59 protein-coding genes and 1 tRNA gene (1 of these 60 cut by a window edge) are annotated in these 54,904 nt (G+C 64.3%); 51 read left to right on the forward strand and 9 right to left on the reverse strand.

Going from position 1 to position 54,904, the window contains the following annotated elements; all coding sequences use genetic code 11:
• Positions 1-368 precede the first annotated feature (368 nt).
• From ACODS9_RS12200 to ACODS9_RS12220, 5 genes are all read left to right on the forward strand, one after another.
• Positions 369-614, forward strand: a complete 246-nt coding sequence (locus tag ACODS9_RS12200; protein WP_046857050.1) for a hypothetical protein — start codon at positions 369-371, stop codon at positions 612-614.
• A complete protein-coding gene (locus ACODS9_RS12205; protein WP_046857049.1) occupies positions 611-862 on the forward strand; it encodes a DUF3077 domain-containing protein in 252 nt (83 codons plus the stop codon). The genes ACODS9_RS12200 and ACODS9_RS12205 overlap by 4 nt, the downstream gene beginning before the upstream one ends.
• 172 nt (positions 863-1,034) lie before the next feature.
• Positions 1,035-1,598, forward strand: coding sequence for a GNAT family N-acetyltransferase (locus ACODS9_RS12210; RefSeq protein WP_052062241.1), 564 nt, complete (start codon positions 1,035-1,037; stop codon positions 1,596-1,598).
• A gap of 50 nt (positions 1,599-1,648) precedes the next feature.
• On the forward strand, positions 1,649-2,188 hold the full coding sequence (locus ACODS9_RS12215; protein WP_489093970.1) for a hypothetical protein: 540 nt from the start codon (positions 1,649-1,651) through the stop codon (positions 2,186-2,188).
• A gap of 84 nt (positions 2,189-2,272) precedes the next feature.
• A complete protein-coding gene (locus ACODS9_RS12220; protein WP_489093971.1) occupies positions 2,273-2,812 on the forward strand; it encodes a hypothetical protein in 540 nt (179 codons plus the stop codon).
• Between the two features lie 5 nt (positions 2,813-2,817).
• Here ACODS9_RS12220 and ACODS9_RS12225 read toward each other — a convergent pair whose 3' ends face one another.
• Positions 2,818-3,285, reverse strand: a complete 468-nt coding sequence (locus ACODS9_RS12225; RefSeq protein WP_401104883.1) for a DMT family transporter — start codon at positions 3,283-3,285, stop codon at positions 2,818-2,820.
• Positions 3,286-3,376: 91 nt separating this feature from the next.
• Here ACODS9_RS12225 and ACODS9_RS12230 point away from each other — a divergent pair, with 91 nt between their 5' ends.
• The 4 genes from ACODS9_RS12230 to ACODS9_RS12245 all read left to right on the forward strand — a co-directional run bounded on the left by ACODS9_RS12230 (position 3,377) and on the right by ACODS9_RS12245 (position 5,696).
• Complete coding sequence (locus ACODS9_RS12230; RefSeq protein WP_401104880.1) at positions 3,377-4,297, forward strand: LysR family transcriptional regulator; 921 nt, start codon at positions 3,377-3,379, stop codon at positions 4,295-4,297.
• Positions 4,298-4,331: 34 nt separating this feature from the next.
• Positions 4,332-4,718 (forward strand): lysozyme inhibitor LprI family protein, encoded by a 387-nt coding sequence (locus tag ACODS9_RS12235; RefSeq protein WP_489093972.1) that lies wholly within the window; start codon positions 4,332-4,334, stop codon positions 4,716-4,718.
• Positions 4,719-4,835: 117 nt separating this feature from the next.
• Positions 4,836-5,276 carry a Panacea domain-containing protein gene (locus ACODS9_RS12240; RefSeq protein ID WP_046857043.1) on the forward strand — a complete coding sequence of 147 codons (441 nt, stop codon included), beginning with the start codon at positions 4,836-4,838 and terminating at the stop codon, positions 5,274-5,276.
• 3 nt (positions 5,277-5,279) lie between these two features.
• The gene (locus ACODS9_RS12245) at positions 5,280-5,696 is read left to right on the forward strand and encodes a hypothetical protein (RefSeq protein ID WP_102682472.1); all 417 of its coding nucleotides are present in this window, start codon (positions 5,280-5,282) and stop codon (positions 5,694-5,696) included.
• A 73-nt stretch (positions 5,697-5,769) separates the two neighbouring features.
• Here the strand turns inward: ACODS9_RS12245 and mnmH are convergent, their stop codons facing one another.
• Complete coding sequence (mnmH, locus tag ACODS9_RS12250) at positions 5,770-6,882, reverse strand: tRNA 2-selenouridine(34) synthase MnmH (RefSeq protein ID WP_489093973.1); 1,113 nt, start codon at positions 6,880-6,882, stop codon at positions 5,770-5,772.
• Positions 6,882-7,916: a selenide, water dikinase SelD gene (selD, locus tag ACODS9_RS12255; RefSeq protein ID WP_038707400.1), complete on the reverse strand. Its 1,035-nt coding sequence runs from the start codon at positions 7,914-7,916 to the stop codon at positions 6,882-6,884. Before selD ends, mnmH begins: the two co-directional genes overlap by 1 nt.
• 170 nt (positions 7,917-8,086) lie before the next feature.
• Here selD and ACODS9_RS12260 point away from each other — a divergent pair, with 170 nt between their 5' ends.
• From ACODS9_RS12260 to moaE, 8 genes are all read left to right on the forward strand, one after another.
• A complete protein-coding gene (locus ACODS9_RS12260; RefSeq protein ID WP_367857044.1) occupies positions 8,087-8,941 on the forward strand; it encodes a putative selenate ABC transporter substrate-binding protein in 855 nt (284 codons plus the stop codon).
• On the forward strand, positions 8,938-9,732 hold the full coding sequence (locus ACODS9_RS12265) for a phosphonate ABC transporter ATP-binding protein (RefSeq protein ID WP_489093974.1): 795 nt from the start codon (positions 8,938-8,940) through the stop codon (positions 9,730-9,732). Before ACODS9_RS12260 ends, ACODS9_RS12265 begins: the two co-directional genes overlap by 4 nt.
• Positions 9,726-10,553, forward strand: a complete 828-nt coding sequence (locus tag ACODS9_RS12270; RefSeq protein WP_489093975.1) for a PhnE/PtxC family ABC transporter permease — start codon at positions 9,726-9,728, stop codon at positions 10,551-10,553. Before ACODS9_RS12265 ends, ACODS9_RS12270 begins: the two co-directional genes overlap by 7 nt.
• Positions 10,550-11,317 carry a phosphonate ABC transporter, permease protein PhnE gene (phnE, locus tag ACODS9_RS12275; RefSeq protein ID WP_489093976.1) on the forward strand — a complete coding sequence of 256 codons (768 nt, stop codon included), beginning with the start codon at positions 10,550-10,552 and terminating at the stop codon, positions 11,315-11,317. Before ACODS9_RS12270 ends, phnE begins: the two co-directional genes overlap by 4 nt.
• A 292-nt stretch (positions 11,318-11,609) precedes the next feature.
• Positions 11,610-13,004, forward strand: a complete 1,395-nt coding sequence (locus ACODS9_RS12280) for a PhoH family protein (protein WP_023629387.1) — start codon at positions 11,610-11,612, stop codon at positions 13,002-13,004.
• 123 nt (positions 13,005-13,127) lie between these two features.
• Positions 13,128-13,598, forward strand: coding sequence for a cyclic pyranopterin monophosphate synthase MoaC (moaC, locus tag ACODS9_RS12285; RefSeq protein WP_046857035.1), 471 nt, complete (start codon positions 13,128-13,130; stop codon positions 13,596-13,598).
• Positions 13,598-13,843, forward strand: a complete 246-nt coding sequence (moaD, locus tag ACODS9_RS12290; RefSeq protein ID WP_023629385.1) for a molybdopterin converting factor subunit 1 — start codon at positions 13,598-13,600, stop codon at positions 13,841-13,843. Before moaC ends, moaD begins: the two co-directional genes overlap by 1 nt.
• Positions 13,844-13,845: 2 nt before the next feature.
• Complete coding sequence (gene moaE, locus ACODS9_RS12295) at positions 13,846-14,295, forward strand: molybdopterin synthase catalytic subunit MoaE (protein ID WP_401104859.1); 450 nt, start codon at positions 13,846-13,848, stop codon at positions 14,293-14,295.
• Positions 14,296-14,344: 49 nt separating this feature from the next.
• Here the strand turns inward: moaE and rhlB are convergent, their stop codons facing one another.
• Complete coding sequence (rhlB, locus tag ACODS9_RS12300) at positions 14,345-15,817, reverse strand: ATP-dependent RNA helicase RhlB (RefSeq protein WP_038707404.1); 1,473 nt, start codon at positions 15,815-15,817, stop codon at positions 14,345-14,347.
• A gap of 92 nt (positions 15,818-15,909) precedes the next feature.
• Positions 15,910-16,566, reverse strand: coding sequence for an alpha/beta hydrolase (locus ACODS9_RS12305; protein ID WP_038707405.1), 657 nt, complete (start codon positions 16,564-16,566; stop codon positions 15,910-15,912).
• 335 nt (positions 16,567-16,901) lie between these two features.
• On the opposite strand from ACODS9_RS12305, the gene ACODS9_RS12310 reads away from it, so the two are divergent.
• The 4 genes from ACODS9_RS12310 to ACODS9_RS12325 all read left to right on the forward strand — a co-directional run bounded on the left by ACODS9_RS12310 (position 16,902) and on the right by ACODS9_RS12325 (position 21,059).
• Positions 16,902-17,930 carry an amino acid ABC transporter substrate-binding protein gene (locus tag ACODS9_RS12310; RefSeq protein WP_023629381.1) on the forward strand — a complete coding sequence of 343 codons (1,029 nt, stop codon included), beginning with the start codon at positions 16,902-16,904 and terminating at the stop codon, positions 17,928-17,930.
• A 67-nt stretch (positions 17,931-17,997) separates the two neighbouring features.
• Complete coding sequence (locus ACODS9_RS12315; protein WP_217867163.1) at positions 17,998-19,176, forward strand: amino acid ABC transporter permease; 1,179 nt, start codon at positions 17,998-18,000, stop codon at positions 19,174-19,176.
• A 10-nt stretch (positions 19,177-19,186) separates the two neighbouring features.
• Positions 19,187-20,284, forward strand: coding sequence for an amino acid ABC transporter permease (locus ACODS9_RS12320; RefSeq protein ID WP_046857031.1), 1,098 nt, complete (start codon positions 19,187-19,189; stop codon positions 20,282-20,284).
• Between the two features lie 10 nt (positions 20,285-20,294).
• Complete coding sequence (locus tag ACODS9_RS12325; RefSeq protein WP_023629378.1) at positions 20,295-21,059, forward strand: amino acid ABC transporter ATP-binding protein; 765 nt, start codon at positions 20,295-20,297, stop codon at positions 21,057-21,059.
• Positions 21,060-21,098: 39 nt separating this feature from the next.
• Here ACODS9_RS12325 and algW read toward each other — a convergent pair whose 3' ends face one another.
• Positions 21,099-22,259 carry a Do family serine endopeptidase AlgW gene (algW, locus tag ACODS9_RS12330; RefSeq protein WP_046857030.1) on the reverse strand — a complete coding sequence of 387 codons (1,161 nt, stop codon included), beginning with the start codon at positions 22,257-22,259 and terminating at the stop codon, positions 21,099-21,101.
• Positions 22,260-22,465: 206 nt separating this feature from the next.
• On the opposite strand from algW, the gene ACODS9_RS12335 reads away from it, so the two are divergent.
• The 3 genes from ACODS9_RS12335 to cysN all read left to right on the forward strand — a co-directional run bounded on the left by ACODS9_RS12335 (position 22,466) and on the right by cysN (position 26,230).
• Complete coding sequence (locus ACODS9_RS12335) at positions 22,466-23,224, forward strand: Nif3-like dinuclear metal center hexameric protein (RefSeq protein ID WP_489093977.1); 759 nt, start codon at positions 22,466-22,468, stop codon at positions 23,222-23,224.
• 170 nt (positions 23,225-23,394) lie between these two features.
• Positions 23,395-24,312 (forward strand): sulfate adenylyltransferase subunit CysD, encoded by a 918-nt coding sequence (cysD, locus tag ACODS9_RS12340; RefSeq protein WP_038707406.1) that lies wholly within the window; start codon positions 23,395-23,397, stop codon positions 24,310-24,312.
• Between the two features lie 16 nt (positions 24,313-24,328).
• Positions 24,329-26,230: a sulfate adenylyltransferase subunit CysN gene (gene cysN / locus ACODS9_RS12345; RefSeq protein WP_414535890.1), complete on the forward strand. Its 1,902-nt coding sequence runs from the start codon at positions 24,329-24,331 to the stop codon at positions 26,228-26,230.
• Between the two features lie 64 nt (positions 26,231-26,294).
• Here cysN and ACODS9_RS12350 read toward each other — a convergent pair whose 3' ends face one another.
• Positions 26,295-26,774 carry an Lrp/AsnC family transcriptional regulator gene (locus ACODS9_RS12350; RefSeq protein ID WP_094010228.1) on the reverse strand — a complete coding sequence of 160 codons (480 nt, stop codon included), beginning with the start codon at positions 26,772-26,774 and terminating at the stop codon, positions 26,295-26,297.
• Between the two features lie 127 nt (positions 26,775-26,901).
• Here ACODS9_RS12350 and ACODS9_RS12355 point away from each other — a divergent pair, with 127 nt between their 5' ends.
• A complete protein-coding gene (locus ACODS9_RS12355; RefSeq protein WP_489093978.1) occupies positions 26,902-28,098 on the forward strand; it encodes a methionine gamma-lyase in 1,197 nt (398 codons plus the stop codon).
• A gap of 24 nt (positions 28,099-28,122) precedes the next feature.
• A complete protein-coding gene (gene mdeB, locus ACODS9_RS12360; RefSeq protein WP_489093979.1) occupies positions 28,123-30,813 on the forward strand; it encodes an alpha-ketoglutarate dehydrogenase in 2,691 nt (896 codons plus the stop codon).
• A 304-nt stretch (positions 30,814-31,117) separates the two neighbouring features.
• Here the strand turns inward: mdeB and ACODS9_RS12365 are convergent.
• Positions 31,118-31,202, reverse strand: a tRNA-Leu gene (locus ACODS9_RS12365).
• A 109-nt stretch (positions 31,203-31,311) separates the two neighbouring features.
• On the opposite strand from ACODS9_RS12365, the gene queA reads away from it, so the two are divergent.
• The 6 genes from queA (at position 31,312) to ACODS9_RS12395 (ending at position 37,385) form a co-directional block, all read left to right on the forward strand.
• Positions 31,312-32,361: a tRNA preQ1(34) S-adenosylmethionine ribosyltransferase-isomerase QueA gene (gene queA / locus ACODS9_RS12370; protein WP_489093980.1), complete on the forward strand. Its 1,050-nt coding sequence runs from the start codon at positions 31,312-31,314 to the stop codon at positions 32,359-32,361.
• A gap of 14 nt (positions 32,362-32,375) precedes the next feature.
• The gene (tgt, locus tag ACODS9_RS12375) at positions 32,376-33,491 is read left to right on the forward strand and encodes a tRNA guanosine(34) transglycosylase Tgt (RefSeq protein ID WP_023629281.1); all 1,116 of its coding nucleotides are present in this window, start codon (positions 32,376-32,378) and stop codon (positions 33,489-33,491) included.
• Positions 33,492-33,533: 42 nt separating this feature from the next.
• Positions 33,534-33,869: a preprotein translocase subunit YajC gene (gene yajC, locus ACODS9_RS12380; protein WP_023629280.1), complete on the forward strand. Its 336-nt coding sequence runs from the start codon at positions 33,534-33,536 to the stop codon at positions 33,867-33,869.
• Positions 33,870-33,933: 64 nt separating this feature from the next.
• A complete protein-coding gene (secD, locus tag ACODS9_RS12385) occupies positions 33,934-35,796 on the forward strand; it encodes a protein translocase subunit SecD (RefSeq protein WP_046854245.1) in 1,863 nt (620 codons plus the stop codon).
• A 10-nt stretch (positions 35,797-35,806) separates the two neighbouring features.
• Positions 35,807-36,715 carry a protein translocase subunit SecF gene (secF, locus tag ACODS9_RS12390; protein WP_046854246.1) on the forward strand — a complete coding sequence of 303 codons (909 nt, stop codon included), beginning with the start codon at positions 35,807-35,809 and terminating at the stop codon, positions 36,713-36,715.
• 121 nt (positions 36,716-36,836) lie between these two features.
• Positions 36,837-37,385 carry a glycine zipper 2TM domain-containing protein gene (locus ACODS9_RS12395; RefSeq protein WP_102682081.1) on the forward strand — a complete coding sequence of 183 codons (549 nt, stop codon included), beginning with the start codon at positions 36,837-36,839 and terminating at the stop codon, positions 37,383-37,385.
• A 67-nt stretch (positions 37,386-37,452) separates the two neighbouring features.
• Here ACODS9_RS12395 and suhB read toward each other — a convergent pair whose 3' ends face one another.
• Positions 37,453-38,271: a type III secretion system regulator SuhB gene (gene suhB, locus ACODS9_RS12400; RefSeq protein WP_046854248.1), complete on the reverse strand. Its 819-nt coding sequence runs from the start codon at positions 38,269-38,271 to the stop codon at positions 37,453-37,455.
• 151 nt (positions 38,272-38,422) lie between these two features.
• On the opposite strand from suhB, the gene trmJ reads away from it, so the two are divergent.
• From trmJ to der, 19 genes are all read left to right on the forward strand, one after another.
• Positions 38,423-39,178, forward strand: a complete 756-nt coding sequence (gene trmJ, locus ACODS9_RS12405; RefSeq protein ID WP_401104835.1) for a tRNA (cytosine(32)/uridine(32)-2'-O)-methyltransferase TrmJ — start codon at positions 38,423-38,425, stop codon at positions 39,176-39,178.
• Positions 39,179-39,181: 3 nt separating this feature from the next.
• Entirely contained in the window at positions 39,182-39,970 is a 789-nt protein-coding gene (cysE, locus tag ACODS9_RS12410) for a serine O-acetyltransferase (protein ID WP_046854250.1), read from the forward strand.
• A gap of 168 nt (positions 39,971-40,138) precedes the next feature.
• Positions 40,139-40,630 (forward strand): Fe-S cluster assembly transcriptional regulator IscR, encoded by a 492-nt coding sequence (gene iscR, locus ACODS9_RS12415; RefSeq protein WP_023630639.1) that lies wholly within the window; start codon positions 40,139-40,141, stop codon positions 40,628-40,630.
• Positions 40,631-40,674: 44 nt separating this feature from the next.
• Entirely contained in the window at positions 40,675-41,889 is a 1,215-nt protein-coding gene (locus ACODS9_RS12420) for an IscS subfamily cysteine desulfurase (RefSeq protein ID WP_046854251.1), read from the forward strand.
• Between the two features lie 46 nt (positions 41,890-41,935).
• Positions 41,936-42,322: a Fe-S cluster assembly scaffold IscU gene (gene iscU, locus ACODS9_RS12425; protein WP_023630637.1), complete on the forward strand. Its 387-nt coding sequence runs from the start codon at positions 41,936-41,938 to the stop codon at positions 42,320-42,322.
• Positions 42,323-42,347: 25 nt separating this feature from the next.
• Positions 42,348-42,671 carry an iron-sulfur cluster assembly protein IscA gene (gene iscA, locus ACODS9_RS12430; RefSeq protein ID WP_023630636.1) on the forward strand — a complete coding sequence of 108 codons (324 nt, stop codon included), beginning with the start codon at positions 42,348-42,350 and terminating at the stop codon, positions 42,669-42,671.
• A gap of 8 nt (positions 42,672-42,679) precedes the next feature.
• Positions 42,680-43,201, forward strand: coding sequence for a co-chaperone HscB (hscB, locus tag ACODS9_RS12435; protein WP_031315121.1), 522 nt, complete (start codon positions 42,680-42,682; stop codon positions 43,199-43,201).
• Between the two features lie 43 nt (positions 43,202-43,244).
• A complete protein-coding gene (gene hscA / locus ACODS9_RS12440; RefSeq protein ID WP_401104827.1) occupies positions 43,245-45,107 on the forward strand; it encodes a Fe-S protein assembly chaperone HscA in 1,863 nt (620 codons plus the stop codon).
• A gap of 3 nt (positions 45,108-45,110) precedes the next feature.
• On the forward strand, positions 45,111-45,452 hold the full coding sequence (gene fdx, locus ACODS9_RS12445) for an ISC system 2Fe-2S type ferredoxin (protein ID WP_046854253.1): 342 nt from the start codon (positions 45,111-45,113) through the stop codon (positions 45,450-45,452).
• Between the two features lie 10 nt (positions 45,453-45,462).
• A complete protein-coding gene (gene iscX, locus ACODS9_RS12450; RefSeq protein WP_023630071.1) occupies positions 45,463-45,663 on the forward strand; it encodes a Fe-S cluster assembly protein IscX in 201 nt (66 codons plus the stop codon).
• An 89-nt stretch (positions 45,664-45,752) separates the two neighbouring features.
• On the forward strand, positions 45,753-46,178 hold the full coding sequence (gene ndk / locus ACODS9_RS12455) for a nucleoside-diphosphate kinase (RefSeq protein ID WP_008092560.1): 426 nt from the start codon (positions 45,753-45,755) through the stop codon (positions 46,176-46,178).
• Between the two features lie 28 nt (positions 46,179-46,206).
• Entirely contained in the window at positions 46,207-47,349 is a 1,143-nt protein-coding gene (gene rlmN / locus ACODS9_RS12460) for a dual-specificity RNA methyltransferase RlmN (protein WP_028689594.1), read from the forward strand.
• Between the two features lie 14 nt (positions 47,350-47,363).
• Complete coding sequence (pilW, locus tag ACODS9_RS12465; RefSeq protein WP_489093981.1) at positions 47,364-48,125, forward strand: type IV pilus biogenesis/stability protein PilW; 762 nt, start codon at positions 47,364-47,366, stop codon at positions 48,123-48,125.
• Positions 48,122-49,171, forward strand: a complete 1,050-nt coding sequence (locus tag ACODS9_RS12470; protein ID WP_401104819.1) for a RodZ domain-containing protein — start codon at positions 48,122-48,124, stop codon at positions 49,169-49,171. Before pilW ends, ACODS9_RS12470 begins: the two co-directional genes overlap by 4 nt.
• A gap of 3 nt (positions 49,172-49,174) precedes the next feature.
• A complete protein-coding gene (gene ispG, locus ACODS9_RS12475) occupies positions 49,175-50,284 on the forward strand; it encodes a flavodoxin-dependent (E)-4-hydroxy-3-methylbut-2-enyl-diphosphate synthase (protein WP_023630055.1) in 1,110 nt (369 codons plus the stop codon).
• Positions 50,285-50,308: 24 nt separating this feature from the next.
• Positions 50,309-51,595 carry a histidine--tRNA ligase gene (hisS, locus tag ACODS9_RS12480; protein WP_217868438.1) on the forward strand — a complete coding sequence of 429 codons (1,287 nt, stop codon included), beginning with the start codon at positions 50,309-50,311 and terminating at the stop codon, positions 51,593-51,595.
• A 38-nt stretch (positions 51,596-51,633) separates the two neighbouring features.
• Entirely contained in the window at positions 51,634-52,275 is a 642-nt protein-coding gene (locus tag ACODS9_RS12485) for a tetratricopeptide repeat protein (protein WP_038706767.1), read from the forward strand.
• Positions 52,250-53,419, forward strand: a complete 1,170-nt coding sequence (gene bamB / locus ACODS9_RS12490; protein WP_156177508.1) for an outer membrane protein assembly factor BamB — start codon at positions 52,250-52,252, stop codon at positions 53,417-53,419. Before ACODS9_RS12485 ends, bamB begins: the two co-directional genes overlap by 26 nt.
• A gap of 117 nt (positions 53,420-53,536) precedes the next feature.
• Positions 53,537-54,904: the 5' portion of a ribosome biogenesis GTPase Der gene (gene der, locus ACODS9_RS12495; protein ID WP_046854258.1), read on the forward strand. It continues 96 nt past the right edge of the window; only the first 1,368 of its 1,464 coding nucleotides appear in the window; its start codon is at positions 53,537-53,539; its stop codon lies beyond the right edge, outside the window.

Consider the following 54,904-nt stretch of genomic DNA (forward strand, 5'->3'; position numbering starts at 1 on the left):
TCAAGTCTCGTGGCAGCGGGCTTGCCCCGCGATACGTTTCTGCATGCGTAAGATTTTTCCGAAATTGAAACCAAATCCTTCAGCCAGCCAGAGCTTCGGACCTATCCTACGCGCCTGCCGGAAGGCTCTGAATTGGCCGGGAAATACATCAGGGGTACCGTCTCTGGGTCGTCACATTTGGCGACCCGGGTGTGAGAAGCCCGTCCATGTCCAGATCCAGGTTGCCTGTTATGGCAGCCGTGCGCGCGCAGACTTCGGTCTGGCCGTGGTGTCTGGACACGGTCCTCTCACCTCGCGTACGGCTGCCACCCTTGTCTGTGAGAAGGATGCTGGTGGTTGCTCTAGAAACCCTTTCCAGAGTAACAACTATGAAAAAACTAGTACCTGATCCACCCTATCCAATCCCCTTCGTCACCATCATCAGCGACCTCGACCCCGAGGAAGCCATGGCCCACGCCAACAAGCTGATGCACACCCTCAGCGACACCGTCCACGCCTACACCGTCTGCCAGCGCGACGCGCGCCTTGACGTGATGATGGACAGCGTCGAGATCCTCGGCCAACTGGTCATCTCGCTGGTCCGCCACGCCCGGGCCAAGGGGGCGCCGGTATGAGCGACGACTTCAAGCCCGGGCCGACCCAGGGCAAGACCACCTGCCTCGAGATCTTTTGCATCCAGCCCGGCATCCCGTTCGACCACGCCTTCAGCGACCTGTCGGTGCTGCTCGGCTGCGTGGCGCATTTCACCACCGAGGCGGAGATGGAAGGGGACCTCATGGCCGGCAGTGCCGCACGGATTCTCAGTGGGCTGGCCAAGGGGCTGATCGATGACATGGAATTGGGGTTGAATCGAGCGCGGTGAATGGGGGCTGCTGCGCAGCCTTTTCGCCGGCAAGCCGGCTCCCACCGGGTTTTGTGTAATGCCTGTGGGAGCCGGCTTGCTGGCGAAAGGGCCGCAAAGCGGCCCCAGGGATGCCAGACCGAGCCACTGTCGTTAGACTGTCATCTCCTCACCACCGGACAGGAGTCCCGGCGTGCCCGACCCCCGCAGTTTCCCCAGCGACCTGTGCCTCGACAGCCCACGCCTGCAGTTGCGGCCCATGCGTCATGGCGACGCGCAGCAGTGGCTGACCATCATGGCCGACCCCGAGGTCATGCGTTACTGGTACCACGCCCCCTGGCAGACCCTGGCCGAGGCCGAGAGCGCCCTGGCTGCCGACCGCGAGGCGTATGCCGCCGGTCAGTTGCTCAAGCTGGGCATGTACCGTCGTGACAACGGCGAGCTGATCGGCATGGTCCAGCTGTTCAACCTCGAAGAGGCCTCGCGCCGGGGCGAAATCGGCTACTGCCTGGCCAAGTCCGCCCAGGGCCGGGGCTACATGGACGAAGCGCTGACCTGCTTCATCGACTACCTGGCCCACACCCTTCACCTGCGCCGCCTGGAGGCGGAAATCGACCCGCGCAATCAGGGTTCGGCACGTACCCTGGAGCGCCAGGGCTTCGTCCTGGAGGGCACCCTGCGCGCGCGCTGGTGCGTGGCCGGCGAGCTGTCTGACTCGGGGCTTTACGGTCTGCTGCTCGAACCGCCTGTCGCCTGACGCCCGCTTGCGCTATGGTCGCGCCTTTCGCTGCTGGATGGAGCCTGCGCGTGCCTGCTTTTTATGTGATGTTCACCCTTGTGCTGTTCCTTCTTTGCCTGTGTTTCGATGGCCTGCTGATGGGCGTCGACGGGCATATGCCGGCGGTGCAGATACTGCTCATGGGCCCATGGGGCATTGCCTTCGGGTTGTACCAGTGGTTTGCCAATCCGTTGCTGGGGCTGGCAATCCTCGCCCGCCGGCGTTTTCGCCGGGTGGCGCTTGCCGCTGGCCTGATCGCCCTGGGCCTGGCGCTCAGTTGCCTGGGCATCGAGCGGCTGCCGGACAACCGCAGCTATGATTTCCTGCCGCTTACCGGTTTCGGCCCCGGCTACTACCTGTGGACACTGGCAATCCTGCTGTTCTGCCTGGGGCAGGGGTGGTGGTGCCGCAAGGCGCAGACGGCGCAGGATATGCCGCGCTGGCGCTGGTTCGATGTGCTGCTGATCGCGGTGCTGACGAGCACCATCTACCTGGCGACTCAGATGCCCAGCCTGGGCGTGCAAATTCGTAGTTCCGACGAGCCAATGGAGCAGGTACAGGCAGGCTGAACTCTCCGGACGCGCCTTGGGTTTGGAAAGACGGCAGGGGCTGGGTTAAGGTCGCAGCTCGTCCGCTTTTACCAGGTGCCTGACTTGCCCGCTTTCTACCTGACCACAAGCCTCGCCCTGTACCTGCTGAGCCTGGCCTTCGATGGTGCCCTGACAGGCGCAGGGCGACATGTACCGGCATTGCAGATGCTGCTCTACGGCCCGTGGGGTATCGCCTTCGGCCTGTACCAGTGGTTCGCCAACCCACTGCTGGCGTTGGCGATCCTTTCCCACCGACGGTTCCGCCGCCTGGCGCTGGGGTGCGGCCTGCTGGCGCTGTATCTGGCGGCCAGCAGCTTCGCCATCACCCGCTTGCCGGACAACCAGAGCTACGCCTTCCAGGATGTGACCGGCTTTGGCGCGGGCTTCTACCTGTGGTTGCTGGCGATCCTGGTGTTTTGCATGGGGCAGCTATGGTGGTGCTGGAAGGCGCGTTCAGCAGCGGATGTACCGGGCTGGGGCTGGCTCGATGTGGCGCTGATCGCGGCCCTGAGCGTGGCGCTGTATGCCGGTACGCAGATGCCGTCGTTGCGCTTCGAGCCGCACAAGGTGATCGTGCCGCCGGAGCAGCCGCGCACCTTGTGATGGCCTTAACGCGCCGTGCCCCACTGCACCGCGATCATCCCAAGCACGATCATTCCCACTCCCGCGAGCCGGAGCAGGTTCACAGGTCGCTCCGGCAGGCCCATGAGGCCGAACTGGTCGATCAGCAGCGACGACAGCACCTGCCCGGCCACCACGCAGACGATGAACCCCGCCGCGCCTAGCCGTGGCGTCAGCACCAGCGCGGCGGTGATGTAGAGCACCCCGGCAACCCCGCCGAACCAGGCCCACCAGGGCGCATGGGCCAGTTGCTGCACCTGTGGCAGCGGCGCGCGCATCAGCAGCAGGGCCGGCACCAGCATCAGCAGGCTGACCAGCAACGACACCCCGGCCGCCCACAGCGGATGACCGAGCAGGCGCCCGAGCGCGGCGTTGCTGCCCGCCTGAAACGGCACGGCCGCTCCGGCGAGCAGGGCGATGAGCAAGGGGAGGGTGGCGAAGAGGCTGGCGGGCATGGTGTCTACTCCTGATCAAAACACTGGCCTCAGTCTTCGCTATGCACTTCAATGATGGAAATTCGAACTTCGTACAGGCTGTATTCGTGACATGGATGATTTGCGCCGTATCGACCTCAATCTACTGCTGACCCTGCACGCCCTGCTCAGCGAGCAGCATGTCTCGCGTGCGGCATTGCGCCTGCACCGCAGCCAGCCGGCGGTCAGCCATGCGTTGGCGCAGTTGCGCGAGATCTTCGCCGATCCGCTGCTGGTGCGACGCGGTGGCCGCCTGCAACTGACGGCCCGCGCCGAAGCCCTGCACGCGCCGTTGCAGGAGGCTTTGCAGCAACTCGACGGATTGCTCGGCACGCCGGGCTTCGAGCCGGCGCGGGCTCGGCGTACCTTTCGCCTGGCCATGTCCGACTACGGCGCCCGCGTGGTGTTGCCGTCGCTGATGCGTCTGTTGCGGCGCGAAGCACCGGGCATCGACCTGGTGGTGTCCCAGGGTAGCCGCGAGGCGATGCTCGGCCAGTTGATCGACGGCGAGGCGGACTTGGCGCTGGGTGTGTTTCCCGAGCTGCCGACGGAAATGGCCCAGCGGGTGCTGTTCGAGGAGTCCTTCGTCTGCCTGGCCGACCGCGCCAGCCTGCCGCCCCGCGGCGGCCTGGCGCTGGACCTGTGGCTGGCGCGGCCACATGTGCTGGTGGCGGTGCGCCCCGGCATCGACAACGAGATCGACCAGGCCCTGGCCACCTTGGGCGCGCGTCGGCGCATCGCCCTGACCCTGCCGCATTGGGGCGTGGCCCAAAGTGTGATTGCCGGGACCGACCTGGTGCTCACCGTGGCCCGGCGCAGCCTCGCCGGTGCTCGCCTGGACCCTGCCCTGCGCCAGTTCGCGCCGCCCCTGGCGATCTCGCCGTTCGCCTTCGCCCAGGCCTGGCACTCGCGGCGCGACGGCGATGCCGGGCACCGCTGGCTGCGGGCGCAAATCCAGGCGCTGTGCGTGAACGACGACGCGGCAGGGTGCTAGGCTGTGCCGCATTCATTTGCGAAAAGGAAAGCCCATGTTCAAGCATTGCCTGGTCGGCGCCGCTGCCCTGCTGATCGTCGCCGGCGCCCAGGCCGAGGACTATTCGCCCACCTACACCCAGTGCATGGACAAAGCCTCCAGCACCCTGGCCATGGGCGCCTGCATCCAGGCCGAGACCCGGTTGCAGGATGACCGGCTGAACCGGGTCTACAAGCAGCTGATGGCCAAGCTCGACAGCCAGCAGCAGAAGGACCTGCGCGAGATCCAGCGCACCTGGATGAAGTACCGCGACGGCAACTGCGCGTTCCACGGCAAGTTGAGCAACGGCAGCATCTACCGCATCGAAGGCGCGATGTGCGAGATGGACATGAGCAAGGACCGGGCGGCGGAGCTGGAACGGGTGCTCAGCCCGGGGCAGTAGCGCAGCATCAGCTTACAGATTGGTGGGTGAACTGGTCGGCTAAAGGGTATCGCCGCGACCCTGATGGCTGTATTTTTGTACAGCTCATGGGCAGCACGTTCACCAAGGGAGGAGCACATGCCTGAAAGCATCGATGTCGCCAATTACTTCCTCACCCTGGAAGGCGAGACGGGTGAGATCTCGAACCTGAAGCTGCAGAAGCTCGTCTACTACGCGCAGGGCTTCAGCCTGGCCTTGCTGGGCGCCCCGTTGTTCGAAGAGCGTATCGAGGCCTGGATGCATGGCCCGGTCGTGGCCGATCTCTACCGTCGGTTCAGCCAGCATGGCTCGAACCCGATCCCGATGCCTGCAGTGTTCGAGCCGACCTGCTTTTCCAGGGATCAGACCCGCCTGATCAAAGAGGTCTTCGAGGTCTATGGGCAGTATTCGGCGTGGAAGCTCCGTCAACTGACCCATGAAGAAGACCCTTGGCGGGACAACTATCAGGAGGGCGCTTTCAGCCGGGAGATTCCCCGGGACGAAATGCAACGGTATTTCAGGAATCACCTGGTGAACTGAGCGATGGTACGTAAGCGGCTCAAGGAGCGAGATGCCCAGGGAAATCAGGTAAGGGCACGCCACATGGCAGGCGAGTCTGACGAATCGGACCTGCGCCCCCCGGTGTTCTCACTGGAGTATCTGCAATCAGGTTGGTGCATTCAGGACTGCCAGCAGGCAGAGCGCGCCAGGATGCTCGAGCGCTTGCGTCAGATCAGTCAACGCACGTGGCGAGAGATCCGCCAGCTCGATCGCCACGGCTATGGTACGGAGACGATTTCGCGCGGCAGTATCAGGGCTGTATTACCTTCATTCCTCACTGAAGATGTTCGGCTGCTGGCGTTCAGGGCTTTCGACCTGGTGGCGATGGTGGGGTACCGCAGTGGGCGGATTTTTCATGTGATCTGGATAGATCGTGAGTTCAAGTTGTACAAGCATTGACGCGAAGTACAGTGACCCCTTTGGTTGGGCGGGCAAGCCCGCTCCAACAGGGGAGTAGGAGCGGGCTTGCGAATCAGGCGCCGCGTTGCTCACGCAGTGCCCGGGCCTTCAGGTACTCGCGCACTTCCACCCCGTCTCCGGCGAATTCGATCCGCTGTGCCTTGGCTGCACGCTGGTAGGCGTACATCGGGTCGTAGTATTCCTTGAGCAGCCCTTCTATCCACCCTCGGTGCAGGCTCACGTCGCCGCTGCGCAACTGCTCGTCCAGTGCCTGGTCGAGCAAGGCCGACAGCCGCTGGAAGCGCTCGCCGCCCAGGCGCTTGTGGATGTTGATCAGGCTCTGGCGCATGCGTTCGGCGAACAGCGGGCCGCCGGCCTCCGCACCGTGCACGGCGATGAACTCGGCACACAGGTTGATCACGTAGTCGCGCAGGATGCGTTCCACGCGATGCTCGAAGCTGTCTTCAAGCCACACCAGCGGATAGCGCTGCATGCCCTGGTACAACTCCAGCGGCACCGCGCAGCTGCCGACCACGCGACCTTCGTCCTCGAGCACGAACTGGCCGATGCCCCGGTCACGTTTTTTCAGAATGTCGATGGCCAGCGCGTTCTCGAAATCGATCTGCGCCGGCTGCGCGGTGGCGCGCTTGCCGAAGCTGGAGCCGCGGTGGTTGGCATGGCCTTCCAGGTCCAGCACGTTGTCCAGCTGGAGCAGCACGTCGGTCTTGCCGGTGCCGGTCAGGCCGCCCACCAGCACGAAGTCGCAGTGTTGCACCGCTTGTTGAGTGGTCTCCAGCAGCAGGGTGCGCATGGCCTTGTAGCCGCCCACCACCTTCGGATACTGGATGCCGGCTTCTTTGAGCCAGCCCTGGACGATCTGCGAGCGCAACCCGCCGCGGAAGCAGTAGAGGTAGCCGTCGGGGTGATCCTGGGTGAAGGCCGCCCAGGCGTCGAGGCGTTGCTGCTTCACCGCACCGTTGACCAGCTGGTGGCCCAGGGCGATGGCGGCGGCCTGGCCCTGCTGCTTGTAGCAGGTGCCGACTTTCTGCCGCTCCTGGTCGGTCATCAGGGGGAGGTTGACCGCACCGGGGAAGGCGCCCTTGGTGAATTCGATCGGCGCGCGCATGTCCATCAGCGGCACGTTGTCGAGGAACAGCCGTTTCAGATCGGTGCAGTCGGGGCGCATCAGATCACCTCGACTGCGTGGCTCTGTCGCTCGACCAGCTCGCCGATCGGCGCCAGTTCGAGCCCGAGCTCCCGTGCCACGGCGAGGAATTCGGCCTCGCCCTGTGGGCTGACTGCCACCAGCAGGCCACCGCTGGTCTGCGGATCGCACAGCAGGTGCTTCTGTTCGTCGCTCAGCGCGCCGATCTTGTGGCCGTAGCTGTCGAAGTTGCGCAAGGTGCCGCCGGGGATGCAACCCTCGGCCAGGTAATGCTCGACGCTGGGCAGGCGCGGCACCGCAGCGAACTGCAGGCGGGCGGTGAGACCGCTGCCTTCGGCGACTTCGACCAGGTGGCCAAGCAGGCCGAAGCCGGTGACGTCGGTCATGGCCTGCACGCCGTCGAGCTTGCCGAAGCGGCTGCCGGGGGTGTTCAGGGTGCACATCCAGTCGCGTGCCAGTCCCTGGTCCTGTTCGCGCAGCTTGGCCTTCTTCTCGGCAGTGGTGAGGATGCCGATGCCCAGCGGCTTGGTCAGGTACAGGCGGCAGCCGACGCTGGCGGTGTCGTTGCGCTTGAGGTGGCGCTTGCTTACCACGCCGGTGACGGCCAGGCCGAAGATCGGTTCCGGGGCGTCGATGGAGTGGCCACCGGCCAATGGGATGCCGGCCTCTGCGCAGACCGCGCGGCCACCGCGGATCACTTCGCGGGCGACCTCCGGCGGCAATACGTTGATCGGCCAGCCGAGGATGGCGATGGCCATCAGCGGGTCGCCGCCCATGGCGTAGATGTCGCTGATGGCGTTGGTGGCGGCGATGCGGCCGAAATCGTAAGGGTCGTCGACGATGGGCATGAAGAAGTCGGTGGTCGAGACCACGCCGCGCTCGTCATCCAGGGCGTAGACGGCAGCGTCGTCGCGCGAGGCGTTGCCGACCCAGAGGTTCGGGTCTAGCGCCTGGGTGCCGCTCTCGGCGAGGATCACATCCAGGACCTTGGGAGAAATCTTGCAGCCACAGCCAGCGCCGTGGCTGTACTGTGTCAGACGAATCGGCTCGCTCATGTGCACCTCGACTTTTCGTGATGCGCGATTGTAGCAAAGCTGACCTTTGTGCCTGCGGCTCTTATACTTCCCTCGTTTGCCAGCATCGCGGGGCAAGCCCGCTCCCACGCCGGGAAAACCCCGCGATGCGACATCGAACCATGCCCCGCTATCGAACCGGAGAATCCCCCATGCTCAAACGCCCCTTGGCACTGTTTGCCGGTCTCGCGCTGTCCTGCTGCGCCGTGGTCGCCCAGGCCGCCGATGTGCTGCGCGTCAGCGCCATCCCCGACGAGGCACCGACCGAACTGCTACGCAAGTTCAAGCCACTGGGCGAGTACCTCGAGCAGCAACTGGGCATGAAGGTGCAGTTCGTACCGGTGGCCGACTACCCGGCGGTGGTCGAGTCGCTGGCCAGTGACCGCCTGGACCTGGCCTGGCTGGGGGGCTTCACCTTCGTCCAGGTGCACCTGAAGGACCCCAAGGCCACGCCGCTGGTGCAGCGTGAGCAGGATGCCAAGTTCACCAGCAAGTTCATCACCGCCAACCCGGACGTGAAGAGCCTCAAGGACCTCAAAGGCAAGACCTTCGCCTTCGGTTCGATTTCGTCCACCTCGGGCAGCCTGATGCCGCGTTACTTCATGCTCAAGAACGACAACATCAAGCCTGAGGAATACTTCAGCCGCGTCGCCTATTCCGGCGCCCACGATGCCACCGCCGCCTGGGTCCAGGCCGGCAAGGCCGATGCCGGCGTGCTCAACGCCAGCGTCTGGGACAAGCTGGTCGCCGCCGGCAAGGTCGACACCAGCAAGGTGCGGGTGTTCGCCACCACGCCGGAGTACTTCGACTACAACTGGACCGTGCGCGGCAACATGGACCCGGCGCTGAAAGAGAAGATCAAGCAGGCCTTCCTCGCCCTGGATCCGGCCAAACCTGCGGACAAGGCGATCCTCGACCTGCAGGCCGCCAGCCGCTTCATCGAAACCAAGCCGGAGAATTACCAGGGCACCGAGCAAGCCGCGCGCGAGGCCGGCCTGCTCAAGTGAGTATTCGTGTTCAGGGCGCCAGCGTGCGCCATGGCCAGGTCCAGGCCTTGAGCGCGCTGGACCTGCACATCGGCCAAGGCGAGCGGGTGGCGATCATCGGTCCGTCCGGCGCCGGCAAGTCCAGCCTGCTGCACCTGATGGCCACTGCCGTGCCGCCCAGTGGCGGGCGCCTGGAGTTGTTGGGCGAGCAGCCCTGGGCACTGTCTGCCCGCGCCCGCCAGCGCTTGCGTGCACGGGTCGGCCTGGTGCACCAGGCACCGCCCCTGCCGCCGCGCCAGCGGGTGGTCACCGCCGTGCTGGCGGGGCGCCTGGGGCAGTGGGGCACCTTGCGCGGGCTACTCAACCTGATTCACCCCGGGGATATTCCCGGTGCCCGCGCGGCACTGGCCGAGCTGGGCATGGCTGACAAGTTGTTCGCCCAGTGCGGGCAGTTGTCGGGGGGACAGTTGCAACGGGTTGGCATCGCCCGCGTCTTGTACCAGCGACCTGAAGTGCTGCTGACCGACGAGCCGGTCTCGGCCATGGACCCGGTGCTTGCCGATCACAGCCTGGCGTTGCTCAATCGTCATGCCCTGGCCCATGGCGTGACGCTGGTCGCCAGCCTGCACGCGGTGGAGCTCGCCCTCGCGCACTTTCCGCGCATCGTCGGCATTCGCGCCGGGCAGGTGGCGTTCGATTGCCCGGCGCAAGCGGTCAGCGAAGCGATGCTCGACGCCTTGTACGCCAATGAGCAACTGACATCGCCTGTCGCCGCGACGGCGAGCCTGCAGGTGCAGATCCCGCGATGCTGAGCACTGACCAGCGCGATCCCGCTGCCTTGCCGCGTTTGCTGCTGACCCTGCTGTGCCTGGCGCTGCTGTGGCCGGGCCTGCACTTGAGCGAGCTTGACCCCGGCGTGCTGTTGCAGGCCGAGAACCGTCAACAGATGGCCGGCTTCGTCAGCGCGTTCTGGCCCCCGGCCCACGATGCCGGGTTTCTCGATTTGCTGCTCACGGCCACGGTGCAGACCCTGGCCGTGGCCACCGCGGGCATGACCCTGGCGTTGCTGCTGGCGGTCCCGGCCAGCCTGTTGGCCAGCCGGGCGTTGTCGTTGCGGGCCGCTTCCAGTGCAGGGCGCCTGGGGCCATGGTCCCGGGCTGCGCGCCTGCCGGTGCGCGGCCTGCTGATCTTCCTGCGCAGCGTGCCCGAGATCGTCTGGGCGCTGCTGTTCGTCCGCGCCGTGGGCCTGGGCCCGACTGCCGGCGTGCTGGCCATCGCCATCACCTACAGCGGCATGCTCGGCAAGGTCTACGCGGAGATCTTCGAGTCGGTGGACCAGCGCCCGGCCCATGCCTTGCTGCAGGCCGGCAGCAGCCGCCTGTCGGCGTTTCTCTACGGCACCCTCCCTGAGGCCGCGAGCGAAGTGGTGTCCTACACCGTGTACCGCTGGGAGTGCGCGGTGCGCGCCTCGGTGGTGATGGGCTTCGTCGGTGCCGGTGGACTGGGCCAGCAGATCGATCTGTCGATGCGCATGTTCGCCGGTGCCGAGGTGGCGAGCATGCTGCTGACTTTCCTGCTGCTGGTCGTGCTGGCCGACTTGCTCAGCCGTTTCCTGCGCGGGAGGCTGGCATGAACCGGGTGATCAATGGGCTGGTGATCGTCGCGATCCTGGCGGCGGTGCTGGCGTCGTTCGCTTATCTGGAGCTGGACCTGGCAGCGGTCGTCGGCAGTGGCGGGCCGGCGCAGATGGGCGAATACGCGGCGCGTTTCCTGCACCCGGACCTGTCGCTGGCACACCTGCGCGCGGTAGGGCAGGGCGCCTTGGAAACACTGGCGATGTCGGGGATGGGGACGCTGCTGGCGATGCTGCTCGGCCTGTTGCTGGCGCTGCCGGCCGCCGGGCGTTTCGGCTTGCCGTTGCAGGGCGCGGCGCGCCTGCTGCTCAATGCGCTGCGGGCGATTCCGGAGCTGGTCTGGGCGGCGCTGACCGTGCTGGCTGCGGGCCTGGGACCGAATGCCGGCACCCTGGCGTTGGCGCTGCATACCGCCGGGGTGTTGGGGCGGTTGTTTGCCGAGGCACTGGAGAATGCACCGCCCGAGCCTGCGGCGGCGATCCGCCTGCAGGGCGGCAGCCAGGTGGTGGCCTTCTGCTTCGGCACCTTGCCCAACCTGTGGCCGCAGTTGCTGGCTTACAGCCTGTATCGCTGGGAGAACAACATCCGCATGGCCAGCGTGCTGGGTTTCGTGGGGGCGGGTGGGCTGGGGCAGATGCTCTACGCGACCCTGAGCCTGTTCCAGGAGGCCCAGGCCAGCACGGTGATCATCGCCATGCTGGTGCTGGTGTTGCTGGTGGATGCCCTGAGCGATGTGTTGCGCCAGCGTTTCGTGCGCGCCTGAGGGCATTGCGCGGCACCTGATCCTTGACTGTAGTCCTGCTCCGGGCCCGCGCCAAGCCCTGTTCGTCAATCCGAAAAATAAACTTCACCTGAGCGTAAAAAGACTTTTTTCGGTCATGGTTTTTGCGGTATCAAGGAACCAGACAGCCGAACCCTGCAGCACAGGTGGCGTCATCCACGCCCTCCTTGCCAGGTGAGCTTCCCGCCCGTAACGACGCGGATACGGGGAGAACGGCAGTCACTTTGCGGCGCAGCCGTTCGCGCCGTGTGGCTTTCACATAAGGTGAACGAGTATGGATGACCAAGGACGCAACCCTTCCTCCAACCAGCCAATCCTGTATGTGCTCGATACCAACGTCCTGATTCACGACCCCAACGCCCTGCTCAACTTCGAGGAGCACCACGTCGCCATACCGATGACGGTGCTGGAGGAACTCGACAAGCTCAAGACCGGTAAACAGACCATCGCCGCCGAATGTCGCCAGGCCATCCGCCTGATCGACCAGACCCTCGGCGACGCCTCGCCCAGCGATGTCGAGCAGGGCGTGCCGATCCAGCGCGGCAAGAGCGGGCCCAAGGGCTTCCTGTCCATCCTCATGAGCACGCGCAACGAGCCCAATCGCCTGCTCCCCGAGAACCTCGCCGACAACATCATCATCAACCAGCTGCTGGACCTGCGCGCCAAGCGCAAGGACCTCGACGTAGTGCTGGTGACCAAGGACATCAACATGCGCCTGAAGGCGCGTGCCTGCGGGATCGCCGCCGAGGACTACAGCACCGACCAGTTGGTCGACGATGTGTCCTTGCTGTCCAAGGGCTACCACTCGGTCACAGGGTCGTTCTGGGACCGCGTGAGCAAGGTCGACACGCGTCAGGAGCGTGGCCGTACCTGGCATCGGGTGCAGTTGACGGACAACTTGCCCGCCGTGCACGTCAACGAGTTCATCATCGACGAACAGGGCTTCGTCGGCTGGATCAAGGGCATCCGCAACGACGAGCTGCTGCTGCTCGACCTGCACCAGGAACCGCTGCTGCACCAGGAAGCCTGGGGCCTCAAGCCACGGGACATCCACCAGAGCCTGGCGCTGTTCGCCTTGCTCGACCCGGATATCCACCTGGTCAACCTGACCGGCGCGGCGGGCTCGGGCAAGACCATCCTGGCGCTGGCCGCGGCCATCGAGCAGACCATGGTCAGCAAGCGCTACCGGCGCATCATCGCCACCCGCAGCGTGCAGGGGCTGGACCAGGAGATCGGCTTCCTGCCGGGCACCGAGGCGGAGAAGATGGAGCCTTGGCTCGGCGCCATCACCGACAACCTCGAAGCCTTGCACATGGATGACGAGAGCACCCACGGCAGTGTCGAGTACATCCTCGAGCGGGTGCCGCTGCAGTTCAAGTCGCTGAACTACATCCGTGGGCGCAGCTTCCAGCAGAGCCTGATCCTCATCGACGAGTGCCAGAACCTCACGCCGCACCAGATCAAGACCATCATCACCCGTGCCGGGACCGGCTCGAAGGTGGTCTGCCTGGGCAACCTGGCGCAGATCGACACCCCCTACCTGTCGGCCACCAGTTCCGGGCTGACCTACCTCACCGAGCGCTTCAAGGACTTCCCCCACGGCGTTCATATCACCCTGCAGGGCGTGCCACGCTCGGTACTGGCCGAGTACGCCGAGTCGCACCTGTAACCTGTCGCCGGCCAGCCCGTTCCCACCGTGGGAGCGGGCTGGCCCCGCGATGCGCTGTTCTGCCCTCTGCTCAAAGCTGACCGGCAGGTTTACACTCTGTTATCCCTTCCCAGGAGCAGAGCAGTGCTGACTCATCTTGATTCCCAGGGGCGCGCCAACATGGTCGACGTCACTGAAAAGGCCGTGACCGCCCGCGAGGCGATTGCCGAGGCACGGGTGCGCATGTTGCCGGACACCCTGCGCATGATCGTCGATGGCCAACACCCCAAGGGCGACGTGTTCGCGGTGGCGCGCATCGCCGGCATCCAGGCGGCGAAGAAGACCAGCGACCTGATCCCGCTGTGCCATCCGCTGATGCTCACCGGCGTCAAGGTCGAGCTGGCCGCCGAGGGCGAGGACGTGGTGCATATCGTCGCCCGCTGCAAGCTGGCCGGGCAGACCGGCGTCGAAATGGAGGCGCTCACCGCCGCCAGCGTTGCCGCGCTGACGATCTACGACATGTGCAAGGCTGTGGACAAAGGCATGGTCATCGAGCAGGTGCGCCTGCTGGAGAAGACCGGTGGCAAGAGCGGGCACTACAAGGTGGAGGGGTGATGAAGGTCAAGGTCATGTATTTCGCCCGCTACCGTGAGTTGCTGGGCATCGACGCCGAGCGCCTGGAGGGCGACTTCAAGGTGCTGGACGATGTGCGCCAGGCCTTGGCGGGCAAGGGTGGGCACTACGCGGTGCTGGCCGAGCAGAACCTGATGTGTGCCCGCAACGAAGAGCTGTGCCGGCTCGATGAGCCATTGGAAGAGGGTGACGAGATCGCGTTCTTCCCACCCGTGACCGGAGGTTGACCATGGCCGTGCGCGTTCAGGAGGCGGCCTTCGACCCGGGCGCCGAAGTCAACGCCATGCACGCTGCGAATGTCGGCGTGGGCGCGGTGGTCGGCTTTGTCGGCTATGTGCGTGACTTCAACGATGGCCGGGAGGTGGCGGGGATGTTCCTTGAGCACTATCCGGGCATGACCGAGAAGGCCCTGGCCAAGATCGTGGTCGAGGCCGAAGGGCGCTGGCCGCTGCTCAAGGTCGAGGTGCTGCACCGTATCGGCGCCCTGGAACCGGGCGAGCCGATTGTCTTTGTCGGCGTGGCCAGCGCGCATCGACAGGCGGCGTTCGATGCCTGCAACTTCATCATGGACTACCTGAAGACCCGGGCGCCGTTCTGGAAGAAGGAGAATACCCAGGAAGGGCCGCGTTGGGTGGAAGGCAAGCAGAGCGACCAGGATGCGGCAGGGCGCTGGGACTGAATGAGAGGGTGATCGTGGGAGCGGGCAAGCCCGCTCCTACAGAGGCCTGTCAGTGATGCTTGCGCGGCACGGGCTTCAACAGCTCGTCCGGCGGCATCTCGCACTTGATCTTGCGCCCCAGCAACTCTTCGATCGCCGGCAACTGGTACGAATCGTCCTCGCCGGCAAAGCTGATCGACACGCCGCTGGTGCCGGCGCGACCGGTGCGGCCGATGCGGTGCACGTAGTCGTCCGGGTCTTCCGGCAGGGTGAAGTTGATCACATGGCTGATGCCGTCGATATGGATGCCACGGCCGGCCACGTCGGTGGCCACCAGCACGGTGATGCGCCCTTCACGGAAACTTTCCAGGGTGCGGATACGCTTGTGCTGAGGCACGTCACCCGACAGTTGGGCGGCGTTGATGCCGTCACGCACCAGTTTTTCCTCGATGCGGCGCACCTCGTCCTTGCGGTTGGCGAACACCATCACCCGTTCCCACTTGTTCTGCGTGACCAGGTTGTACAGCAGCTTGTACTTGTCGCTGCCGGCCACGGCGTAGACGTGCTGTTCGACGGTCTCGCTGGCAACGTTCTCCGGCTCGATCTCGACGATGGCCGGGTTGGTGGTCCACTGCTTGGCCAGGTTCATCACATCGTCGGTGAAGGTGGCGGAGAACAGCAGGGTCTGGCGCTCGCTCTTGGGCGGGGTCTGGCGGATGATCTGGCGGACCTGGGGGATGAAGCCCATGTCGAGCATGCGGTCGGCCTCGTCCAGCACCATCACCTCGACCATGTCCAGGTGCACCTCGCCGCGCTGGTTGAAGTCCAGCAGGCGGCCCGGGGTGGCCACCAGGATGTCGCAATGGCGTGCTTCCAGCGACTTGAGCTGCTTGTCGAAGTCCATGCCGCCGACAAAGCTCATCACGTTCAGGCCGGTGTACTTGGTCAGTGCCTGGGCATCCTTGGCGATCTGCACCACCAGCTCGCGGGTCGGGGCGATGATCAGCGCCCGCGGCTCGCCCATGTAGCGCTCTTTGGGCGGTGGGGTCTGCTGCAACTGCGAGATGATCGAGATCAGGAACGCGGCGGTCTTGCCAGTGCCGGTCTGGGCCCGACCGATGGCGTCCTGGCCGCGCAGGGTGTAACCCAGGACCTGGGCCTGGATCGGCGTGCAATAGGGGAAGCCGAGGTCGTGGATGGCATGCATCAGCTCATTGGAGAGCTTGAAGTCGTGGAAACGCGTCTTGCCTTCCTGCGGCTCGACCACGAAATCCTCCGGCTTCCAAAGGCTGGCCTGGGGTTTGGGCTTGCGTTCGCGACGCGGCTTGTCCTTGGCGGGCGACTCGGCGCGCGGCGGTTGGGCGACCTGGACGGCGGCTTGTGGCTCGGCCTTGGCCTTCGGCGCAGGCTTTGGCCTGGGTTTGCCGGCCTGGCGCTCTGGCGCCTGGGCGGCGGCCGGCTGAGGAGCCGGCTCGGGTTGGGACGCGGCGATGGGCGGTGCGGCGTCACCTTTGGCGAATATTTTCTTGAGTGCCTTGAGCACGGTCGTCTCGTCAACTGGTTAAGGAATGTACGCCGGGCAGTGTAATGCAAGAATCGGGCGCGGCGTAGTGCAATGCGGGCTGGGCTACAGAATCACTGCAACTGGCGGCTCAGCCAGTCGTGGATGTCCTTCAGCTCCTCGACCACCACTTCGTGTTCCATCGGGTACTCATGCCACTGGGCGGCCACCCCCCAGGTATTGAGGTACTCGAACGCCGTGCGGCCCATCGAGGGGATCACCACCGGGTCGTGAACACCGTGCAGGCACAGCGCCGGCGTGCGCTGCTGACAGGCGCTAAGTTGCTGCGCGTCGCTGAAGGTTGGCGCGTAGGTGGAGAGGGCGATGACCCCGCCCAGCGCTTCCTGCCACTTTATATAGGCAGTGTGCAGCACCACCGCACCGCCCTGGGAAAACCCGGCGAGGAAGATGCGCGACAAGTTGATGCCCTTGGCCTGTTCGGCCTTGATCAGGGCGATCACCTGGTCGGCCGACTCTTCCAGTTGCGCCTCGTCGATGGCCCGCGCCGGGGTCATGGCCTTGATGTCGTACCAGCTGGGCATCTGGTAGCCGCCGTTGATGGTTACCGGGCGGGTTGGCGCCTGGGGCATGATGAAGCGGGTGCTGAGCAGGCGTTCCTGCATGAATTCCGCTACCGGTAGGAAGTCGTAACGGTCGGCCCCCAGGCCGTGCAACCAGATCACACAGGCGTCGGCGGTTTTCTGCGGTTCGAGAATCAGCGGTTGGGTCATGACTGCTCCGAAAGAGTGCTGGCGTACTGATGTAGTGCGTAAAAAGTAGGCATCGGCGGTTAATGCCAGAAAAAGATGTCGCAACTCTACAACTTTTCCTACTTGACTACCGCTTTATCGCTTAAGCCGTGGACTGTGGTACGCCCTTTGCTATGTCCTTGTCATGCGAAGAGGTGGGCCGGTCCCGGTAACACCCCTCGTGTGGATCGAAGGCTGTCATAGAACAGCCCATTGCGCCAATTGACCCAAAAACAAGCCAACAAGGGGTCGGATGCGCCTCATAAGGGTGCGGTGCAATTCCGGCTCATACAACAAGAGCGATTTGGAGGTTGTTGATGAAGATGTTGAAAACCACCCTGGCAGTCCTGACCGCCGCCGCCGCGCTGGGCGCCACCAGCTTCGCCCAGGCCGGCGCCACCCTCGACGCGGTGAAGAAGAAGGGCTTCGTCCAGTGTGGCGTGAGCGATGGTCTTCCTGGCTTCTCCGTGCCTGACGCACAGGGCAAGATCGTCGGCATCGACGCCGATGTGTGCCGCGCCGTGGCCGCCGCCGTGTTCGGCGATGCGACCAAGGTCAAGTTCAGCCAGCTCAACGCCAAGGAGCGCTTCACCGCGCTGCAGTCCGGCGAGGTCGACGTGCTGTCGCGCAACACCACCTGGACCAGCTCGCGCGATGCCGGCATGGGCCTGGTGTTCGCCGGCGTCACCTATTATGACGGCGTCGGTTTCCTCGCCAACAAGAAGCTCGGTGTCTCCAGCGCCAAGGAGCTCGACGGCGCCACCATCTGCATCCAGGCCGGTACCACTACCGAACTGAACGTCTCCGACTACTTCCGTGCCAATGGCTTGAAGTACACCCCGATCACCTTCGACACCTCCGACGAGAGCGCCAAGTCGCTGGAGTCCGGCCGTTGCGACGTGCTGACCTCGGACAAGTCGCAGCTGTTCGCCCAGCGCTCCAAGCTGGCCGCGCCGACCGAGTACGTGGTGCTGCCGGAAACCATCTCCAAGGAGCCCCTGGGCCCCGTCGTGCGCAAGGGCGACGAGGAATGGTTCAGCATCGTCAAGTGGACCCTGTTCGCCATGCTCAACGCGGAAGAAGCAGGGGTCACTTCGAAGAACGTCGAGGCCGAGGCCAAGTCCACCAAGAACCCTGACGTCGCCCGCCTGCTGGGCGCCGATGGCGAGTACGGCAAGGACCTCAAGCTGCCCAAGGACTGGGTAGTGCAGATCGTCAAGCAAGTCGGCAACTATGGCGAAGTGTTCGAGAAGAACCTGGGCCAGAGCACCGACCTGAAGATCGACCGTGGCATGAATGCCCTGTGGAACAACGGCGGCATCCAGTACGCGCCACCTGTGCGCTGATGGCTGCACCCCGCGGCGGCATCCTGCCGCCGCGGGTCGTTCGAATCCCTTCTTTTCGGGGCACTTCATGCAAAATCAAATCGGCGCACGGAAAGGGTTTTCCCTTAGTGATCCACGTGTGCGCGCGTGGCTGTTCCAGATCCTCACCGTGGTCTTCGTGGTGGGCCTGGGCTGGTACCTGTTCCATAACACCCAGACCAACCTGCAGCACCGGGGCATCACCTCCGGTTTCGATTTCCTCGAGCGCAGTGCCGGCTTCGGCATTGCCCAGCACCTGATCCCCTACGTGGAATCGGACAGCTACGCCCGGGTGTTCGTCATCGGCCTGCTCAACACCCTGCTGGTGACCTTCATCGGCATCATCCTGGCTACCTTGCTGGGCTTCATCATCGGCGTGGCGCGGCTGTCGCCGAACTGGATGATCAACAAGCTGGCGACGGTATACGTGGAGACCTTCCGCAACATTCCACCGCTGCTGCAGATCCTGTTCTGGTACTTCGCCGTGTTCCTGACCCTGCCGGGGCCGCGGGGCAGCATCAATATCGACGACACCTTCTTCATCAGCAACCGCGGCCTGAACATGCCCGGCGCCTCGATGGCCGAGGGCTTCTGGCCGTTCGTGATCGCATTGGTGCTGGCAATCGTCGCCATCGTGTTGATGGTGCGCTTGGCCAACAAGCGTTTCGATGAAACCGGCCAGCCGTTCCACAAGTTCTGGGTGGGCCTGCTGCTGCTGATCGGCATCCCCGGCGTGTGCGCGTTGCTGTTCGGCAGCCCGGTGCACTGGGAAGTGCCGCAGCTCAAGGGCTTCAACTTCGTTGGTGGCTGGGTGCTGATCCCCGAGCTGCTGGCGTTGACCCTGGCGCTGACCATCTACACCGCGGCGTTCATCGCCGAGATCGTGCGCTCGGGTATCCGTTCGGTCAGCCACGGCCAGACCGAGGCAGCCCGCTCGCTGGGCCTGCGCGAAGGCCCGACGCTGCGCAAGGTGATCATTCCCCAGGCGTTGCGGGTGATCATCCCGCCGCTGACCAGCCAGTACCTGAACCTGGCGAAGAACTCGTCGCTGGCCGCCGGTATCGGCTACCCGGAGATGGTCTCGCTGTTCGCCGGTACCGTGCTCAACCAGACCGGTCAGGCCATCGAGGTGATCGCCATCACCATGAGCGTCTATCTCGCCATCAGCATCAGCATTTCGCTGTTGATGAACTGGTACAACAAGCGCATTGCGCTGATCGAACGGTGAGGGTCCTTCCGTGACAGCCCATGTTTTCAAACCCGACATGCCGCCACCGGTGAAGACCGTTGGCGTGCTCGCCTGGATGCGGGCCAACCTGTTCTCCAGCTGGCTCAACACCTTGCTGACGCTGTTCGCCCTGTACCTGGTGTGGCTGATCGTGCCGCCGCTGGTGCAGTGGGCGTTCATCGACGCCAACTGGGTCGGCACCACCCGCGCCGACTGCACCAAGGAGGGCGCCTGCTGGGTGTTCATCCAGCAGCGCTTCGGCCAGTTCATGTACGGCTACTACCCGACGGAACTGCGCTGGCGCGTCGACCTGACGGTGTGGCTCGCCGTACTCGGCGCGGCTCCACTGTTCATCAAGCGCTTCCCACGCAAGGCCGTGTATGGCCTGGGCTTCCTGGTGCTGTACCCGATCCTGGCCTACATCCTGCTGCACGGTGGCACGCTGGGCCTGGAAACGGTGCCCACCAGCCAATGGGGCGGCCTGATGCTGACCCTGGTGATCGCCACGGTCGGCATTGTCGGCGCGTTGCCGCTGGGCATCCTGCTGGCGCTGGGGCGGCGTTCGAACATGCCGGCGGTGAAGGTGGTCTGCGTGACCTTCATCGAGTTCTGGCGCGGCGTGCCACTGATCACCGTGCTGTTCATGTCCTCGGTGATGCTGCCGCTGTTCCTGCCCGAAGGCATGAGCTTCGACAAGCTGCTGCGGGCGATGATCGGCGTGATCCTGTTCCAGTCGGCGTACATCGCCGAGGTGGTGCGCGGCGGCCTGCAGGCCATCCCCAAGGGCCAGTACGAAGCCGCCGCGGCCATGGGCCTGGGCTACTGGCGGGCGATGGGCCTGGTGATCCTGCCCCAGGCGCTCAAGCTGGTGATCCCCGGCATCGTCAACACCTTCATTGCCCTGTTCAAGGACACGAGCCTGGTGATCATCATCGGCCTGTTCGACCTGCTCAACAGCGTCAAGCAGGCCGCGGCCGACCCGGCCTGGCTGGGCATGGCGACCGAGGGCTATGTGTTCGCCGCCCTGGTGTTCTGGATTTTCTGTTTCGGTATGTCCCGCTACTCCATGCATCTGGAGCGCAAGCTGGACACTGGCCACAAGCGTTAGGAGTTTCGAAATGAGTGAAGCGATCAAGCAGCCTGCCGGCCCCGAAGGCATCATCCAGATGCAGGGCGTGAACAAGTGGTACGGCCAGTTCCATGTGCTCAAGGACATCAACCTGAACGTGCGCCAGGGCGAGCGTATCGTGCTGTGCGGGCCGTCGGGCTCGGGCAAGTCGACCACCATCCGCTGCCTCAACCGGCTGGAGGAACACCAGCAGGGGCGTATCGTCGTCGACGGCGTCGAGCTGACCAACGACCTCAAGCAGATCGAGGCGATCCGCCGCGAGGTGGGCATGGTGTTCCAGCACTTCAACCTGTTCCCGCACCTGACCATCCTCGAGAACTGCACCCTGGCGCCCATGTGGGTGCGCAAGCTGCCGCGGCGCAAGGCCGAGGAAATCGCCATGCACTTCCTCGAGCGCGTGCGCATTCCGGAGCAGGCGCACAAGTACCCCGGGCAGTTGTCCGGCGGTCAGCAGCAGCGGGTGGCGATTGCCCGGGCGCTGTGCATGAAGCCGAAGATCATGCTGTTCGACGAACCGACTTCGGCGCTGGACCCGGAGATGGTCAAGGAGGTGCTCGACACCATGGTCAGCCTGGCCGAGGATGGCATGACCATGCTCTGCGTGACCCACGAGATGGGCTTTGCCCGCACCGTGGCGAACCGGGTGATCTTCATGGACAAGGGTGAGATCGTCGAGCAGGCGGCGCCGGATGACTTCTTCGACCGGCCGCGCAGTGACCGGACCAGGCTGTTCCTGAGCCAGATCCTGCATTGATGTACCAGGGGCCGCCCGAGCGGCCCCACTCCTGTAGCCTTACTTCTCTTCTTTTGCGGCCACCGGCGCTGGTGGTGGCCGCAACCCCACCTCGGCCACCAGCTTGAGCTGCTGACCATTGCGCATCACCTCGATGGTAATCTTCTCGTTGGGCTTGATCCGTGCCACCTGGTTCATCGACTTGCGCCCGTCGCCGGCCGGCTCGCCATTGATGCTCAGGATCACGTCACCCAGTTGCAGGCCGGCGCGCGCCGCCGGGCCATCGCGGAAGATCCCCGCCACGACGATACCGGGGCGGCCTTGCATGCCGAACGAGTCGGCCAGCTCCTGGCTCAACGGCTGCACTTCGATGCCCAGCCAGCCACGAATCACCTGGCCATGCTCGACGATCGACTTCATCACCTCCAGCGCCAGCTTGACCGGGATGGCGAAGCCGATGCCCTGGGAGCCGCCGGACTTGGAGAAGATCGCGGTGTTGATGCCCACCAGGTTGCCGTTGGCATCCACCAGCGCGCCGCCGGAGTTGCCCGGGTTGATCGCAGCGTCGGTCTGGATGAAGTCTTCGTAGTTGTTCAGGCCAAGTTGGTTGCGGCCGGTGGCGCTGATGATGCCCATGGTCACGGTCTGGCCGACACCGAAGGGGTTGCCGATGGCCAGGGTCACGTCACCGATATGGATGCTGTCGGAGCGGCCGATGGTGATCGCCGGCAGGCTCTTGAGGTCAATCTTCAGTACTGCCAGATCGGTTTCCGGGTCGCTGCCGATCACTCGGGCGAGGGTCTCGCGGCCATCCTTGAGGGCCACGACGATCTGGTCGGCGCCGCTGGTGACGTGGTTGTTGGTCAGCAGGTAGCCTTCCGGGCTCATGATTACCGCCGAACCCAGGCTCGACTCCCAGCGCCGCTGCTTGGGCAGGTTGTCGCCGAAGAAGCGGCGGAACTGCGGGTCCTCGAACAGCGGGTGCGCGCTCTTGTTCACCACCTTGGTGGTATAGAGGTTGACCACTGCGGGCGCGGCCAGGGTCACGGCATCGGCATAGGAGACCGGCCCCTGCATGAGCTTGGTGGTTTGCGGGGCTTGTTGCAGGTTGACGTCCTGGCTGGGCAGGCCGACCCATTCGGGGAAGCGCTGGATGACCAGCATGGCGATCAGCACACCGGTGAGCAGGGGCCAGCCGAAGTAACGCAGAGCCTTGAGCATGAATCGATCCTGGGAGTGGGGCGGGGGCCGTGTCTATGGGGCCCGGGGCGCGAGCGGGCGCGATCATACACCTGAAGAAACCGAACGGCGATGGCTGGACACCCCGAGCGCCTGCCAGCGGTTTCCCCCACGCCGGCGACGGCCCATAATGGCGGCCATTATAGGGCCTGACGCCCGTTGCAACGCCGAATTCGAGGAGATTTTTCATGGCCGTCGCCCTCAATACCCTGGTCGAGGAAGCCGAGCGCTACCTGGCCAGCGCCAGGATCCAGGATTACTGCCCCAACGGCCTGCAGGTCGAAGGCCGTCCCCAGGTCAGCCGCATCGTCAGCGGCGTGACCGCCAGCCAGGCGCTGCTGGACGCCGCGGTCGAGGCCGAAGCCGACCTGGTGCTGGTGCACCATGGCTATTTCTGGAAGGGTGAAAACCCCTGCATCACCGGCATCAAGCAGCGACGCTTGAAGACCCTGCTCAAGCACGACATCAGCCTGCTGGCCTTCCACCTGCCGCTGGACGTGCACCCGGAGGTGGGCAACAACGTGCAGCTGGCGCGCCAGCTGGACATCACCGTCGAAGGTCCGCTGGACCCCAACAATCCCAAGGTTGTGGGCCTGGTCGGCTCGCTGGCCGAACCGGTATCGGCGCGGGATTTCGCCCGCCGTGTGCAGGAGGCGCTGGGGCGTGAGCCGCTGCTCATCGAGGGTGAGCAGATGATCCGTCGGGTCGGCTGGTGCACCGGGGGCGGGCAGGGCTACATCGACACCGCCATCGCCGTCGGGGTCGATCTGTTCATCAGTGGCGAGGCGTCGGAGCAGACCTTCCACAGTGCCCGCGAGAACGGCGTCAGTTTCATCGCCGCCGGTCACCACGCCACGGAGCGTTATGGCGTGCAGGCGCTGGGCGATTACCTGGCGCGTCGCTTTGCCCTGGAGCACCTGTTCATCGATTGCCCGAATCCGATCTGACGGCCGCATCGCGGGCGTGCCCCCGCGATGCTTTTTGCCCAAACCCCCAGTCATATCATTAGACCTTTTCGATCTAGCCACCCGCCTAAATAGAATCAGGTGCTGTGATAAAGTGGCTCGCTCGAACACGGCCCGCAGGCCGTCCATAAGATCGTTTTTCGTGAGTAGCCATGGTCGACAATCTGACGCACTTGAAACAGCTGGAGGCGGAGAGCATCCACATCATCCGCGAGGTGGCCGCCGAGTTCGACAACCCGGTGATGCTGTACTCGATCGGCAAGGATTCCGCGGTCATGCTGCACCTGGCGCGCAAGGCGTTCTTCCCGGGCAAGCTGCCGTTCCCGGTGATGCACGTCGACACCCAGTGGAAGTTCCAGGAGATGTACCGCTTCCGCGACAAGATGGTCGAAGAGATGGGCCTGGAGCTGATCACCCACGTCAACCCAGAGGGTGTGGCGCAGGGCATCAACCCGTTCACCCATGGCAGCTCCAAGCACACCGATATCATGAAGACCCAGGGCCTGAAGCAGGCGCTGGACAAGCACGGCTTCGACGCCGCCTTCGGTGGCGCGCGCCGCGACGAAGAGAAGTCGCGGGCCAAGGAACGCGTCTACTCGTTCCGTGACAGCAAGCACCGCTGGGACCCGAAGAACCAGCGCCCGGAGCTGTGGAACATCTACAACGGCAAGGTCAACAAGGGCGAGTCGATCCGCGTGTTCCCGCTGTCGAACTGGACCGAGCTGGACATCTGGCAGTACATCTACCTCGAAGGCATCCCGATCGTGCCGCTGTACTTCGCCGCCGAGCGTGAAGTGATCGAGAAGAACGGCACCCTGATCATGATCGACGACGAGCGCATCCTTGAGCACCTCTCCGAGGAAGAGAAGGCGCGCATCGTCAAGAAGAAGGTGCGTTTCCGTACCCTGGGCTGCTACCCGTTGACGGGTGCGGTCGAGTCCGAAGCCGAAACGCTGACCGACATCATCCAGGAAATGCTTCTGACGCGGACTTCCGAGCGTCAGGGCCGGGTCATCGACCACGATGGCGCAGGCTCCATGGAAGACAAGAAACGTCAGGGCTACTTCTAATTTTCAGGGTTACTCCATGTCGCACCAATCCGATTTGATCAGCGAAGACATCCTCGCTTATCTGGCTCAGCACGAGCGCAAAGAACTGCTGCGTTTCCTCACCTGCGGCAACGTGGACGACGGCAAGAGCACCCTGATCGGGCGCCTGCTGCACGACTCGAAGATGATCTACGAGGACCACCTCGAGGCCATCACCCGTGACTCGAAGAAGTCCGGCACCACCGGCGAGGAAGTCGACCTGGCGCTGCTGGTCGACGGCCTGCAGGCCGAGCGCGAGCAGGGCATCACCATCGATGTCGCCTACCGCTACTTCTCCACCGCCAAGCGCAAGTTCATCATCGCCGACACCCCGGGCCACGAGCAGTACACCCGCAACATGGCCACCGGCGCCTCGACCTGCGACCTGGCGATCATCCTGGTCGATGCCCGCTACGGCGTGCAGACCCAGACCCGCCGGCACAGCTACATCGCATCCCTGCTGGGCATCAAGCACATCGTCGTCGCGGTCAACAAGATGGACCTCAAGGGCTTCGACGAGCAGGTCTTCGAGTCGATCAAGGCCGACTACCTGAAGTTCGCCGAGGGCATCGACCTCAAGCCGAGCAGCCTGCACTTCGTACCGATGTCGGCGCTCAAGGGCGACAACGTGGTCAACCGCAGCGAGCGTTCGCCGTGGTACACGGGCCCGGCGTTGATGGAGATCCTCGAGACTGTCGAGATCGCCGCCGACCGCAATGTCACCGACCTGCGTTTCCCGGTGCAGTACGTCAACCGCCCGAACCTCAACTTCCGCGGCTTCGCCGGTACCATCGCCGGTGGCGTGGTGCACAAGGGCGACGAGATCGTCGTGCTGCCGTCGGGCAAGAGCAGCCGGGTCAAGTCCATCGTCACCTATGAAGGTGAACTGGAGAACGCCGGGCCTGGCCAGGCGGTGACCCTGACCATGGAAGACGAGATCGACATCTCCCGTGGCGACTTGCTGGTGCATGCGGACAATGTTCCAACGGTGGCCGACCAGTTCGACGCCATGCTGGTGTGGATGGCCGAGGAGCCGATGCTCCCGGGCAAGAAGTACGACATCAAGCGCGCCACCAGCTATGTGCCGGGCTCGATCGCCAGCATCAGCCACAAGGTCGATGTGAATACCCTGGAGCAGGGCGCTGCCAGCGCGCTGCAACTCAACGAGATCGGCCGGGTCAAGGTCGCCCTGGACAGCGCCATCGCCCTGGACGGTTACGAGAGCAACCGCACCACCGGCGCATTTATCGTCATCGACCGTCTGACCAACGGCACCGTCGGCGCCGGCATGATCATCGCCCCGCCGGTCCTGCCGCACGGCGGTACTGGCCAACACGGCAAGCTGGCCCATGTGTCCACCGAAGAGCGCGCCCTGCGCTTCGGCCAGCAGCCAGCCACCGTGCTGTTCAGCGGCCTGTCGGGCGCCGGCAAGAGCACCCTGGCCTACGCCGTGGAGCGCAAGCTGTTCGACATGGGCCGTGCAGTCTACGTGCTCGACGGCCAGAACCTGCGTCACGACCTGAACAAGGGTCTGCCGCAGGACCGCGCCGGGCGCACCGAGAACTGGCGCCGCGCCGCCCATGTGGCGCGCCAGTTCAACGAAGCCGGCCTGCTGACCCTGGCCGCCTTCGTCGCCCCTGATGCCGAGGGCCGCGAGCAGGCCAGGGCGCTGATCGGCAAGGAGCGCCTGGTGACCGTCTATGTACAGGCGTCGCCGCTGGTATGCCGTGAGCGTGACCCTCAGGGCCTGTATGCCGCCGGTGGCGACAACATCCCGGGCGAGAGCTTCCCGTTCGATGTGCCGCTGGATGCGGACCTGGTGATCGACACCCAGTCGGTCAGCGTCGATGAAGGCGTGAAGCTGGTGCTGGATGTGCTGCGTCAGCGTGGGGCGATCTGATTGATTGCCTGATGTGAAAAACCCCGCTTCGGCGGGGTTTTTCATTTAGGGCCGCCCTGCGGCCCTAAATATGCTTCTCCGACACCGGAATCACCCGTCGCTCTTTCACCGCCTTGTACGAAAAGCTCGAATAGATCTCCTTCACCCCCGGCAACCGCTGCAGCACCTCCCGGGTGAATTCGCCAAACGATTCCAGGTCCCGTGCCAGGATCTCCAGCAAAAAATCATAGCGCCCGGAGATATTGTGGCAGGCGACGATCTCGGGGATCTCCATCAGCCGTTTCTCGAACGCCAGGGCCATTTCCTTGGTGTGCGAGTCCATCATGATGCTGACGAACGCGGTCACCCCGAAGCCCAGCGACTTGGGCGAAAGAATGGCCTGGTAGCCGGTGATGTAGCCGTTGTCCTCGAGCAACTTGACCCGCCGCCAGCAGGGCGAGGTGGTCAGGGCGACCTGGTCGGCGAGTTCGGAAACGGTCAGGCGGGCGTTGTCCTGCAGGGCGGCGAGCAGGGCGCGATCGGTACGGTCGAGCGTTGAAGGCATATCTTGCCCTCCTGGTTCTATTTTTGTTGTTTTTATTTCAAAACATGCCCGATTGCGTGGGCAAGTTTGGAAAAAGCGCGGCAGCTTGGTGGCATAAGCTTATAACAAACCACAAGAGGCTGTTGCCATGCGCGACTCCAATAACAACACCGGTTTCTCCACGCGGGCCATCCATCATGGCTATGACCCGATGTCCCACGGCGGCGCCCTGGTGCCGCCGGTCTACCAGACCGCCACCTACGCTTTCCCGACTGTCGAGTACGGCGCCGCCTGCTTCGCCGGCGAAGAGCCGGGGCACTTCTACAGCCGTATTTCCAACCCGACGCTGGCCCTGCTGGAGCAACGCATGGCGTCGCTCGAAGGCGGCGAGGCCGGGCTGGCGCTGGCCTCCGGGATGGGCGCCATCACCGCCACGCTATGGACCCTGCTACGCCCGGGTGACGAGCTGATCGTCGGCAGCACCCTGTATGGCTGCACCTTCGCCTACCTGCACCACGGCATCGGCGAGTTCGGCGTGAAGATCCGCCATGTCGATCTCAACGACATCCCGGCACTCAAGGCCGCGATCACCGCCAAGACGCGGATGATCTACTTCGAGTCGCCGGCCAACCCCAACATGCAGCTGGTGGATATCGCTGCCGTCGTCGAGGCTGCACAGGGCCATGACCTGAGCATCGTGGTCGACAACACCTACTGCACACCCTACCTGCAGCGCCCGCTGGAACTGGGCGTGGACCTGGTGGTGCATTCGGCCACCAAGTACCTGTCCGGGCATGGTGATATCACCGCCGGGTTGGTAGTCGGGCGCAAGGCGCTGGTCGACCGCATCCGCCTGGAAGGGCTCAAGGACATGACCGGCGCCGTACTCTCGCCCCACGACGCCTCGCTGTTGATGCGCGGCATCAAGACCCTGGCCCTGCGCATGGACCGCCACTGCGCCAATGCCCAGCAGGTCGCCGAGTTTCTCGCCGAACAATCACAGGTAGAGCTGCTGCATTACCCGGGCCTGCCATTCTTCCCGCAGTACGCGCTGGCCCAACGGCAGATGCGCCTGCCGGGCGGGATGATCGCCTTCGAGCTGAAGGGCGGGATCGAAGCCGGGCGCCGTTTCATGAACGCCCTACAGTTGTTCAGCCGCGCGGTGAGCCTGGGCGATGCCGAGTCGCTGGCCCAGCACCCGGCGAGCATGACTCACTCCAGCTATACCCAGCAGGAGCGTGCCGAGCATGGCATCTCGGAAGGGCTGGTGCGTCTGTCGGTGGGGCTGGAAGACATCGACGACCTGCTTGCCGACATTGCCCAGGCCCTGAAGGCCTGCGCCTGAATCGCCACGGATGAGGCCTGCGCGATGGTAGCGATGATGAACTCGAACGAGCCGTTGACGGCCCTTGATGCCGCCCTGGACAGCGACCCAGCGGAAACCGCCGAGTGGTGCGAGGCGCTGGCCTCGACCCTGGCCCACTGCGGCCCGGCGCGGGCCCGCTACCTGCTGCAGCGCCTGCAGGCCCATGCCCTCGAGCTGGGCCTGGAGCGCGAGGCCCAGGCCTTCTCGGCCTACCGCAACACCGTGCCGGTGGAACAGCAGGGCGCTTATCCCGGCGATCTCGAGCTGGACGAGCGTATTACCGGCATCCTGCGCTGGAACGCCCTGGCCATGGTGGTACGGGCCAACCACGCCTATGGCGAGCTGGGCGGGCATATCGCCAGCTACGCCTCGGCGGCGGAAATCTTCGAGGTCGGCTTCCAGCATTTCTTTCGCGGCGAGGGCGGTGGTGTGCAGCGCAGCGGCGACCTGGTGTTCTTCCAGCCGCACTCGGCGCCTGGCATCTATGCCCGCGCATTTCTTGAAGGGCGCCTGAGCGAGGAACAGCTGGCCAACTACCGCCAGGAGGTCGGCGGCAACGGGCTGTGCTCCTATCCACACCCTTGGCTGATGCCGGACTTCTGGCAGTTCCCCACAGGTTCCATGGGCATCGGCCCGCTCAATGCGATCTATCAGGCGCGCTTCATGCGCTACCTGCAGCATCGCGGGCTGCTCGACACCTCTGCCCGGCATGTCTGGGGCGTATTCGGCGATGGCGAGATGGACGAGCCGGAGTCGACCGCCGGCCTGACCCTGGCTGCCCGTGAAGGCTTGGATAACCTGACCTTCATCGTCAACTGCAACCTGCAGCGCCTGGACGGCCCGGTCCGCGGCAATGGCCAGATCATCCAGGAGCTCGAAGCGTTGTTCAGCGGTGCCGGCTGGAACGTGATCAAGGTGCTGTGGGGCTCGGAGTGGGACGCCCTGTTCGCCCGCGATCACGAGCATGCGCTGCTGCGCCAGTTGGCGGCGACGCCCGATGGTCAGTTCCAGACCCTCGGCGCCAAGGACGGCAGCTACAACCTCGAGCACTTCTTCAAGCAGAACCCGGCCTTGCAGCGCCTGGTGGCGCACATGAGCGCCGAAGAGATCAACGCCCTCAAGCGCGGTGGTCATGATTTTCGCAAGCTGCATGCCGCCTATGCCGCCGCCAGGGCCTGCAAGGGCCGGCCGACGGTGATCCTGGCCAAGACCAAGAAAGGCTATGGCATGAGCAGTGCCGGCGAGTCGCGGATGACCGCGCACCAGGCCAAGAAACTCGATGTGCAGGCACTGCTGGCCTTCCGCGACCGTTTCCATTTGCCGTTGTCGGATGAGGCGGTGGAGCAACTGCGTTTCTATCGCCCGGCCGAAGACAGCCCGGAGATGGTCTATCTGCGCCAGCGCCGCCAGGCACTGGGTGGACCGCTGCCGCTGCGGCGCAACGACTGCGCCACCTTGCCTGTGCCCGAGCTGGAGGCGTTCGGCGGTTTCGCCCTGCACGCCGAAGGCAAGGAGATGTCCACCACCATGGCCGCGGTGCGCTTGCTGGGCAACTGGCTCAAGGCGCCGGGGTTGGGGCCACGAGTGGTGCCGATCGTCGCCGACGAGGCGCGCACCTTCGGCATGGCCAGCCTGTTCCGCCAGATCGGCATCTATTCGCCCCACGGGCAACGCTACGAGCCGGAGGACGCCGGCTCCTTGCTGGTCTACAAGGAGGCGCGGGACGGCCAGTTGCTGGAGGAGGGCATCACCGAGGCCGGGGCGATCTCTTCATGGGTCGCGGCAGCGACCGCCTACGCGGTGCATGGCGAGCCGATGCTGCCGGTGTACATCTACTACTCGATGTTCGGCTTCCAGCGGGTCGGCGACCTGATCTGGGCTGCCGCCGACCAGCGCGCCCGAGGCCTGTTGCTGGGTGCCACAGCGGGGCGCACCACGCTGGGTGGCGAGGGGCTGCAGCACCAGGATGGATCGAGCCTGGTCATGGCGTCGATGGTGCCCAACTGCCGGGCCTGGGATCCGTGCTTTGCCGGCGAGCTGGCGGTGATCCTCGACCATGCCGCGCGGCGCATGCTGGTGGAGCAGCAGGACGAGTTCCACTATGTGGCGGTGATGAATGAAAACTACGCGCAGCCGTCGTTGCCCGAGGACATGCACGACGATGTACTGCGAGGCATGTATCGCTTTGCCCGGCATTCCTCGGCCGCACCCCGTGGCCAGGTGCGCTTGTTGGGTTCGGGCACCATCCTGCGCGAGGTGATTGCCGCCAGCGAGTTGCTGGCCAGTGACTGGCAGGTCGACAGCGAGGTGTTCAGCGTCACCAGCTTCAGCGAACTGGCGCGTGGGGCCAGGGGTGCGCAACGCCTGGCGATGACTGGGGAGCATGCGGATTGCCATGTGTGTCATTGCCTGCCCGGCGACGCCCCGGTGATCGCGGCCAGCGACTATGTGCGCGCCTGGCCGCAGTTGATCGCCGAGTATGTGCAGGCGCCCTATACCACCCTGGGCACCGATGGTTTCGGCCGCAGCGATACGCGTCAGCAACTGCGGCGGTTCTTTGAGGTGGACCGTCATGCGGTGGTGATGGCAGCGCTTTACAGTCTCGTGCGCCAAGGGGTGTTGCTGGAGGACGTTCTTGGCAAGGCGAGGGCGCGTTATCGCATCCAGGATGAGGGGGCGTCCTGGTATCGATGAGCGGCTTTTGCAGGTTTTTTCCTGCACCGGCCCTTCGCCGGCAAGCCGGCTCCCACAGAGATAGCGTCAGGCCCAAGGTCGGCGCGGTCGATGTGGGAGCGGATTTGCCGGCGATGAGGCATGGAACTGCGGTGTCAATGGGTAGCCACCGTCCTTCAATCACTGCCGTACAGGCAGCTCAAAAATGTTTGCCCCAGCTCAAGATCAAAGCCTAGGGCATTCAAATATGAACTACGCAAGTCGCTGGACGCCCCAATCACCAGACACAAAAAAACCGACCATAAGGTCGGTTTTTTCTGGATCTTGGTGCCCCGAGGGAGACTCGAACTCCCACTCCTTTCGAAAACGGATTTTGAATCCGCCGCGTCTACCAATTCCGCCATCAGGGCTTGTGGCGCCGCAGTATAGAGAGGTCGCCCAAGGCGGTCAATCGGCTTTCATGGTCAATTTTCACGCATTGGGCTAAACTTCCCGGCCCTGTCGAACCCGAACATCATCATGCGCGTCGCCGATTTTTCCTTCGAACTCCCCGATTCCCTGATCGCCCGCCATCCACTGGCCGAGCGTCATGGCAGCCGCCTGCTGGTGCTCGATGGCCCCAGCGGCGAGCTGGCCCACAAGCAGTTCACTGACCTGCTCGACTACCTGCGCCCCGGCGACCTGATGGTGTTTAACAACACCCGGGTGATCCCGGCGCGGCTGTTCGGCCAGAAAGCCTCCGGCGGCAAGCTGGAAGTGCTGGTCGAGCGCGTGCTCGACAGCCACCGCGTGCTGGCCCACGTGCGCGCCAGCAAGGCGCCTAAAGAAGGCGCGCAGATCCTCATCGACGGTGGCGGCGAGGCCGAGATGGTCGCCCGCCACGACACCTTGTTCGAGCTGCGTTTCAGCGAAGAGGTGCTGCCGCTGCTCGAGCGTGTCGGCCATATGCCGCTGCCGCCGTATATCGATCGCCCCGACGAGGGCGCCGACCGCGAGCGCTACCAGACCGTCTACGCTCAGCGCGCCGGCGCCGTGGCCGCGCCTACCGCCGGCCTGCACTTCGACGAGGCGCTGCTGGAAAAGATCGCTGCCAAGGGCGTCGAGCGCGCCTTCGTCACCCTGCACGTAGGGGCGGGTACCTTCCAGCCGGTGCGGGTCGACAAGATCGAAGACCACACCATGCATAAAGAGTGGCTCGAAGTGAGCCAGGATGTGGTCGATGCCGTGCAGGCCTGCCGCGCCCGTGGCGGGCGGGTGATCGCCGTGGGCACCACCAGCGTGCGTTCGCTGGAGAGCGCGGCGCGCGATGGCGAGCTCAAGGCGTTCAGTGGCGACACCGACATCTTCATTTTCCCGGGCCGGCCGTTCCATGTGGTCGATTGCCTGGTCACCAACTTCCACCTGCCGGAGTCCACGCTGCTGATGCTGGTCTCGGCCTTCGCCGGTTACCCCGAGACCATGGCCGCCTATGCGGCGGCGGTCGCGAACGGTTACCGCTTCTTCAGTTACGGTGATGCCATGTTCATCACCCGCAATCCGGCGCCACGCGGCCCAGAGGATCAAGCATGAGTCGCACCTGTCGAATGTCGTTCGAACTGCTGGCCACCGACGGCAAGGCCCGTCGCGGCCGGCTGACCTTCCCCCGTGGCACGGTCGAGACCCCGGCCTTCATGCCGGTGGGCACCTATGGCACGGTCAAGGGCATGCTGCCGCGTGACATCGAGGCCATCGGCGCCGAGATCATCCTCGGCAACACCTTCCACCTGTGGCTGCGCCCGGGTACCGAAGTCATCAAGAAACACAACGGCCTGCACGATTTCATGCAATGGAAAGGCCCTATCCTCACTGATTCCGGTGGTTTCCAGGTGTTCAGCCTGGGCGCCATGCGCAAGATCAAGGAGGAAGGCGTGACCTTCGCATCGCCAGTGGACGGTTCCAAGGTGTTCATGGGGCCGGAAGAGTCCATGCAGGTCCAGCGCGACCTGGGTTCGGACATCGTGATGATCTTCGACGAGTGCACGCCGTACCCGGCCGAGCATGACGTGGCGCGCACCTCGATGGAGCTGTCGCTGCGCTGGGCCCAGCGCTCGAAGAACGCCCATGGCGACAACACCGCGGCGCTGTTCGGTATCGTCCAGGGCGGCATGTACCAGGACCTGCGCATGCGCTCGCTGGAAGCGCTGGTCAACATCGACTTCGACGGCCTGGCCATCGGCGGCCTGTCGGTGGGTGAACCCAAGCACGAGATGATCAAGGTGCTGGACTACCTGCCCGCGCAGATGCCGGCTGACAAACCTCGTTACCTTATGGGGGTAGGCAAGCCGGAAGATCTTGTAGAGGGTGTGCGCCGCGGCGTCGACATGTTCGACTGCGTGATGCCCACGCGCAACGCGCGCAACGGCCATCTGTTCGTCGATACCGGGGTGATCAAGATCCGCAACGCGTTCCATCGCCACGATGAATCGCCGCTGGATCCGACCTGCGATTGCTACACCTGCACCAACTTCTCCCGCGCCTACCTGCACCACCTGGACAAGTGCGGCGAAATGTTGAGCAGCATGCTGAATACCATCCACAACTTGCGCCATTACCAGCGCTTGATGGCCGGTTTACGCGAGGCTATTCAACAGGGTAAATTGGCCGCCTTTGTCGACGCCTTCTACGCCAAGCGCGGGCTTCCCGTTCCGCCTTTGGACTGACTGTTCGCAATCATTATTAGAAAATTCCATTAGGAGAGCCCAATGAGCTTCTTTATCCCCGCCGCCTACGCGGACGCAGCAGCCCCCGCCGCCGGCCCAGCCGGTACCGGCTTCGAGTGGATCTTCCTGGTCGGCTTCCTGGTCATCTTCTACCTGATGATCTGGCGCCCGCAGGCCAAGCGTGCCAAAGAGCAGAAGAACCTGCTGAGCAACTTGCAAAAAGGTGACGAAGTTGTCACCAACGGCGGCATCGCCGGCAAGATCGTCAAGGTTGCCGATGACTTCGTGGTCCTGGAAGTGTCCGACAACGTCGAGCTGAAGTTCCAGAAGGGCGCCATTGCCGCGACCCTGCCAAAAGGTACGCTCAAGGCTATCTGAGTTACCGGTTTCATTTTTCCAGTCGGGGCGCGCAAAGCGCCCCGCGTCTTGAACGGGCGGCGTGATGCTGAACAAATACCCTCTGTGGAAATACCTGCTGATCGTGTTGGTACTGGCGGTCGGCTTCATTTATTCCGCACCCAACCTCTATCCGGATGATCCGGCGGTGCAGATCAGCGGTGCCAGTTCCGCCCTGCATGTCAGCCAGGCCGATCTCGATCGCGTCACCAAGGCGCTGACCGATGCCGGCATCACCGTCAAAGGCGGCAGCCTGGGCGAGAAGGGCAGTGCGCTGGTGCGCCTGACCAACCAGGAAGACCAGCTGCCGGCCAAGGATGTGGCGCGCAAGGCCCTCGGTGACGACTATGTCGTGGCCCTGAACCTGGCCCAGACCACCCCGCAGTGGCTGCGCAACCTGGGTGCCAGCCCGATGAAGCTCGGCCTGGACCTGTCCGGTGGTGTGCACTTCCTGCTGGAAGTGGACATGGACAAGGCCATGACCGCGCGCATGAAAGTCTACGAAGGCGAGGTCAAGACCTTGCTGCGCAAAGAGCGCATCCGCTACCGTAGCCTGCCGCAGCAGGACGGCGGGATCATGCTGGGCTTCGCCGACGATGCCACCCGCGAACAGGCTCGCAGCCTGATCCGCAAGAATTTCAGTGATTTCGACCTGACCACCACCGAGCGCAACGAGCTCGCCGTGCTGCGCCTGGCACTGACCCAGGCCAAGGTCGCCGAGATCCGCGAATACTCCATCAAGCAGAACCTGACCACCGTTCGCAACCGTGTGAACGAGCTGGGCGTGGCCGAGCCGCTGGTGCAGCGCCAGGGCGCCAACCGCATCGTGGTCGAGCTGCCGGGCGTGCAGGACACTGCCGAAGCCAAGCGTATCCTCGGCAAGACCGCCAACCTGGAGTTCCGCTTCGGTGCCGAGCCGGGCGCGTCCAAGGCCACCACCGAGGTGTTCGAGTTCCGTGAAGGCGGCCGCTCCGCTCCGGTCGAGCGCGGCCTGATCATCACCGGTGACCAGGTTACCGACGCCCAGGCCAGCTTCGACGAGCACGGTCGCCCGCAGGTGAACATTCGCCTCGACGGCCATGGCGGCGAGCTGATGAGCCGCGCCACGCGCACCAACGTCGGGCGCAGCATGGCGGTGATCTTCATCGAGCAGAAGCCGATCACCCGCTACGAGAAGCAGACCGTCGATGGCGTCGAGAAGGACGTTGCCGTACAGAGCTTCAAGGAAGAGAAGAAGATCATCAGCCTGGCGACCATCCAGTCGCCTTTGGGCAGCCAGTTCCGCATCACCGGCCTGAACGGCCAGGGCGAATCGTCCGAGTTGGCCCTGCTGCTGCGTGCCGGTGGTCTGGCCGCGCCTATGTACTTCGCCGAAGAACGTACCATTGGCCCGAGCCTGGGTGCCGACAACATCACCAAGGGTATCGACGCGTCCCTGTGGGGCATGCTGTTCGTCTCGCTGTTCATCATCGCTATCTACCGTGGCTTCGGCGTGATCGCTACCGTGGCCCTGGCGGGCAACATGGTCCTGCTGCTGGCGCTGATGTCGCTGCTGGGGGCCACGCTGACCCTGCCGGGTATCGCCGGTATCGTGCTGACCATGGGTATGGCGGTGGACGCCAACGTGCTGATCTTCTCGCGTATCCGCGAGGAGCTCAAAGCCGGCATGTCGGTGCAGCGCGCCATCCACGAAGGCTTCAACCGTGCGTACACCGCGATCATCGACGCCAACCTGACCAGCCTGCTGGTCGGCGGCATCCTGTTCGCCATGGGTACCGGCCCGGTCAAAGGCTTCGCGGTCACCATGTCCCTCGGGATTTTCACCTCGATGTTCACCGCCGTCATGGTGACCCGTGCAATGGTCAACCTGACCTGCGGCGGGCGTGACATCAAGAAGCTGTGGGTTTGAGGGAGCTGCGATGAAAACCATCAACTTCATGGGCGTGCGCAATGTCGCGTTCGCCATTACCGTGCTCCTCACCGTGCTGGCACTGTTCAGCTGGTGGCAGAAGGGCCTGAACTTCGGCCTGGACTTCACCGGCGGCACGCTGATCGAGCTGACCTACGAGCGCCCGGCGGATCTCAAGGCCGTGCGTGCCGAGCTGGTCGATTCCGGCTTCCACGAGGCCGTGGTGCAGAGCTTCGGCGCCACCACCGACCTGCTGGTGCGCATGCCGGGCGATGACCCGCAACTGGGCAACAAGGTGGCCGCGGCGCTGCAGAAGGCCGGTGGCGACAACCCGGCCACGGTCAAGCGTGTCGAGTTCGTCGGCCCGCAGGTCGGTGAAGAACTGCGCGACCAGGGCGGCATGGGCATGCTCCTGGCCCTGGGCGGCATCCTCATCTACCTGGCCTTCCGCTTCCAGTGGAAGTTCGCCGTCGGTGCGATCATCTCGCTGGTCCACGACGTGGTGGTGACCCTGGGTATCCTGTCGTTCTTCCAGATCACCTTCGACCTGACGGTGCTGGCGGCGGTGCTGGCGATCATCGGTTACTCGCTCAACGACACCATCGTCGTGTTCGACCGGGTGCGCGAGAACTTCCGGGTCATGCGCAAGGCCTCGCTGATCGAGAACATCAACGTCTCGACCACCCAGACCCTGCTGCGCACCATCGCCACTTCGGTATCGACCCTGCTGGCGATCGCCGCGCTGCTGTTCTTCGGCGGCGACAACCTGTTCGGCTTCTCCCTGGCGCTGTTCATCGGCGTCATGGCGGGTACCTACTCGTCGATCTACATCGCCAACGTGGTGCTGATCTGGCTGAACCTGAGCAGCGAAGACCTGATCCCGCCGGTCAAGACCGAGGGTGTGGACGAGCGCCCGTAAGGCTTCGTCCTACGCCGTCTGGCGTAAAGAAAGGCGCGAGTGTTGAACTCGCGCCTTTTTTTTTGCTCCAAGGCTGGGAGAAGGCGGGCCATATGCCCGCGGGTACGATCAGGAGGTTCACGTGAACAAATCAATGCTGGTGGGTGCGGTTCTGGGTGCTGTCGGTGTGACTGCCGGAGGTGCTGTGGCGACCTACAGCTTGGTGAACAAGGGGCCTGAGTACGCCCAGGTCACCGACGTGCAGCCGATCAAGCAGCAGGTGAAGACGCCGCGCGAGGTCTGCAAGGATGTCACCGTGACGCGCCAGGCGCCGGTCAAGGACCAGCACCAGATCGCCGGCACGGTGGTTGGTGCCATCGCCGGTGGTCTGCTGGGTAACCAGATTGGCGGCGGTACCGGCAAGAAGATTGCCACCGTGGCCGGTGCGGTCGGTGGTGGCTATGCCGGCAACAAGGTGCAGGAAGGCATGCAGGAGCGTGACACCTACACCACCACGCAAACCCGTTGCAACACGGTCAATGACATCAGTGACAAGGTCGTGGGCTACAACGTGACCTATTCCATTGGTGATCAGGTCGGCAAGGTGAAGATGGATCACGAGCCGGGCTCGACCATCCCGCTGGACAAGAACGGCAAGCTGATCCTGAGTCAGAATCAGCCGGGGCAGTGAAGCTGCGTCAGTGCCAAAACGAAAAAAGCACCTCGAGAGGTGCTTTTTTTGTGCTCGCTATCGGCGCTTAGCGCTTCATGTGTTCCGGCAGGTGCGGCTGGATGGCAGTCAGCACGGCCTTGAAGCACTTGATGTTGCCAGCAACGATGTGGCCTTTCTCGAGGAATTCGTGGCCACCGTTGAAGTCGCTGACCAGGCCGCCCGCTTCCTGGATCAGCAGCACGCCCGCGGCCATGTCCCACTCGGACAGGCCCGACTCCCAGAAGGCGTCGAAGCGGCCGGCAGCCACGTAGGCCAGGTCCAGGCTGGCGGAGCCGGCGCGGCGGATGCCGGCGGTCTGGCCGGTCAGGGCGCGGAACATGCCCAGGTAGTTGTCCAGGTCGGCCATCTGGCTGTCACGGAACGGGAAGCCGGTACCCAGCAGGGCGCCTTCCAGGCTGGTGCGCGAGCTGACGCGCAGGCGACGGCCATTGATCTGGGCGCCACGGCCACGGCTGGCGGTGAATTCTTCCTGGCGAACCGGGTCGACGATCACGGCGTGCTCAAGGCGGCCACGGTATTTGCAGGCGATGCTGACAGCGAAGTGCGGCACGCCACGCAGGAAGTTGGTGGTGCCGTCCAGCGGATCGATGATCCACAGGTAGTCCTTGCCTTCTTCGCCGGTGCCGGCGTGCAGACCAGTTTCTTCGCCCTGGATGGAGTGGTTCGGGTAGGCCTTGCGCAGGGCCTCGACGATGACCTTCTCGGCGGCGCGATCAACCTCGGACACGTAGTCCTTGGCCTGCTTTTCGTCGACTTTGATGCTGTCCAGGCGTTCGATGGAGCGGAAAATCAGTTCACTGGCGCTGCGAGCGGCGCGCAGGGCGATATTCAGCATAGGCTGCATGGGAAGGTCACCTGGAGATGTTAAAGAGGAAAGCCGGCCATTCTAGCAGAAATCTTTGACGACAGAAGTGTCACATTTGCTTTCATGGCGTTACGCTGGTCGGTTCTGTAAGATCGAACCCTCCTTTTTCTGCATCCGAGAGCACGACACCTTGCTGCAAAATATTCGTGTTGTCCTGGTCAATACCAGCCACCCCGGCAACATCGGCGGCGCTGCACGTGCCATGAAGAACATGGGCTTGTCGCGCCTGGTGCTGGTGCAGCCGAAAGAATTCCCGGCCGCCGATGCCTCGGCGCGCGCCTCGGGTGCCGACGATGTGCTGGCCGGCGCCCAGGTGGTCGACAGCCTCGAGCAGGCGCTGGTCGGCTGCAGCCTGGTCATGGGCACCAGCGCTCGCGAGCGCAGCATCCCCTGGCCGCTGATCGGCCCCCGTGAGTGCGGCACCAAGGCGGTGGAGCACGCCCTGGCCGGCGAGGAAATCGCCCTGGTGTTCGGTCGCGAGCACGCCGGCCTGACCAACGAAGAACTGCAGCGATGTCACTTCCACGTGCACATTCCCTCCAATCCCGACTTCAGCTCGCTGAATCTGGCCGCCGCGGTCCAGGTGCTCGCCTACGAGGTGCGCATGGCCTCGTTGGCGGTGCAGGACACGGCGCCAAAGGTTGAGAAGACGGACGCCAATGAGCTGGCGACCATGGACGAAATGGAGCTGTTCTATGACCACCTGGAAAAGACCCTGGTGGACATCGGCTTCCTCGACCCTGCCAAGCCCAAGCACCTGATGCCGCGCATGCGCCGGCTGTACGGGCGCAGCTCGGTCGAGCGTACGGAAATGAGCATTTTGCGCGGCATTCTCACCGAGACCCAGAAAGTCGTCCGGGGCGAGCCGCATAAACGGAAGGACTGAACGATGTTCGAGCGTCTGCGTGAAGATATTCAAAGTGTTTTCCATCGTGACCCGGCGGCGCGCAATGCCTTCGAGGTGCTGACCTGCTACCCGGGCATGCACGCCATCTGGCTGCACCGCCTGGGCAATGCCTTGTGGAAGCGCGATTTCAAATGGCTGGCACGCCTGGTGTCGAACTTCGGTCGCTGGATGACCGGCATCGAGATCCACCCGGGCGCGACCATCGGCCGGCGCTTCTTCATCGACCACGGCATGGGCATCGTCATTGGCGAAACCGCCGAGATCGGCGACGACGTGACCCTCTACCAGGGTGTCACCCTTGGTGGTACCAGCTGGAACAAGGGCAAGCGTCACCCGACCCTGGAAAACGGCGTCGTGGTTGGTGCCGGGGCCAAGGTCCTGGGCCCGTTCACCGTGGGTGCCGGGGCCAAGATCGGCTCCAACGCCGTGGTCACCAAGGCGGTGCCGGCCGGCGCCACGGCGGTGGGCATCCCGGGGCGGATCATCGTCAAGACCGAGGATGACGCCGTCGAGGCCAAGCGCAAGGCCATGGCCGAGAAGATCGGCTTCGATGCCTATGGCGTCAGTGGCGACATGCCGGACCCGGTGGCGCGCGCCATCGGCCAGATGCTCGACCACCTGCAGGCCGTCGACGAGCGCCTGGAGGGCATGTGCGGCGCGCTGACCCGGATGGGCAGTGACTACTGCGCCAAGGAGCTGCCGGCGCTGCCCGACGACGACTTTGCCGAAGCCTGCGTCGAGCTGAAGCAGGGCGACACTCGGTCGCATTGATTGCGCCGGCCCGATACAAGGGGCGTGTGCTTGCGCCCCTTGTCTGCTACACTCGCGGCCGCCTCCCGCATGCATACCCGACTAAAGCACTAGGTCTTATAGTTGACTTAAATGCTCGGGAATCGCATACTCGCACACATCCTGTAACTCCCGTGGTACCCATACGCCATGCGACTGACTACCAAAGGCCGATACGCCGTGACCGCCATGCTTGACCTGGCGTTGCACGCGCAGCAGGGGCCGGTGTCTTTGGCCGATATTTCCGAGCGCCAGGGCATTTCCCTCTCTTATCTGGAACAGCTGTTCGCCAAGCTGCGCCGCAGCAGCCTGGTATCCAGCGTTCGCGGCCCAGGCGGCGGCTACCAGCTGTCGCGAGGCATGGAAACCATCCAGGTGGCCCAGGTCATCGACGCGGTCAACGAATCGGTCGATGCCACCCGTTGCCAGGGCCTGGGGGATTGCCACGCCGGTGATACCTGCCTGACTCACCACCTGTGGTGTGACCTGAGCCAGCAGATCCATGAATTCCTCAGTGGCATCAGCCTGGCCGACCTCGTCATGCGCCGCGAGGTGCAGGAAGTCGCCCAGCGCCAGGACCTGCGCCGCGTCGCAGGCCGAACCGCCCAGCTGGACAAGATTGAGACGTCCGCCGTCGACTGAAACTGCAGCGACGAGCGACGCCACCGCCTGATAGGAGATACTCAATGAAGTTGCCGATCTACCTCGATTACTCCGCGACCACGCCGGTCGATCCCCGTGTCGCCCAGAAGATGGCCGAGTGCCTGCTGGTTGACGGGAACTTCGGTAACCCGGCCTCGCGCTCCCACGTATTCGGCTGGAAAGCCGAGGAAGCAGTCGAGAACGGCCGCCGCCAGGTCGCCGAGCTGATCAACGCCGATCCGCGCGAGATCGTCTGGACCAGCGGTGCCACCGAGTCCGACAACCTCGCCCTCAAAGGCGTGGCGCACTTCTATCAGACCAAGGGCAAGCACATCATCACCTCCAAGATCGAGCACAAGGCGGTCCTGGATACCGCTCGCCAGCTCGAGCGTGAAGGTTTCGAGGTCACCTACCTCGAGCCAGGCGAAGACGGCATCGTCACCCCGGCGATGGTCGAAGCCGTCCTGCGCGACGACACCATCCTGGTCTCGCTGATGCACGTGAACAACGAAGTCGGCTCGATCAACGACATCGCCGCCATCGGTGAACTGACCCGTTCGCGCGGTGTACTGTTCCACGTCGACGCCGCCCAGTCGGCCGGCCGGGTCGAGATCGACCTGCAAAAGCTGAAAGTCGACCTGATGTCGTTCTCGGCGCACAAGGTCTACGGCCCGAAAGGCATCGGCGCGCTGTACGTCAGCCGCAAGCCGCGTGTGCGCCTGGAAGCCATCATTCACGGCGGTGGCCATGAGCGCGGCATGCGTTCGGGCACCCTGCCGACCCACCAGATCGTCGGCATGGGCGAAGCCTTCGCCATCGCCAAGCAGGAAATGGCCGCTGAAAACGTGCGCATCAAGGCCCTGAGCGACCGCTTCTTCAAGCAGGTCTCGGACCTCGAGGAGCTGTACGTCAACGGCAGCCAGACCCAGCGCGTGCCACACAACCTGAACCTGAGCTTCAACTACGTCGAAGGCGAGTCGCTGCTGATGTCGCTCAAGGACATCGCTGTTTCGTCCGGTTCGGCCTGCACCTCCGCTTCGCTCGAGCCGTCCTACGTCCTGCGCGCCCTGGGCCGCAACGACGAGCTGGCGCACAGCTCGATCCGCTTCTCCTTCGGTCGCTTCACCACCGAGGAAGAAGTCGACTACGCCGCGCAGAAAGTCTGCGAGGCCGTGAACAAGCTGCGCGAATTGTCGCCGCTGTGGGACATGTACAAAGACGGCGTCGACATCTCCAAGATCGAGTGGGCCGCCCACTAAGCAGTCGCCGGCAAGAGCGGCTCCCTGATGAGGAAGGAATTGCACCATGGCATACAGTGAAAAGGTCATCGACCACTACGAAAACCCGCGCAACGTCGGCAAGATGAACGCCGACGATCCGGATGTCGGTACCGGCATGGTCGGCGCCCCGGCCTGCGGTGACGTGATGCGCCTGCAGATCAAGGTCAACGAGCAGGGCGTCATCGAAGACGCCAAGTTCAAGACCTACGGTTGCGGTTCAGCCATCGCCTCCAGCTCCCTCGCCACCGAGTGGATGAAGGGCAAGACCCTGGACGAGGCCGAGACCATCAAGAACACCCAGCTGGCTGAAGAGCTGGCATTGCCGCCGGTCAAGATCCACTGCTCCGTGCTCGCCGAAGATGCCATCAAGGCCGCTGTTCGCGATTACAAGCAGAAGAAAGGCTTGGTCTGAGTCGACTGCGAGGTAAGGAGTTCCGATGGCTATCAGCATGACAGAAGCCGCCGCCAACCACATTCGCCGCTCCCTCGACGGGCGCGGCAAGGGTGAGGGCATTCGCCTGGGCGTGCGCACCACCGGCTGCTCGGGCCTGGCCTACGTGCTGGAGTTCGTCGACGAGCTCGCCGCCGAAGACCAGGTGTTCGAGAACCACGGCGTGAAGGTCATCATCGACCCGAAAAGCCTGGTGTACCTCGACGGCACCGAGCTGGACTTCGTCAAGGAAGGGTTGAACGAAGGTTTCAAGTTCAACAACCCCAACGTGCGCGGTGAGTGTGGCTGCGGCGAAAGCTTCAACGTTTGAGGCTTGCCGTGGGTACTCTTTGCCATTTCGCCCTGTTCGACCTGCAACCGGCTTTCCGCCTGGACCTCGACAAATTGGCCGTTCGCTATCGCGAGTTGGCCCGTGAGGTCCACCCCGACCGCTTCGCCGACGCTTCCGAGCGTGAGCAGCGTGTCGCCCTGGAAAAGTCCGCGGCGCTGAACGACGCCTACCAGACCTTGCGCAGCGCGCCGCGTCGCGCCCGGTACCTGCTGGCCATCGGTGGCCACGAAGTGCCTCAGGAAGTCACGGTGCATGACCCGGACTTCCTGCTGCAGCAGATGCAGTGGCGCGAAGAGCTCGAAGAGTTGCAGGACGAAGCCGACCTTGACGGTGTTGGTGTGTTCAAGAAGCGCCTCAAGGGTGCCCAGGACGCACTGAACAATGACTTCGCCGACTGTTGGGACGATGCAGCCCAGCGCGACAAGGCCGAGCGCCTGATGCGCCGCATGCAGTTCCTCGACAAGCTCGCCCAAGAAGTGCGCCAACTCGAAGAGCGCCTCGACGATTAACCCCGGCGTCGCCCGTGATGACGCCTAAGGTACTCAGATAAGCATGGCCCTACTGCAGATCGCCGAACCCGGTCAGAGCCCCCAGCCGCACCAGCGCCGCCTGGCGGTGGGCATCGACCTGGGCACCACCAATTCTCTCGTCGCCGCCGTGCGCAGCGGGCGCAGCGAGCCGCTGCCCGACGACCAGGGCCAGGTGATCCTGCCCTCGGCCGTGCGTTATCTCGAAGGTCGCAGCGAAGTGGGCCAGGTCGCCCGTGATGCCGCCTCCAGCGACCCGTTGAACACCATCCTGTCGGTCAAGCGCCTGATGGGGCGCGGCCTGGCGGACGTCAAGCAATTGGGCGAGCAACTGCCGTACCGCTTCGTCGGTGGCGAGTCGCACATGCCGTTCATCGACACCGTCCAGGGCCCGAAGAGCCCGGTGGAAGTGTCGGCCGATATCCTCAAGGTGTTGCGTCATCGCGCTGAGCAAACCCTCGGCGGCGAGCTGGTGGGTGCGGTGATTACCGTGCCGGCATACTTCGACGATGCCCAGCGCCAGGCAACCAAGGACGCCGCCAAACTGGCCGGCCTCAACGTCCTGCGCCTGCTCAACGAGCCTACCGCGGCGGCCGTGGCCTATGGACTGGACCAGAATGCCGAAGGCCTGGTGGCGATCTACGACCTGGGCGGCGGCACCTTCGATATTTCCATCCTGCGCCTGACCGGCGGTGTCTTCGAGGTGCTGGCCACCGGTGGCGATACCGCCCTGGGCGGCGATGATTTCGACCACGCCATCGCCGGCTGGATCATCGAGCAGGCGGGACTTTCCTCCGACCTCGACCCAGCCACCCAGCGCCAGCTGCTGCAGGCTGCCTGCGCAGCCAAGGAAGCCCTGACCGACGCCGACGTGGTCGGTGTCAGCCACGGCGCCTGGCAGGGCGAGCTGAGCCGGGCGGCTTTCGACGCCATGATCGAGCCATTGGTCGCCCGCAGCCTCAAGGCTTGCCGTCGTGCCGTGCGTGACAGCGGCGTCGAGCTCGAAGAAGTCGGCGCGGTGGTCATGGTCGGCGGTTCGACCCGCGTCCCTCGCGTGCGCGAGGCGGTCGGCGCGCTGTTTGGCCGTACCCCGCTGACCTCGATCGACCCCGACCAGGTGGTGGCCATCGGTGCCGCCATCCAGGCCGACACCCTGGCCGGCAATCGTCGCGAAGGCGGCGAGCTGTTGCTGCTGGACGTCATCCCGCTGTCGCTCGGCCTCGAGACCATGGGCGGGCTGATGGAGAAGGTGATCCCGCGCAACACCACCATCCCGGTGGCCCGCGCCCAGGAGTTCACCACTTACAAGGATGGCCAGTCGGCCATGATGATCCACGTCCTGCAGGGTGAGCGCGAGCTGATCAGCGATTGCCGCTCGCTGGCACGCTTCGAGCTGCGCGGCATCCCGGCGATGGTGGCCGGTGCGGCGAAGATCCGCGTGACCTTCCAGGTCGATGCCGACGGCCTGCTCAGCGTCGCGGCCCGCGAGCTGGGTTCGGGCGTGGAATCGAGCATCCAGGTCAAGCCATCGTATGGCCTGACCGACGGCGAGATCGCCCGCATGCTCAAGGATTCGTTCGAGCATGCCGGCTCCGACAAGCACGCGCGCCAGTTGCGCGAGCACCAGGTCGACGCCGAGCGCCTGCTCGAAGCAGTGCAGGGCGCCCTGGACGCCGATGGCGAACGCCTGCTCAGCAGTGACGAGCGCGACGCGATCGAATTCCAGATGCAGGAACTACGTGATTTGCTGAGCGGCACCGATGGCGCCGCCATCGAGCAACAGACCAAGCGTCTGTCGCAGGTGACCGATGCATTTGCCGCCCGTCGCCTTGATTCGACGGTCAAAGCCGCACTGGCCGGGCGCAACCTGAATGAGATCGAGGAGTAATCGATGCCGCTGGTGACATTCCTGCCGCATGAGAAGTTCTGCCCCGAAGGGCTGACCGTGGAAGTGCCGTCCGGGACCAATATCCTGGAGCTGGCCCACGACCATCACATCGAGATGGAAAGCGCCTGCGGCGGCGTCAAGGCCTGCACCACCTGCCATTGCATCATCCGCAAGGGCTTCGACTCCCTTGAGGAGGCCGATGAGCTGGAGGAAGACATGCTGGACAAGGCTTGGGGCCTGGAGGCGCAGTCGCGCCTGGGTTGCCAGGTGGTCGTCGGCGATGAGGACCTCACCATCGAGATCCCCAAATACTCGCTCAACCACGCCGCAGAAGCGCCGCACTGAGGTTTTGTACATGAGTCTGAAATGGGTTGATGTACTTGAGATCGCCATCCAGCTTGCGGAAAGCAAGCCTGAGGTCGATCCTCATTACGTGAATTTCGTCGATCTGCGCGCCTGGGTCATGGCGCTGCCTGAATTCGATGACGATCCGTCGCGTTGCGGTGAGAAGGTTCTCGAGGCCATCCAGGCGGCCTGGATCGACGAAGCCGACTGAACGCACGCTGCAGGTTAGGCAATCCCCCGGAACCCGCGTATAATTCGCGGGTTTAATTTTTCGCAACACTCATATTTCTGGAGTTTTCCATGGCTGTTCAACGTACTTTCTCCATCATCAAGCCTGACGCCGTTGCCAAGAACGTCATCGGCAAGATCACCACTCGCTTCGAAGAAGCCGGCCTGAAAATCGTCGCTTCGAAAATCAAGCAACTGTCCAAGGCCGAAGCCGAAGGCTTCTACGCCGAGCACAGCGCTCGTGGTTTCTTCGGTGACCTGGTTGCCTTCATGACTTCCGGCCCGGTCGTTGTCCAGGTTCTGGAAGGCGAGAACGCCATCGCTCTGAACCGTGAGCTGATGGGCGCCACCAACCCTAAAGAAGCTGCTGCCGGCACCATCCGCGCCGACTTCGCCGAGTCGATCGACGCCAACGCCGTTCACGGTTCGGACTCCGAAGCCGCTGCCGCTCGCGAAATCGCTTACTTCTTCGCTGCTACCGAGGTAACCACTCGCTAAGCGAAGGCTTACGAGTGAGGGTGAATCCATGACGACATCGACTGACAAGATCAACCTGCTGGGGCTTACCCTGGCGGAAATGGAACAGTTCTTCGACTCAATCGGGGAGAAGCGCTTCCGTGCCGGTCAGGTGATGAAATGGATTCACCACTTTGGCGTCGATGATTTCGCCGCCATGACGAACGTCGGCAAGGTCTTGCGCGAAAAGCTCGAGGCCGTTGCCGAGATTCGGGGCCCGGAAGTGGTCAGCGAAGACATTTCCGCCGACGGCACCCGCAAGTGGGTGGTCCGCGTTGCCTCCGGCAGCTGCGTCGAGACCGTCTACATCCCCACCGACGATCGCGGCACCCTGTGCGTGTCGTCGCAAGCCGGCTGCGCCCTGGACTGCAGTTTCTGCTCCACCGGCAAGCAAGGCTTCAACAGCAACCTCACCGCCGCCGAAGTGATCGGCCAGGTGTGGCTTGCCAACAAATCCTTCGGGACCGTCCCGGCCAAGATCGATCGCGCGATTACCAACGTGGTCATGATGGGCATGGGCGAACCCCTGCTGAATTTCGACAATGTCATCGCCGCCATGAAGATCATGATGGAAGATCTGGGCTATGGCATTTCCAAGCGTCGCGTGACCCTGTCCACCTCGGGCGTGGTACCGATGATCGATGAGCTGGCCAAGCACATCGACGTGTCCCTGGCCCTGTCGCTGCACGCGCCGAACGACGAGCTGCGCAACAAGCTGGTGCCGATCAACAAGAAGTACCCGCTGAAGATGCTGCTGGAGTCGTGCATGGGCTACATGTCCACCCTCGGCGGCAAGCGCGTGCTGACCATCGAGTACACCCTGCTCAAGGACGTCAACGACCAGCCCGAGCACGCCGCACAGATGATCGAGCTGCTGCGCGATGTGCCGTGCAAGATCAACCTGATCCCGTTCAACCCGTTCCCGCACTCCGGCTACGAGCGGCCGAGCAACAATGCCATCCGCCGCTTCCAGGACCTGCTGCACCACGGCGGCTTCAACGTGACCACGCGCACCACCCGTGGTGATGATATCGATGCCGCCTGCGGTCAGCTGGTGGGCCAGGTCAATGACCGCACCCGCCGCAGCGAGCGCTACATTGCGGTGCGCCAGCTGGCCGCCGACGAGCCGCAAGACAGCGCCGCGCGCCCCTGACGAGCACCTGCCCCATGAGCCTGCGCACCGCGCTGTCGATCCTGACGCTTTCGCTGCTGGCGGGCTGCGTGTCCGGCGGCGCCGGTGACCCCCTGGCCAACCGCCAGGGGCGTGAGGCGGCGGGGCAGGCCTATGTGCAGTTGGGGCTGGGGTATTTGCAACAAGGTTTGACCGGGCGCGCCAAGGCCCCTCTGGCCAAAGCGCTCGCCCTCGACGCCCGTGACGCCGACGCCCATGCCGCGCTCGCCCTGGTATTCCAGGCCGAGGATGAGCCCGCCCTGGCTGGCGAGCATTTCGACAAAGCCCTGGCCATCCGCCCGGATGACACGCGAATCCGTAACAACTACGGCAGTTTCCTATATGCTCAGGGCCGTTTCGACGAAGCCCACGCGATGTTCCTCCAGGCCGCCGCCGATACCCTGTATCCTGAGCGTTCGCGCGTCTACGAGAACCTCGGGCTCACCGCCTTGAAGCGGGGGCAGGGCGCTCAGGCCCGCGAATATCTGGAGAAGGCCCTTCGGCTCAATCAGCGGCAACCGAAGGCTTTGCTCGAAATGGCTGAGTTGTCCTACGAAAACAGGCATTATGTGCCGGCCCGGGATTACTACGATCGATTCAGCCAGCTGAGCGACCAGAATGCCCGCAGCCTGCTGCTGGGCCATCGCCTGGCACTTGCCCTTGACGAGCAGGGCACCGCGGCCCGCTTGGGCCAGCAATTACAACGACTTTATCCCGGTACGCCGGAATATCAGCAATACCTGTCGGAGCAACGATGAAAGCCGCGCACACTGAAGTAGCAGCAGCGACTCGCCAGAACCCCGGTGACGTCTTGCGCCAGGCCCGCGAAAAACGCGAATGGAGCCAGGCTGAGGTCGCTCGCAAGCTCAACCTCACGGTATCTTCGCTGAACAACCTGGAAAACGGCGCCTTCGACAAGCTGCCCGGGCATACCTTCGCCCGTGGCTACATCCGCGCCTATGCCAAGCTGATGGACATGGACCAGGCGCCCCTGGTCGAGGCCTTCGACCTGATCACCGGGACCCACGCCAAAGGCAGTGAAGTGCACGCGCTCGGCCGCATCGAAGAGCCGGTGCGTCTGTCGCACAACATCCTGCGCGTGGTCAGCCTGTTGCTGCTGGTCGCCGTGGTCGGCGGCGGCTTCTTCTGGTGGCAGGACCAGAGCAGCCTGCGCGGCAAGGACCTGGCCAAGATCGCCCTGGAGCACGTCGAGGTCGAGAGCGCCGACGGCACCACGCAGATTCACCCGCTGGACGAACCGGAAGACCAGGCCGTGAGCGAGGGCCAGCAGGCCGAAGGCCAGGCCCTGCCGCTGGAACCGAGCAGTGCCGAGCAGGCGCCGGTCGCTGAGGCCCAGGCGCCAGTCGCCTCCGTTGCGCCTGCCACGCCAGCCACCAGCGCCGCGCCGACTGCCACCGCGCCTGTGGCACCGGTTGTCGCGCCAGCCGCGCCTGCCGTGGTCACCCCCGCCGTGCCTGCCGCCACCGCGCCAGCCACAGCCGTCGCGGCCACTGCTGCGGTCGCACCGACTGCGCCCGCTGAAGCCGCACCGGCCCCGGCCGGCAGCGCCAAGGTTCATATCCAATTCACCGCCGATTGCTGGACCCAGGTCACCGACGGCAACGGCAAGGTGCTGTTCAGCGCCATCAAGCGCAAGGGCGACAGCCTGGAACTGACCGGCAAGCCACCGTTCGCGGTGCGCCTGGGCTTCGCCCGCGGCGCCCAGGTGAGCTACAACGGCCAGGCGGTCGATGTCGCCCCGTTCACCAGTGGCGAAACCGCTCGCCTGAAGTTGGGACAGTAAGTCATGCACGGCGAATCTCCGATCAAACGTCGCGAATCCCGCAAGATCTGGGTCGGCAATGTGCCGGTGGGTGGTGATGCGCCCATCGCGGTGCAGAGCATGACCAACACCGACACCAACGATGTCGCCGCCACCGTGGCGCAGATCCAGCGCCTGGTCGATGCCGGCGTGGACATCGTCCGTGTCTCGGTACCGGACATGGACGCCGCCGAGGCGTTCGGCAAAATCAAGAAACTGGTCAGCGTGCCGCTGGTCGCCGACATCCACTTCGACTACAAGATCGCCCTGCGCGTGGCCGAGCTGGGTGTCGACTGCCTGCGCATCAACCCGGGCAACATCGGCCGTGAAGACCGTGTGCGCGCCGTGGTCGATGCCGCCCGCGACCGTGGTATCCCGATCCGCATCGGCGTCAACGCAGGCTCCCTGGAAAAGGACCTGCAGAAGAAGTACGGCGAGCCGACCCCGGCGGCGCTGGTCGAATCGGCCCTGCGCCATGTCGAGCACCTCGATCGCCTGGATTTCCAGGACTTCAAGGTCAGCGTCAAGGCCTCCGACGTGTTCATGGCCGTCGAAGCCTACCGCCTGCTGGCCAGGCAGATCATCCAGCCGCTGCACTTAGGCATCACCGAAGCCGGTGGCCTGCGCTCGGGGACGGTGAAATCCGCCGTCGGCCTAGGTATGCTGCTGGCCGAAGGCATCGGTGACACCATTCGCATTTCCCTGGCCGCCGATCCGGTCGAGGAAGTGAAGGTTGGCTACGACATCCTCAAGTCGCTGCACCTGCGTTCCCGTGGCATCAACTTCATCGCCTGCCCGAGCTGCTCGCGGCAGAACTTCGATGTGGTCAAGACCATGAACGAACTGGAAGGGCGCCTGGAGGACCTGCTGGTGCCGCTGGACGTGGCGGTGATCGGTTGCGTGGTCAACGGCCCGGGCGAAGCCAAGGAGTCGCACGTGGGCCTGACCGGCGGCACGCCGAACCTGGTGTACATCGACGGCAAGCCATCGCAGAAGCTGAACAACGACAACCTGGTCGACGAGCTGGAAAAGCTCATTCGCCAGAAAGCGGCCGAGAAGGCCGAGGCCGACGCGGCGCTGATCGCCCGCGGCTGAGACACAGATTCGTAAGGACTATTCGTGAGCAAATCGCTGCAAGCCATCCGTGGCATGAACGACATCCTGCCCGACCAGTCGCCGCTGTGGCGCTACTTCGAGGGCACCGTGGCCGGCTTGCTGGATAGCTATGGCTACAGCCAGATCCGCACGCCGATCGTCGAGTTCACCGAGCTGTTCAAGCGCTCGATCGGTGAAGTCACCGATATCGTCGAGAAGGAGATGTACACCTTCCAGGACAACAAGGACTCGCTTACCTTGCGCCCGGAAGGCACCGCCGCTTGCGTGCGCGCAGTGCTCGAGCACGGCATCATCGGTAATGGCCAGGTGCAGAAGCTCTGGTACGTGGGCCCGATGTTCCGCCACGAGCGTCCGCAACTGGGACGCTACCGGCAGTTCCACCAGATCGGTGTCGAGGTGTTCAACCTGGCCGGCCCGGATATCGACGCCGAACTGATCATGCTCACCTGGCGCCTCTGGGCGTTGCTGGGTATCCAGGACGCAGTGACCCTGGAGCTCAACAGCCTTGGCACCAGCGAAGCCCGCGCGCGCTATCGCGATGCACTGGTGGAGTTCCTGTCCCAGCGCATCGATCAGCTGGACGAAGACAGCCAGCGCCGCCTGAAGAGCAATCCGCTGCGTATCCTCGACAGCAAGAACGCAGGCACCCAAGCCGCCCTGGTGGGCGCGCCGAAGCTCGAAGAGTACCTGGACGAAGAGTCCCGCGTGCATTTCGAGGGTGTGAAGGCGCGTCTTGACGCTGCTGGCATCCCGTTCGTGATCAACACCAAGCTGGTGCGCGGCCTGGACTACTACAGCAAGACCGTGTTCGAGTGGGTCACCGACAAGCTCGGTGCCCAGGGCACGGTCTGCGCCGGTGGGCGCTACGACGGCCTGGTCGAGCAGATGGGCGGCAAGCCGACCGCTGGCGTTGGCTTTGCCATGGGTATCGAGCGCCTGCTGCTGCTGATCGAAACCCTCGGCCAGGTGCCTGAGTCGATCAGCCGTACCATCGACGTTTACCTGTGCGCCTTTGGTGAGCAGGCCGAGCTTGCTGGCCTGAAGATCAGCGAGCAACTGCGTGATCGTCTGCCGAACCTGCGCCTGGCGGTCAACGCCGGTGGCGGCAACTTCAAGAACCAGTTCAAGAAGGCCGACAAGAGCGGCGCGCTGTTCGCCCTGATCCTCGGCGACGACGAACTGGCCAAGCAAGAGATTGGCGTGAAGCCCCTGCGTGGCCAGGGCGAACAACAGAACATTGCCTGGGATGCGCTTGCTGCGCACCTGGAAACCGCGATCGCCCAGGCGTGATGCGGTCCGACAACGAATAGGCGAATAGGAGTATTGGGGTGTCGAGTACCGATGATGAAGGCCTGGCAGCGGCCAAGGACTGGTGGAACCGCAACGGCAAGCCACTGCTGACCGGCGCCCTGCTGGCCGGTGTGGTGGTGATGGGCTGGCAGACCTGGCACAAGTACCAGGCCAACCAGTCGCAAGGCGCTTCGGCGCTGTACCAGGCCCTGCTGGAAACCTCGCTGACGCCGGATGGCAAGCCTGACGCGAGCAAGGTGGCGGAGCTTTCCGGCAAGCTCAAGAGCGAGTTCGGCGGCACCGCCTACGCCCAGTACGGCAGCCTGTTCGTCGCCAAGGTGGCGGTCGAGAGCGGCAAGCTGGACGACGCGGCGAGCGAACTCAAAAGCGTGATGGACAAGCCGGCCGACGCCACCCTGAGCGAGATTTCGCGCCAGCGTCTGGCACGCGTGCTCGCGGCCCAGGACAAGGCCGAGGACGCCCTCAAGCTGCTCGACGGCGACACCGACAAGGCCTTCCTGGCCAGCCGTGAAGAACTCAAGGGCGACCTGCTGGTGCAGCTGGGCCGCGCCGATGACGCGCACGGCGCCTACGAAAAAGCCAAGGCCGCGCTGTCCGACGACGCCGCGATCGGTGGCCTGCAACTGAAGCTGGATGACCTGGCCAAAGGGGACGCCTGAAGTGAAGGGTTGGAAACAAGCAGCAGTGCTCACCCTCGCCGTCCTGGCGGCGGGTTGCAGCAGCAACAGCAAGAAGGAACTGCCCCCGGCCGAGCTGACCAAGTTCACCGAGGAAGTGGTACTGAAGAAGCAGTGGAGCCGTTCGATCGGTGACGGCCAGGGTGAGACCTACAACACCCTGGTGCCGGCTATCGAGAACGACCGCATCTACGCTTCCGACGTCAACGGCGAGGTCTTCGCGCTGAACCGCATCACCGGTGACGTGGTGTGGAAGAAGGACCTCGAGCTGCCGGTTTCCGGCGCCGTGGGCGTGGGCTATGGCCTGGTCATGCTGGGGACTCTGAAGGGCGAGGTCATTGCCCTGGACTCCAGCACCGGCGAGGAGCGCTGGCGCTCCCGCGTCTCCAGTGAAGTGCTGGCACCGCCCGCCAACAATGGCGACGTGGTGGTGGTGCAGACCCAGGACGACCGCTTGGTCGGCTTCGACGCCGCCACGGGTGACCGTCGCTGGATCTACGAGAACAGCCCGGCCGTGCTGACCCTGCGTGGTACCGGCGCGCCGGTGGTGACCAACCGCCTGGCCGTTGCCGGCCTGTCCACCGGCAAGGTGGTGGCGGTCGACATCAGCAACGGCGTGCCAGTGTGGGAAAGCCGCGTGGCCGTTCCACAGGGCCGTTCCGAGCTGGACCGCGTGGTGGACATCGACGGCGGCCTGCTGCTGTCCGGTGGCACCCTGTACGTCAGCACCTATCAGGGCCGCGTCGCTGGCCTGGACCTGGAAAGCGGCCGCGTGCAGTGGCAGCGTGATGCCTCCAGCTACGTGGGTGTCGCCCAGGGCTTCGGCAACGTCTATGTCAGCGAAGCGTCGGGCACCGTGCAGAGCGTCGACGAGCGTTCTTCCAGCTCGCTGTGGAGCAACGACTCCATGGCCCGCCGTCAGCTGTCGGCGCCGGAAGTGTTCTCCAGCTATGTGGCGGTGGGTGACTTCGAGGGTTACCTGCACCTGCTCAGCCAGGTCGATGGCCGCTTCGTAGGCCGTGAGCGTATCGACAGCGATGGCCTGCGCGCCCGCCCACTTGTGGTCGGCGACACCATCTACGTCTTCGGCAACAGCGGCAAGCTCGAGGCACTGACCATCCGCTGAAGCTATGCTTGGGCCCGTTCGCGGGCTCAGGTTGCGGCGTAGGAAACGCCGCCCGAACTCCGGCCGCTGCCTTGCAGCGGCCTTTGCATTTTCAAGAATTCAAGAGTGGAGAGCCGCATGGTTCCCGTAATCGCCCTGGTGGGCCGCCCCAACGTCGGCAAATCCACCATGTTCAACCGCCTGACCAAGACCCGCGATGCCATCGTCGGTGACCTGTCGGGCCTGACCCGTGACCGCCAGTATGGTGATGCCAGCTGGCAGGGTCGCTCGTTCATCCTGATCGACACCGGTGGTATCACCGGCGACGAAGTAGGCATGGACGAGAAGATGGCCGAGCAGTCGCTGATGGCCATCGAGGAAGCCGACTACGTATTGTTCCTGGTCGACGCCCGTGCCGGCATGACCGCCGCCGACCAGATGATCGCCGACCACCTGCGCAAGCGGAACAAGTCGGCCATCCTGGTGGCCAACAAGATCGACAACATCGACCCCGACATCGCCCGCGCCGAGTTCTCGCCGCTGGGCATGGGCAACGCCATCCCGGTGGCCGGCTCCCAGGGCCGTGGCATCAACGCCCTGATGGAATCGGTGCTCGGCCACATTCCGCGTGACGCCGAAGAAGAAGCCCTCGACCTGGAAGTCGCCGAAGGCGAAGAGGCCGTGCGCATTCCCGGCCCGAGCGAAAAGGACGGCATCAAGATCGCCATCATCGGCCGCCCGAACGTGGGCAAGTCGACGCTGGTCAACCGCATGCTCGGTGAAGAGCGTGTGGTGGTGTACGACGAGCCCGGCACTACCCGCGACAGTATCTACATCCCGTTCGAGCGCGATGGCGAGAAGTACACCTTCATCGACACCGCCGGCGTGCGCAAGCGCGGCAAGATCCACGAGGAAGTCGAAAAGTTCTCGGTGGTGAAGACCCTGCAGGCGATCAAGGACGCCAACGTGGTGATCTTCGTCATGGACGCCCGCGAAGGCGTGGTCGACCACGACCTCAACCTGCTGGGCTTCGCCCTTGACGCTGGCCGGGCGATCGTCATCGCACTGAACAAGTGGGACGGCATGGAGCCGGGCGAGCGCGACTATGTGAAAACCGAGCTTGAGCGCCGGCTGTTCTTCGTCGACTTCTGCGACATCCACTTCATCTCCGCCTTGCACGGTACCGGTGTTGGCCACCTGTACAAGTCGGTGCAGGCCGCGTTCAAGTCGGCGGTCACCCGCTGGCCGACCAGCCGCCTGACGCAGATCCTCGAGGACGCCATCAGCGAGCACCAACCGCCGCTGGTCAACGGCCGTCGCATCAAGCTGCGCTATGCCCACCTCGGTGGCGCCAACCCGCCGCTGATCGTGATCCACGGCAACCAGACCGAGAAGGTGCCCAAGTCCTACTCGCGTTACCTGGAGAACACCTACCGTCGCGTGCTCAAGCTGGTCGGCACGCCGATCCGCATCGAATACAAAGGCGGTGAGAACCCGTACGAGGGC

The sequence above is a fragment of the Pseudomonas sp. FG36 genome, from assembly GCF_057809275.1.

Bases quoted from the DNA above. Each gene is read 5' to 3' on its own strand.
- ACODS9_RS12270 (WP_489093975.1), top strand. From the start codon at position 9,726: ATGCTGAGCACTGACCAGCGCGATCCCGCTGCCTTGCCGCGTTTGCTG.
- selD (WP_038707400.1), bottom strand. From the start codon at position 7,916: ATGAGCGAGCCGATTCGTCTGACACAGTACAGCCACGGCGCTGGCTGT.
- moaD (WP_023629385.1), top strand. From the start codon at position 13,598: ATGAAGGTCAAGGTCATGTATTTCGCCCGCTACCGTGAGTTGCTGGGC.
- ACODS9_RS12245 (WP_102682472.1), top strand. From the start codon at position 5,280: ATGGTACGTAAGCGGCTCAAGGAGCGAGATGCCCAGGGAAATCAGGTA.
- moaE (WP_401104859.1), top strand. From the start codon at position 13,846: ATGGCCGTGCGCGTTCAGGAGGCGGCCTTCGACCCGGGCGCCGAAGTC.
- iscR (WP_023630639.1), top strand. From the start codon at position 40,139: ATGCGACTGACTACCAAAGGCCGATACGCCGTGACCGCCATGCTTGAC.
- rlmN (WP_028689594.1), top strand. From the start codon at position 46,207: ATGACGACATCGACTGACAAGATCAACCTGCTGGGGCTTACCCTGGCG.
- queA (WP_489093980.1), top strand. From the start codon at position 31,312: ATGCGCGTCGCCGATTTTTCCTTCGAACTCCCCGATTCCCTGATCGCC.
- tgt (WP_023629281.1), top strand. From the start codon at position 32,376: ATGTCGTTCGAACTGCTGGCCACCGACGGCAAGGCCCGTCGCGGCCGG.
- ACODS9_RS12225 (WP_401104883.1), bottom strand. From the start codon at position 3,285: ATGCCCGCCAGCCTCTTCGCCACCCTCCCCTTGCTCATCGCCCTGCTC.
- ACODS9_RS12230 (WP_401104880.1), top strand. From the start codon at position 3,377: ATGGATGATTTGCGCCGTATCGACCTCAATCTACTGCTGACCCTGCAC.
- ACODS9_RS12280 (WP_023629387.1), top strand. From the start codon at position 11,610: ATGGATGACCAAGGACGCAACCCTTCCTCCAACCAGCCAATCCTGTAT.
- cysD (WP_038707406.1), top strand. From the start codon at position 23,395: ATGGTCGACAATCTGACGCACTTGAAACAGCTGGAGGCGGAGAGCATC.
- iscX (WP_023630071.1), top strand. From the start codon at position 45,463: ATGAGTCTGAAATGGGTTGATGTACTTGAGATCGCCATCCAGCTTGCG.
- ACODS9_RS12350 (WP_094010228.1), bottom strand. From the start codon at position 26,774: ATGCCTTCAACGCTCGACCGTACCGATCGCGCCCTGCTCGCCGCCCTG.
- bamB (WP_156177508.1), top strand. From the start codon at position 52,250: ATGACCTGGCCAAAGGGGACGCCTGAAGTGAAGGGTTGGAAACAAGCA.
- hscA (WP_401104827.1), top strand. From the start codon at position 43,245: ATGGCCCTACTGCAGATCGCCGAACCCGGTCAGAGCCCCCAGCCGCAC.
- ispG (WP_023630055.1), top strand. From the start codon at position 49,175: ATGCACGGCGAATCTCCGATCAAACGTCGCGAATCCCGCAAGATCTGG.
- secF (WP_046854246.1), top strand. From the start codon at position 35,807: ATGAAAACCATCAACTTCATGGGCGTGCGCAATGTCGCGTTCGCCATT.
- cysE (WP_046854250.1), top strand. From the start codon at position 39,182: ATGTTCGAGCGTCTGCGTGAAGATATTCAAAGTGTTTTCCATCGTGAC.
- ACODS9_RS12235 (WP_489093972.1), top strand. From the start codon at position 4,332: ATGTTCAAGCATTGCCTGGTCGGCGCCGCTGCCCTGCTGATCGTCGCC.
- ACODS9_RS12470 (WP_401104819.1), top strand. From the start codon at position 48,122: ATGAAAGCCGCGCACACTGAAGTAGCAGCAGCGACTCGCCAGAACCCC.
- iscU (WP_023630637.1), top strand. From the start codon at position 41,936: ATGGCATACAGTGAAAAGGTCATCGACCACTACGAAAACCCGCGCAAC.
- ACODS9_RS12200 (WP_046857050.1), top strand. From the start codon at position 369: ATGAAAAAACTAGTACCTGATCCACCCTATCCAATCCCCTTCGTCACC.
- yajC (WP_023629280.1), top strand. From the start codon at position 33,534: ATGAGCTTCTTTATCCCCGCCGCCTACGCGGACGCAGCAGCCCCCGCC.
- mdeB (WP_489093979.1), top strand. From the start codon at position 28,123: ATGGTAGCGATGATGAACTCGAACGAGCCGTTGACGGCCCTTGATGCC.
- pilW (WP_489093981.1), top strand. From the start codon at position 47,364: ATGAGCCTGCGCACCGCGCTGTCGATCCTGACGCTTTCGCTGCTGGCG.
- ACODS9_RS12325 (WP_023629378.1), top strand. From the start codon at position 20,295: ATGAGTGAAGCGATCAAGCAGCCTGCCGGCCCCGAAGGCATCATCCAG.
- ACODS9_RS12205 (WP_046857049.1), top strand. From the start codon at position 611: ATGAGCGACGACTTCAAGCCCGGGCCGACCCAGGGCAAGACCACCTGC.
- ACODS9_RS12335 (WP_489093977.1), top strand. From the start codon at position 22,466: ATGGCCGTCGCCCTCAATACCCTGGTCGAGGAAGCCGAGCGCTACCTG.
- phnE (WP_489093976.1), top strand. From the start codon at position 10,550: ATGAACCGGGTGATCAATGGGCTGGTGATCGTCGCGATCCTGGCGGCG.
- suhB (WP_046854248.1), bottom strand. From the start codon at position 38,271: ATGCAGCCTATGCTGAATATCGCCCTGCGCGCCGCTCGCAGCGCCAGT.
- fdx (WP_046854253.1), top strand. From the start codon at position 45,111: ATGCCGCTGGTGACATTCCTGCCGCATGAGAAGTTCTGCCCCGAAGGG.
- algW (WP_046857030.1), bottom strand. From the start codon at position 22,259: ATGCTCAAGGCTCTGCGTTACTTCGGCTGGCCCCTGCTCACCGGTGTG.
- ACODS9_RS12315 (WP_217867163.1), top strand. From the start codon at position 17,998: ATGCAAAATCAAATCGGCGCACGGAAAGGGTTTTCCCTTAGTGATCCA.
- ndk (WP_008092560.1), top strand. From the start codon at position 45,753: ATGGCTGTTCAACGTACTTTCTCCATCATCAAGCCTGACGCCGTTGCC.
- cysN (WP_414535890.1), top strand. From the start codon at position 24,329: ATGTCGCACCAATCCGATTTGATCAGCGAAGACATCCTCGCTTATCTG.
- mnmH (WP_489093973.1), bottom strand. From the start codon at position 6,882: ATGCGCCCCGACTGCACCGATCTGAAACGGCTGTTCCTCGACAACGTG.
- ACODS9_RS12260 (WP_367857044.1), top strand. From the start codon at position 8,087: ATGCTCAAACGCCCCTTGGCACTGTTTGCCGGTCTCGCGCTGTCCTGC.
- ACODS9_RS12355 (WP_489093978.1), top strand. From the start codon at position 26,902: ATGCGCGACTCCAATAACAACACCGGTTTCTCCACGCGGGCCATCCAT.
- ACODS9_RS12420 (WP_046854251.1), top strand. From the start codon at position 40,675: ATGAAGTTGCCGATCTACCTCGATTACTCCGCGACCACGCCGGTCGAT.
- iscA (WP_023630636.1), top strand. From the start codon at position 42,348: ATGGCTATCAGCATGACAGAAGCCGCCGCCAACCACATTCGCCGCTCC.
- ACODS9_RS12240 (WP_046857043.1), top strand. From the start codon at position 4,836: ATGCCTGAAAGCATCGATGTCGCCAATTACTTCCTCACCCTGGAAGGC.
- secD (WP_046854245.1), top strand. From the start codon at position 33,934: ATGCTGAACAAATACCCTCTGTGGAAATACCTGCTGATCGTGTTGGTA.
- ACODS9_RS12310 (WP_023629381.1), top strand. From the start codon at position 16,902: ATGAAGATGTTGAAAACCACCCTGGCAGTCCTGACCGCCGCCGCCGCG.
- ACODS9_RS12305 (WP_038707405.1), bottom strand. From the start codon at position 16,566: ATGACCCAACCGCTGATTCTCGAACCGCAGAAAACCGCCGACGCCTGT.